Origin of the sequence: Geomonas terrae, from assembly GCF_004791675.1 — a bacterium.
In the GTDB taxonomy this organism is placed as follows: Bacteria; Desulfobacterota; Desulfuromonadia; order Geobacterales; family Geobacteraceae; genus Geomonas; species Geomonas edaphica.
This window is the reverse complement of the sequence record NZ_SRSC01000004.1, coordinates 530,812-586,923: the sequence shown is the minus strand read 5'-3', so window position 1 is coordinate 586,923 and position 56,112 is coordinate 530,812. Positions and strand designations below refer to the sequence as shown.

Here is a 56,112-nt window from a genome sequence, read left to right as displayed (position 1 = left end):
TCTACGGGATCAAGGGGACGGCCCAGATCATCGACGCCGACACCAACGTCCGGTCCGCCTGGGTCGCCTTTCTCTACACCAACGAGGGGCGCAAGACGCTCGCGCCGCAGTTGAAGGGGAGCTATTACAGCAAAGAAAAGTGGAACATCAACTGCAACGACCTGAAGATGAACGTCTCATCCATCCACTATTACGATGCTAAAGGGACCCCGCTCAACTCCTACAACAACGACGAGGAGTGGTCCGATATCGTCCCCGGCAGCTTCGGCGAGACGGTGGCTGCCATCGTCTGCTCCGTGGAGGACGACGGGGATGAGGACGCGACCCCCGCGCAAGAGGTCCCTGGTGAACCGGTCAAGGAAGGGACCGTCTTTTAGGGGCCATGGCTCCCGTCGACGGGACATCGCGGCTTAGTTTGCTGCTTCGGGCACTGCGCTCCCGCAACTACCGGCTTTTCGTGGCCGGCCAGAGCGTCTCGCTCGTCGGCACCTGGATGCAGCAGGTCGCCATGAGTTGGCTCGTCTACCGCCTTACCGACTCGGCCTTCCTGCTCGGCGTGGTCGGCTTCACCAGTCAGATTCCCACCTTTATTTTTTCACCCGTCGCAGGCGTTCTCGCCGATCGCATGAACCGCAGGCGTCTGCTGATGATCACCCAGGCGCTCGCCATGGTGCAGGCGGCTCTTCTCGCCGCCGCGGTGATGCTCGGGGTGGTGCAGGTCTGGCACATCGTGGTGCTAAGCCTGGTCCTCGGCATGGTGAACGCCTTCGACATACCGATACGGCAGTCCTTCGTGGTCGAGATGGTGACGAACCGGGAGGATCTCGGCAACGCCATCGCGCTTAACTCCTCCATGGTGAACGCCGCCCGCCTGGTCGGCCCGACCGTCGCCGGGCTCCTGGTCGCCTCGGTCGGGGAGGGGATCTGCTTTCTTTTGAACAGCGCGAGCTACCTTGGCGTACTGCTGGCGCTCTTCGCCATGCGCATCGAGCCGCGTGAGGGCGACGGTAAGCCGCGGCGCCACGTGCTGCACGAACTAAAGGAAGGTTTCTTATACGCCTTCGGCTTCGCCCCCATCAGGAGCATCCTGCTTTTGATCGCGCTGATGAGCCTCACCGGCATGCCCTACACCGTGCTGATCCCTGTCTTTGCAAGGGATATCCTGCACGGCGGCGCCCACACCTTCGGCTTTCTCATGACCGCAGCAGGTTGCGGCGCGCTGGCGGGGACCGTCTATCTCGCTTCCCGCGACAGCGTGCTCGGCCTCGGGCGGGTCATCGTCGTTTCGGCCGTGCTCTTCTCGGTCGGGGTGGCCGCCTTCGCCCTTTCCAGCAGTATCACACTTTCGTTTGCGGCCTTAATGGTCGCCGGCTTCGGCGCCATGACCCTGGTCGCCTCGTGCAACACCATCCTGCAGACCATCCTGGAGGAGGACAAGCGGGGGCGGGTGATGAGCTTTTTCACCGTCGCCTTCATGGGGATGACGCCGTTCGGGAGCCTCGGGGCGGGGACCATGTCACGTATTGTGGGGCCCCGCGTAACACTCGTCGTCGGTGCCGTATGCTGTCTGCTGGGTGCTCTCGTTTTCGCGAGGAATCTGCCGCGCATCAGGGCGTTGGTGCGCCCGATATACGCCCGCATGGGGATACTGAAGGAGGTGGCCAACGGCATGGAGAGCGCGGCGGAGCAGCCGCCCATGCCTGAGGATAAACGATGACGAACAAAGGACGTATTTTGAATGCTTGATTTCCTGACTGCAGGTCTCGTTCTCGGATTTTCGGCGGGGTTCTCACCGGGGCCGCTTCTCATGCTGGTCATCTCGGAGACGCTCACCCACGGCACCCGCTCCGGCGTCCGGGTGGCGCTCTCACCGATCATCACCGATTTTCCCATCATCCTCGCCACCGTGCTTTTGCTGATGAACCTCTCCGGCTATCACGGCGTCCTTGGTGTCGTCTCGCTGGCAGGGGGACTGTTCGTGTTCTACACCGGGTTCGAGTCGCTGCGCGCGCAGCCGGTCGCGCTGGAGCTCCCCAAGGAGCCGCCGAAGTCGCTGCGCAAGGGGATACTCACCAACTTCCTGAGTCCGCATCCGTACCTCTTCTGGATCACGGTCGGCGCTCCCATTCTGACCAGGTCCCTCAATATAGGCATCACCGCTTTCATAGCCTTCATCGGAAGCTTCTATCTCTCTTTAGTCGGCGCCAAGATCATCCTCGCCGTGGCGGTGGGGAAGTCGCGGGCCTTCATGGGGAGCCGCCTCTACCTCTGGATCATGCGTCTTCTCGGTGCTCTTTTGACCTTCTTCGCGCTGCTTCTCTTCCGTGAGGGGCTTCGGCTGCTGGGGGTGTTGTAAGGCGGGGGACTCCGGGGACTTGATCAGAAGATCATTGCAAGCGTCTTGCAATATATATTGACACCTCTATTAGTATGCACTAAATTGCCGCAAGCGTGTGGGAGCCGGTACTTTTTCCGCCGGACGCACCCGGGCGGCAGCCCCGTGTCACTCCCCGCACCGGCCGCTTTCCGCGGCTATTCTTCCGCGAAGGCGAGACGTGACATGGCAAAAAAGGTTTCCGCAGCAAAGACCACGGCAGTCCCCTCCACACCGGCCGCTTCGAACGCTCCCAGCCCGGGACAATGGCTGGACAAGACGCCGCTGCACATCATCCTCATCCTCCTGGTCGCGCTGGCGGGGTACGCGAACACGTTCGGGGTTCCCTTCGTCTTCGACGACCAGACTTCCATCATCGACAACCAGGCGATCAGGGACGTCGGGCGGTTTCTCTCCGGAGACGGATTCGCCTACAACCCGCGGCGCTTTTTGGGGTATCTCACCCTCGCCCTCAACTACCATTTCTCGGCGCTCGAGCCGGCGGGCTATCACGCGGTGAACCTTGCCATCCACGTCGCCTGCGGCTGGGTCGTGTACGCTCTTTGCCGGGTCACCCTGGCGACCCCTTTCTTCCGCGCCAAGTCGCTGCCGCGTTCGGCCACCGCGACGATACCGCTTTTGGCCGCCCTGCTCTTCGTGGCGCACCCGGTCCAGACCCAGGCGGTGACCTACGTGGTGCAGCGCCTGGCATCGCTTGCCACCCTTTTCTACCTTGCCGCGCTTCTTTGCTACGCGAAGGGGAGGGTGCTGCAGGAGGAAAGCGGCAACGCCTTCCCGGCACGTGGTGTGGTTTTCTTCCTGGGCGCTCTGGTTGCCGCACTCGCCGCATTCGCCACCAAGGAGATCGCCGCCACGCTTCCCCTGGCGCTTTTGCTCTACGATTTCTCCTTCTTCGGCAGGGGGATGAAAAAACGCTACCTGCTTCTCACCGCGTCCGTACTCTGCATCGCGGCAATCGCGGTGGCCGTCGCCACCGCGGAGCGTCCGATCGGGGAGCTCATCTCCGACATCTCCCGCGCCACCAGGGAGACCCAGCAAGTGTCCCGCCTGGACTACCTGCTGACCCAGTTCAGCGTGATCGTCACCTATCTGAGGCTCCTGATCCTGCCGGTCGCCCAGAACGTGGACTACGATTTCCCGATCTACAGCACCTTCTTCACCCCGCCGGTATTCCTCTCCTTTCTCGTGCTGGCGCTTCTCTTCGCCCTGGCGCTGTACCTGTACCGGTTATCCGCGCCCCAGACGGGCGACACGGCAGAAGAGAAGGGGAGGGGAGGGTACCTAAGGCTCATCGGCTTCGGCATCCTCTGGTTCTTCCTGACCCTAAGCGTGGAGTCGAGCCTCATCCCGATCTCCGACGTGATCTTCGAGCATCGGCTCTACCTTCCCTGTTTCGGTGCCTTCCTGGCCTTCGCTTCCGTTTTTGCCATGGCCTTCGAGAAAAGCGCTTCCTCGGCGCGCGTTGCCGTCGCCGCTTTCGTGGTGCTGGCGCTCACCGTCACGACCTGGCAACGAAACAGCGTATGGGGGGACAGCGTCACCCTTTGGAGCGACAATGCGGCCAAATCCCCGAATAAGTGGCGCCCGCAAAACAACCTCGCTCGTGCGCTTCTCAAGGAAAACAGGGTGAACGAGGCCTTTGCCGCCGGTTCCAACGCGGTCAGGCTCGCTCCGGAGAGTTTTGAGGCGCACAACGTCCTCGCGACGGTGTACGAGAAGATGGGGGCGCTGGATGCCGCGATCGAGCAGTATCGCCTTTCCGTCGCCGCCAACCCGAACTACCTCATCGCCCTCAGCAATCTGGGTGCTGCCCTGCAAAAAAAGGGGGCCCTGTCGGAGGCGACCGCCTGCTTCAGAAAGGCCGTCGAGCTTGACGGCGCCAACATGGTCGCTCACAACAACCTGGCGGGGGCGCTCTTGCAGCAGGGGAATCTCGAGGAGGCGAGGCAGCACGTGCTGGAGGCAGGACGTCTGGACCCCGCCGCCCTGGAGCCGCGCGTGAACCTCGCCGCCATCACGGAGGCGGCCGGGGATCTCGACGGGGCGATCAGGATGTACCAGGAGGTCGCCGGTCAAAATCCCGGGTATGCCTTTGCACGGTACCGGCTGGCAGGTGCTTACTACCACAAGAAAGAGATGGAAAAGGCTATCGGCTGCTATCAGGAGGTGGTGCGGCTGGACCCGGGTTACGTCCCGGCGTACCTCGACATGGGGCGAGCCTATGCGGCGCTCAGGCAGATCGACAAGGCGCTGGAGCAGTTCAAGCAGGCGCGCCGGGTCGCTCCCCAGAACCAGGAAGCGGCGCTACTGGAAGCGAAGACCCTTCAGTTCCTGCAGGCGATGCGGCGCTAGTCGGAGAAGCGGTCGACTTCGACCTCACTTAAGAGCCGCTCCAGGTACCGGCTCTTAAGCTGCTTGCTCGCCATTAGCCTTTTCACCGGGGGGAGCCTCAGGATGGCGCCCAAAAGCGCCGCCATGGCGCGGTGGCTGAGAAACGCCTGGTTGTCGAAGATGAGGTTTTGCAGCTTGCCGCGCTCGATGGCCATGAGGACCAGCCGGTGTGCGGTGTTGACGGGAGTGAGGATACGCCTTTCCCGCGGCTCCAGCGAGACGGCGTCCGCAGGGCAACTGCGGACGCACACCCCGCACCCGAGGCAGAGTTCCTTTGCCGCGCGGGCCGTTCTTCCCGCTTCCCCATCTGTCTCCATGCTGATGACCCCTACCGGACAGACCGCCGCGCACCTGCCGCAGCCGGTGCAGCGCGCCGCGTCGGTGGCCTGCACGAAGTTCGTGCTGTACATGGCGTTGGGGATGGCGAGCCGGCGCGTGGCGATCATCGCCTCGCAGCAGCAGGCGCAGCAGTGGCAGATGAAGTTCACCTGGCGCTGCACGTTGTCCGCGCACTGCACGAGGTTCAGGTCGCGGGCCTTTTGCAGAAGGTCGAGCCCCTCGGCCCGGTCCACCTCCCGTGCCGCCCCGTGCCTGATCAGCGATTCTGCCGCGAGGTTCAGCGTCATGCAGATGTCCAGCGGCGCCCGGCAGGCCCGTTCCAACTGGAGCATCTTGTGGCGGCAGTAGCAAAGTCCCACCGCGATGTGGCTCGCGCTCTTGATCACCTCGCTTGCCCGTTCGTAATCGAGCACCTGGCACGCCTTCTCCTCGGGGATCGCCTCCTCGTTCACCATCACCCTGCCAAGCGAAGTCTCCCCACCGGCGAAGAGGTCGCGGATGAAGGCGTCCTCGACGTTTATGTAATTAAAGAAAAGGCCGGCAAGCCCCTTCTGGTCCAGTTCCGGGCGCAACCGCATCAGCGAAAACTCGAAGAACCCCGCCATTGGAGGAGGTAGAAAGTAGACCGTCCTGTCCTCCCGCTGGATGTCCAAAAGCAGCGATCGCGCCGCGAGCCGCTCCAGGCGGGTGCGCGCCGCCTCGGTGGAAAGGCCCAGGATCCGCCCAGCCTTCGCCGCCGTGAACGGGCGGAGCGGGAGCCGGCTCATCAAAAAAGCCTCCTCCTCGCTGCACAGTATCGAGAAGATCCTGTGCAGGAGCTCCGAATCCGGCGCGCCCTGCGGGAACAGGTTCACCCGCCGCATCAGGCGATGGTAGCCGTCCAGTGTCACGCGCTTGGTCATGGCGGCATCTCCGGTATGAAAAGAGAAAACGCCTCATTTTAACACTCTCAGAAACGTCGGCAACGCCGGTCTCGGGACTTCTCCCACCACCGGTTCGAAAACCCCTATCTAATTAAAGCTCTTCCCGTGCCCGCCGATGAGTAGCATAAGCGCCTGCGTCTTTGCCCCGGCACCGCCAACCGGGGCGCGGACCGCCGTGTCGCCGTCACAAGGAGCCCGCCGCCTGAGATGAAAAACCTGAGCCTCACAACGAAAATGAGCCTGATGGTGTCGCTGCTGGTGGTGCTGGTGCTCTCCTTCATGACCCTGTGCGCGTCATGGTTTCTGCAGGAGCAGTACGAGTCGACCGTTTCGGAGCAGCAGTTCTCCATGGTCTCCTCCATGGCCGAGGAGATCGACGGCAAGATACGCAGTGCGGCCGTACAACTCGAGGCACTGACGCGGACGGTTCCGCAGCGGCTTTTCAGCGATGCTGCAGCGGCGCAGCGGTTCCTGCAGCAGCGTCCTGACACCCTCGCCCTATTCGACAGCGGCATATTCCTCTTCGATTCCGGCGGCCGGCTCCTCGCGATGACCCCGCTGGAGCCCGGTCTCATCGGCAGGGATTACTCCTTCCGTGACTATTACCGGAATGCCGCGCGCACAAAGCAGACCGTTATCTCCGAGCCTTTCATCTCGACCCAGGCGCACCGGCACCCTACCGTCGCCCTGATCGTTCCGGTGCTCGACTCCGACGGCGCCGTCATCGGGATGCTAGGCGGAGCGGTCGACCTTTACAAGGACAACTTCCTCGGCAAGCTCGCGCACGCGCGCGTCGGCAAGAACGGCTACTTCTACCTGTTCAACCGCGACCGCTACATCATCGTGCACCCGGACCAGGGGCGGATCTTGAAGCGGGACGTCCAGGTCGGTACCAATCTGCTGCTGGACCGCGCCATCGCCGGGTTCGAGGGGGCCGGGGAGAACGTCAACTCCCGCGGTCTCGCCTCGGTGAGCTCGTTCAAGCGGCTGAAGAGCACCGGCTGGATCCTCGGCGCCAACTACCCGCTGGCGGAGGCGTACGCCCCGGCACGAAATGCGAAGTTCCTTCTTTTCCTTGGGCTTGCCAGCGCCGTTGCGGCGAGCATCTTCGTCTCGCTCTTCCTTATGAGGCGGCTCACGGCGCCACTTCTCACCTTCATCCGCCACGTCGAAGGGATTACCGAACAGGAGCGGGACCTGGAGCCTGTGGCAATCCACACCGGGGACGAGATAGGGAACCTCGCGCACGCCTTCAACCGGATGATCGAGGAACTGCGTCGGCAAAAGGATGCGGCGCGTGAGTTCCAGCTCGCCATCGACCAGGCGCCCGTGACCGTGCTGGTGACCGACCGCGAGGGGATCATCCGTTACGTGAACCCTCACTTCACCAAGGTGACCGGATACCTCGCCTCGGAGGCGCTCGGGCAGACCCCGAGGCTGGTCAAATCGGGGTGGCACCCCCGCGAATTCTACGCGCAGATGTGGCAGACCGTGCTTTCAGGCCAGGTCTGGCGCGGGGAGATGCGCAACAAGCGCAAAAACGGCGACCTTTACTGGGAGAGCGCGTCGATCTCACCGGTGAAGGATGCGTCGGGGGAGATAAGCAACCTCGTGGCGGTGAAGGAGGACATCACCGAGAGAAAGCGGGCCCAGGAGGCTCTGATCCGCAGCGACGAGCGCATAAGGCTATTGCTGGAGTCGACGGCGGAGGCGATCTTCGGCATCGACCTCCTTGGCAACTGCACCTTCGCCAACCGTGCCTGCGCAAGGCTTTTGGGCTACGACAACGCGGACGAGCTCCTCGGGAAGAACATGCACCTGCTGATCCACCACAGCTGCCCCGACGGATCGCCCAACCCGGTCCAGCAGTGCCCGGTCTACCAGGTGCTGCGCGGGAACAAAGGGGTGCATGACGACAAGGAGTACTTCTGGCGTGCCGACGGTACCAGCTTCGCGGTGGAATACTGGTCCTTCCCCCAACTGCAGGATGGAGAGCCGGTGGGCGGGGTGGTGACCTTCTTCGACATCACCGAGCGGAAACGGGCCGAAGAGGAGTTGCACCGCGCCACCGAGGCGGCCGAGAGCGCCACCCGGGCGAAGAGCGAGTTCCTGGCCAACATGAGCCACGAGATCAGGACCCCGATGAACGCGGCCCTCGGGATGCTCTACCTCTTGCAGCAGACCGAGCTTTCCGCACAGCAGAAGGAATTCTTGGAGAAGGCGCAGAGCGCCTCGGGGGTGCTCCTCAGGGTGATCGACGACATCCTCGACTTCTCCAAGATCGAGGCCGGCAAGATGGAGCTGGAGCACATCCCGTTCCGGCTGGAACAGGTGCTGGGAGACCTGGAAAACGTGGCGTCGGCCATCCTGGGTGAAAAGGAGGTCGCCTTCAAGGTCACCGCCGCCGGCGACATCCCGGAACTGCTGGTTGGGGACCCGATCCGTCTGGGGCAGGTGCTCCTGAACCTGACCGGGAACGCGGTCAAGTTCACCGAAAAGGGGAGCGTCGAGGTGGAGGCGGCCCTCGTAGCCCTGGAGGACGGGGAGGCGACGGTGCGCTTCGCCGTTTCCGATACCGGCATCGGCATGGACGAAAAGCAGCGCGAGGCGGTCTTTCTCCCGTTCAGCCAGGCGGACAGCTCCACCACGCGCAGGTACGGCGGGACCGGGCTCGGCCTCGCCATCTGCCGGGAGTTGGTGCAGCTCATGGCCGGCCGGATGTGGGTCGACAGCGAGCCTGGGCGCGGCAGCACCTTCAGCTTCGTCGCCCGCTTCGGCCTGAAGGACGCGGGGCAGGACCCGGTACCGCCGCCGCATGTGGCCGAAGGGGAGCCGCGGGACCTGTCCGGGGTGCGGGTCTTGCTGGTGGAGGACAACCGGATCAACCAGGAGGTGGCGCGGCTCATCCTCGAGCGCGGAGGCGTGCAGGTCGAGGTGGCGGGTAACGGGGCCGAGGCGCTTGCCATGGTCCATGCCGCCGGTGCCTCGTACCACGCCGTCCTCATGGACGTGCACATGCCGGTCATGGACGGGCTCGAGGCGGCCCGGCGCATGAGGCTTGACCCGGCGCTTGCCACGCTCCCCATCATCGCCATGACGGCGGGCGCCCTGCCGAGGGAGCGTCAGCTCTGCCGCGACGCCGGGATGAACGACCAGGTGGACAAGCCGATCAACATCCCGGCCTTTTTCGCCACCCTCGGGCGCTGGGTGGGGGCGGAGCCGCGCGTCATCGAGAAGGCGGCAGCAGTGCCGGATTTCCAGGAGGAGGGCGACATCCCCGAGCAGATGCCCGGGCTGGACCTGAAGCGGGCCATGGAGCGCATCGGGGATGGTCGGCTTTTGAAAAAGCTGCTGGTGAGTTTCCGCAAGGAGAACGCGGCGATGGTCGAGGAGATCGGGGCGGCGGCCTCGGTCGCGGATCTGAAGCTCGCCCGGCGCCTGATTCACACGGTGAAGGGGAGCGCGGGGAACCTCGGCGCCACCAGGCTTGGGAGCGCAGCTGCCTCCCTCGAGATTGCGCTGCGCGGCGAGGACGCTTCGCTTGTGCACCAGACCCTGGAGAGCTTTGCGGAAAAGCTCACCGAGGTGCTCGATGCCATCCGGCAGCTCGAGGAGCAGTGGGGTATTCACGGTGCGGAAAGAAGTAACGTGAAGATCGCCTGCGACGACCTGGAACAGATGGCGGCGCTCTCCCGGACCCTGGACCGCCTGCTGCAGAGCCAGAACATGAGCGCGCTCGCGGTTTGGGAGGAGATGCGCCCGCTTCTCTCCGGGGAGCTTGCGCAACGTCTGGACCAAACGCTGCAGATGCTCGATTTCGGGGACGCAGGCGCGGTCCTGAAGGAAATTATGGAAGAGCTGGAGATCACGCTATGAACCTTAGAAGCCAGATGAAGAGGCACAAGATCCTGATCGTGGACGACACCGCCGCGAACATCGAGATCCTGTACAAGATCCTCAAGGACAACTACGACGTCCTCTTCGCCAAGAGCGGCGCGGACGGCATCCGGATGGTGCAGGAGCAGCATCCCGACCTGGTCCTTTTGGACATCATGATGCCGGACATGGACGGGTACGAGGTCTGCTCGCTGTTGAAGCAGGACCGGGCGACGGCCCGGATCCCGGTGGTGTTCGTTACGGCGATGGGGAACGACGAGGACGAGGCGCGCGGGCTGGAACTCGGCGCCATCGATTACCTCACCAAGCCGATCCGCCCGCACATCGTCCAGGCCCGGGTGCGCAACCACCTGGAGCTGAAGCACCGGGGCGATCTGCTTGAGCGGCTCACCCGCGAACTCGAGGAGAAGAACCGCACCCTTGACGTCCTCGCGCGTAAGGACGGGCTCACCGGCGTCTCGAACCGGCGCCATTTCGACGAGGTGCTGCAGTCCGAGGTGCAGCGCGCCATGCGCAACAGCCGCAACCTCTCCCTCATCCTGTGCGACATCGACCACTTCAAGAGGTTCAACGACCTGTACGGCCACATGGCCGGGGACAAGTGCCTGCAACTCATGGGGGAAATTTTGCGGGATACATTCAAGAGGGCGGGAGAGGTGGTGTCGCGCTACGGGGGCGAGGAATTCACCATCATCCTCCCGGACACGAGCGCCGAACTCGCCGGGCACATGGCGGAGCGGCTGAGGCTCGCGCTTTTATCACAGGCGCTGCCGCACGGGCATTCCGAACACCACGTGGTGACGCTCAGCGCCGGGGTGGCGGGGACGCTCGTCGAGCGGGCGAATACGATGGAGTGGTTCCTGGGACGCGCGGACCAGGCGCTTTACCGCTCAAAGGCGGAGGGGCGTAACCGCGTCACCGTGGCGGCGGCCGAAGCGGACGACTAGATGCGGCGTCCTCAGTAGTCCACCCCGGGCTGCGGTTCTATCTCCTTGCGGTAGGCGTGCTTCACCTCGACCACCTCGCTTACCGTGTCCGCCAGCTCGATCAGTAAGGGGTGGGCGTCGCGGCCGGTCAGCACGAGGTGCATGAGGGGGGGCTTCGTCTCGAGGATCTCCAGCACCTGCTCGAGATCGATGAGCTTCAGTTGCAGGGCGTTGTTGATCTCATCGAGGATGACCATGTCGAAAAGGCCCGACGCCATCTTCTCCAAGGCGAGCTGGATCGCGTCCTGGGCGTTGGCGCGGTGCTCGCTCTTCGGGTACGGGTTCCCCTGGATGCCGCAGAACCCCTTGCCGGTCGCGTGCAGCTCCACCCTGTCTCCCAGAAGTTTCACCCCGTCCCACTCCCCGGCGTAAAGATCCCCTTTCATGAACTGGATGATGCAGACCCGCATCCCGTGCCCGAGCGCCCGCAGCGCCATGCCGAGCGCAGCCGTGGTCTTCCCCTTGCCGTGGCCGGTGATCACCACGGTCAACCCCTTCCTCACCTTCGGTACCAGTCGGTCTATCTTTAGCGGCGGGCTTCCCTGTTTCTTCATGACGTTGCCTCCACGGAGTCTTCCATTAATCAATGATGTGCGGCCATCTTGCCTAGGACGCGCCAAAGCCCCGCAACCCCCATGAGGGCGATGGCGAGACCTGCCGCCCGTAGCATGGCGTTTTTGAGCGCACCCGAGACGGCGCTCGAGGCGGTGCCGAAGGCAAGGAGCACGGGAACGGTACCAAGCCCCATGGCGGCCATGGTGGCGGCTCCGATCACCGGGCTCCCGGTACCGGCCGCGGCCAGAAGCGGCGCGTAGACAAGGCCGCAGGGTAGAAAGCCGAGCACGAGGCCAAGCGGCAGCGAGGCGAGGGGGGAGTTGGCGGCTAAGAGGCGCTTCAAGGGCGCGGTCAGAAAACGGGCGCCGGTCCCCTCCAGGGTGGAGAGGTTGAGGACGTTCAGCCCGAGCGCCGAGGAGAGCCCCACCATGATCACCATGAGGTTTGCCCCGACCATGAACCAGCGAAAGACCACTTTCATGGACATGAGGTCGAGGGATGAGCCGATCAGGCCGGCGACGGCGCCCAGGACGGTGTAGGTGGCGATGCGCCCCGTGTTGTAGAAGAGCTGTGACCTAAGGCGCGCCGCGAAGGCGTTACTGCTGTCTTTCAGGGAGATGGCGGCGACGATGCCGCCGCACATCCCGATGCAGTGGAAGCTCCCGGCGAGTCCTGCGAGGAAGGCCAACCAGATCTGTAGCATTTCGGTCTCCTGTGCGCTGTGTCAATGGGATGGTGGGGCTACTGCCGGCTTTGCGGGTCATGCGCTGAAGCGTTGTCGTCGCGGCCGTCGGAAGGAGGCTCCGCCGCGCCGGTCCTTTCTCGATCCGGCAGAGGCGTCTCGTCGTCGAGCATCCTGTGCTTCGGGCGCTCCATGTCGTTGAACTCCCCCCGGTGCACCCCCCATAGAAAGAAGAGCCAGCAGCCGCAACCAAGGCAGAAGGATAGCAGGATGAGCGCGATAAGCGAGCTAGTCATGCGGCACCCGCAAAAGTCTCAGCGAGTTCCCCACGACGCAGACCGAGCTTAACGCCATGGCGGCCGCGGCGTAGACCGGGGTGAGCTGCCCGGTCATGGCAAGGGGGATCCCGATCACGTTGTAGAGAAAGGCCCAGGCGAGGTTCTGCCGCACCACCTTCATGGTGCGCCGGGCCATCCGGTGCGCGAGCGCCAGCCGGTCCAGGTCCGCCTTCGCGAGTACTAAGTCCGAGGTCTCCATGGCGATGTCGGTCCCGCCGGCCACGGCGCAGCCGACGTCCGAGGCGGAGAGGGCGGGGGCGTCGTTGATGCCGTCACCCACCATGAGCACGGTCGCTCCCGCACCCTTCAGTTTCTCGATCTCCCGCGCCTTGTCCGATGGCGAAAGCCCGCCAAGGCCGAGCGCTACCCCCGCGCCCCGGGCAACCTTGTCGGTGCACTCCTGGCGGTCGCCGCTCAAAAGGAGGGTGTCGATCCCCTGGCGCCGGAAATACGACACGAGCCCCGGCGCGTCGTCGCGTATCCGGTCCTTGAAGATGAGCGTCCCTGCGTAGTGCCCCTTGCGCGCGACGCCCACCACCATGCCCCCCTCGGGGGACTCGACCCCGTCCGGGATCCCGGTGACGCCGAGACGCTCGAGGAAGGTGACGCTGCCTAGCGCCACCGTCTCACCCGCCACGCGCCCTTTGATCCCGGCTCCCGCCAGGGTCACTATTTCGGTGCCGGTCGGGTAGTCGATTTCGTGCCGATCGGCGTAGGCCCTGATCGCGTGGGCCACCGGGTGCAGCGAGCCCCGCTCGACGGCCGCGGCGAGGGCGAGCACCTCTTTGGGCTTCACCCCAGGTACCGGCTGGATGTCGACCAGCATCGGGGCGCCCTGGGTGAGGGTCCCGGTCTTGTCGAAGACGGCGATGGTGATACGGCTTAAGCGCTCGAGGATGTCCCCACCCTTGAAGATGACGCCGAAGGAAGCGGCGGCGCCGGTGCCGGCGAGGATCGCGGTCGGGGTGGCGAGGCCCAGGGCACAGGGACAGGCGATGACCAGGACGGCGAGGGCGATCATGAGGCTGGCACCAAGGGCCCTTCCCTCCCAGTAGTGCAGGCAGAAGGTGGCGACCGCGAGGGTCAGTACGGCCGGGACGAAGTAGGCGGCGACCCGGTCGGCTATCCCCTGGATCGGGGCGCGCCGGCTCTGCGCCTCCTCGACCAGGTGCGCGATCCGCGCGATGAAACTCTCCCCCGCCTCGCGCAGGCAGGTCACCCGCAACGCGCCGGAGAGGTTGGTACTCCCGGCGATCACCTCGTCCCCCTTTTTCTTAAGCTGGGGGAGCGGCTCGCCGGTGGCGGCGGACTCGTCGACGTCGCTTGCTCCCTCCTCGATCCTGCCGTCCACGGGAAACCGCTCCCCGGGGGCGACGAGGATGAGGTCGCCGGGTTGGAGCTCGGAAGGGTCCACCGTCTCGAGCGTCTCTCCCGCGAAGCGCTGCGCCTGCCCCGAGGAGAGTTCCAAGAGCCTCGCGATACCCCCGGAGGCACGCCGCTTGGCGCCGTTTTCCAGAAGCCTCCCGGCGAGGATGAGGGTGACGATCATGGCCGCGGTCTCGTAGTACACCTCGCCGCCGGAAAAGGTCGCATAGACGCTGTAGCCGAAGGAGGAGAGGGCGCCCAGGGCGATGAGAAGTTCCATGTTGGGGGCGCCGTTGGCGAGGCCGCGCCAGGCGCCTTTTAAGAAGGGCCAGCCGCAGTAGAAAACGACCGGTGCGGTCACTACGAGCGAGAAGAGCTGCAGGTACCCCTTCATCTGCGGCTCGATCCCCTGGAAGTAGCCGGCGTACAGGGCGAAGGCGTAGGCCATGAGCTGCATGCTGAGGAAGCAGGCGGTCCCGAAGCGGATCAGGAGGTCCTTCTGCTCGCGCCTTGCCATCTCGCGCACCTCGCTCTCGGTGTAGGGACGGGGCGCGTAGCCGATCTGGTCGATGCGGTTGAAGATGGCGGCGGGAGAGGTGATGCCGGGGTCGAACAGCACGCGGGCGCGGCCGGTGGCGTAGTTGACGCGCGCCTCGACGACGCCGGGGAGCGCGCCGATGATCTTTTCGATGAGCCAGACGCAGGAAGCGCAGCGGATGCCGTCGACGATGATGTCGATGGCGCTCCCTTCGGCCGACTCCCGGACGAAGCCGGCGAGGTAGCTGTCGCGAAAGCCCCCCTTGAAGGCCTTCGGGATGAGCCCCGTTTCCTGCCACTGCCGGCGGCGGTAGTAATCGGAGAGCCCGGAGCCGCTGATCAGCAGGTAGGCGCCGTGGCAGCCGTGGCAGCAGAAGGGGAGCACGGTGTCACCGCTGCGCTCCTCGACCAGCATCCCCGGTGGTATGTCGCCGCCGCAATGAAAACAGGGCACGAAGACTCCTCTCAATTGAAGAACACGACCTTCCGGCTCGCGCTCGCCTCACCCTTGGTGAAGACGAGGAGCCCCCGAAGCTCCGCCTTTCCCGTGGCGGGCCAGGGGGAGACGAAGACGCCCGGGGCAGCCTCGGTAAGCGACAGCACCGCCGGGTTACCGGCGGCTTCGCTACGGAACTGCAGCGCCCCGCCCGTTATCGGCGCTCCCTTCTCGTCGTGGACCCGCACCTGCAGGTCGCGTCCGGCAAGTGAGGCCGACATGCTCCAGCGAAGGCCGGGGTTTCTCGCGCCGCTTTTGGTCCGGTCGTAGTTCAGGCCGTTTTCGTAGTACTTTGCATCGGTCACCCCCGCTCCGTGTTGCATGGACATGAGCATGGTGCCCGCCATGCCCAGGAGAAAGACGGCGATCATGAGCATGATGGAGAGCTGCCAGCGGCAGGGGGATAGATTTACTGTCTTCTGCATCGTTTCCTCGTGTTCCCTCCCCAGGAGGGGGAGGGGTAGGGAGGGGGAAGGTTTCCGATTACTGAAAGCTTCCCCCCTCCAACCTCCCCCCTCCGGGGGGAGGCTTTTTCTGTGCTGCATCTATCGGAGTGCTACCGGCAGCGGACTTGCCGCCACCACTTTACCCGCGGTAACGAGCCTCAGCTCGACGACCGTTCCCGGCGCCGGCGCGGGCTTCAGTTTCAAGGCGAAGCCGATCTTCCGGTTCTCATTCGCCGAGAGCTCCACGTCCCGCACCGGGCCTACCAGCTCGACCCGGTAGCCGGGCATCGGCGCCGTCTCCAGTTGGAAGGTCCCCGCCGCATCGGAACGGTTCTCGATGTACGCCGAGTAGAAGTTCACCAGCGAGCCGTCGGCAAGCGTCTTCACCTCGCCGCTCGCGTTTCGCTGCACCTTGAGGGTCGCCTCCTTGCGCGTCGTCACCCCGACCACCAGGAGCACCGCGAGAAGCGTTACGACGCCGCCGACCAGAAGCGCCTTCTTGTTGATCGCCCGCGAACCGTCGGGAGCGGGCGGGCCGAAGGTGTAGTGAATGAGCCCCCCGCTGCCCCGCGGTGCCATAACGTCCCGGCAGGCGTCCAGGCAGCGGCCACAGTTGATGCACTCGATCTGCAGCCCCTTTCGGATGTCGATCCCCATCGGGCAGGCGCGCACGCAGGAGCCGCAACGGATGCAGGCTTCCTTGAGGCCGGGATCGAATTCCAGGGTAAGGGTGCCGCGCTCCATGGCCATGAGCTGGATGCGCCCGTAGGGGCAGACGGTCTTGCAGAAGGTGCGCCGCACGAAGGCGAGGTCGAGGTAGACGATCACCCCGGTCGCCGCGAGGGAAATCCCCGCCACGGCACCCAGGCTTCCCGATAGAAGCCGCGCGAAGAAGTCCGGAGGCGCTATGAAATACCAGACCAGGTTCGACGCCACGAGCGCGGAGAGGACTAAGTAGCCCGCGTGGCGCAGCGCCCCATCGAGCGGGGCGGGGATGCCCCTGGTGCGTGCGTCGAGCCAGTCGGCGAGGTCTCCCAGGGTGGTCTGGGGACAGAGCCAACCGCACCACACCCGGCCAAAGAGCATGGTGACGAACAGGAAGCCAAAGACCAGGATCAGCACCACGACGAGGAGGAGGTAGAACTCCTCGATGCGCAGCTTCGCGCCGAAGAAAAGGAGCGTCCTCGTCCCGGCGTCAAGGCGCAGCAGCGACTCGCCGCCGGGGCGGATGAACGGCACTACGAGGAGAAGCAGGGTGCAAAGCCACTGCACCGTCTTGCGCTTTGGTGCTATGCGTGCCGTTTTGAAGGGAGGCAGAATCAAAGCGACAGCACGTACTGAACGAGCCCCTGGATCTTGTCGCCGGAGAGCTCGTTTTTGAAGCCGGGCATGCCGCCTGTGCGTCCGTCGGAAATAGTTGCGGTCACCTCGGGTGCCGTCTTGCCGTACTTGTAGGTCTTCGCGGTCAGGTCGGGGCCGATGCCCCCCTTGCCGTCGGCGCCGTGACAGGAGGCGCAGCGGGCGGCGAACTCCTTCTTCCCTTCACCGATAAGGTTCGTCGTCCTGATCTCCTCGTGCGCCGGCACCGCCTTTGCCGCCGACTCCTTCTGCGTCTGTGCGGCGAGGCGCGCCTCTTTGGCCTTCTTGATCTCGGCGAATTCGCCGTAGGAGCTCCACCCGCTTAACAGGTAGTAGGCCATGAAGATGACGCCCCAGGTCACAAGCCCCCAGAACAGGATCCTGAACACCAGCGGCGCGTGTTTCTCCGCGCGGTACCTGATGCCGTCGTATTCCTTATTTTCATCGGACATCGCGTCCTCCTTTGCTGATTTTTTTGAGGTTGCTGTTGCCCCCCCTCCCCTTGCGGGAGGGGGTAAGGGGGTAGGGGAAGGTGCCATTCATTTCCGTTGCTTGCGGCTTCACCCGCCCCCCGCCCCCCTCCCGTCAAGGGAGGGGGAGGTTCTGGCGCCGATATTTCCCCTAAGTTTCAGGATGGTCGTGTTTCTTCGGTTGGTCGTCGTCCATCATGCGGAACTTCGGTTCCTCCCCTTTCGCCCGGTGCGCCTTGCGATAGGTGCGCGCCACGATGGCCGCGAAGACGATGAAGAGGAACAGGGTCACCCCGAGGTAGTAGATGCTGGCGCTATCCATATCACTTCCTGTGCACGGATTTGAGGTAGGTGACCAGCTTCCAGGTCCGCTCCTTGCCGAGTGTGTCGCCGAAGGCGGGCATGCCACCCTCCGTAATGCCGCTGTAGATGGTAGCGAAGACCTTGGCATCCGGCTTGTCCATGTCGCGCAGGTCCGGCCCCACCTCGCCCTTCAGTTCGATGCCGTGGCACTGCGCGCAGTGCTCGGCATAGAGCTTCTGAGCCTCGGGAAGGACGGAGAGGTTGTCCTGGAAGGGGTTCTTCAGCTCGCCCACCACCTCGGCCTTACCGGTTTTTCTCCAGGGGATGTCGTTCCCCACCTTCTGCATGTAGGCGACCATGGCGTCGAGCTCGGTCTTACCCTTGAGGGCTTCGATATCGGCCTGCGTGTACGGGAACTTGAGCGCCTTCATCTTTTTCTCGGTGAGGCTCGTATCGAGCGGCCGGTCCAGGAAGGCGTAGGAGGGCATGTTGGAGCGCGGCACCATGGCGCGCGGGTCCTTCATGTGCTTCACGTGCCAGGCGTCCGGGTACTTCCCGCCGATCCTCGCGAGATCGGGGCCGTTTCGGCGCGACCCCCAGAGGAAGGGCTGGTCGTAGACGAACTCGCCGCTTTTCGAGTACTCGCCGTAGCGCTCGGTGTCGGAGAGCAGCGGCCGGACCGTCTGGGTGTGACAGTTGTTACATCCCTCGCGGATATAGATGTCGCGCCCCTCGAGCTGCAGCGGGGTGTAGGGCTTAACGGAGGCGATGGCGAGCTTCGGGTCGTTGATCCACCGGAAGGGGAGGACCATGGTGATGATGGTGCCGACCAGGATGGTAGCCGTGGCCAGGAGCAGGAAGATGATGGGCTTTTTCTCTAGCATGGCGTCCCTCCTAGGCCGGTTGTACCGCGGCCTGGGGCTTGCCGCTGGTGATGGTCTTGTAGATGTTGTAGAGGAAGAGCAGGAGCCCGGCGAGATAGATGACGCCGCCCGCCGCCCGCATGTACCAGTAGGGGTAGAGCTCGGCCATGGTCTCGATGAAGCTGTAGTGCAGGCTACCGTCCGGGTTGGTCGCGTTCAGCATGGCCGCCTGCTGCACCCCGGCGATCCACATCGTGATGGAGAAGATGAGCTGTCCGGTCAGGACGAGCCAGAAGTGCATGTTCGCCATCGGTATGCTGTAGACCTCGGTGTGATAGAGCCTCGGGACCGTGTAGTAGATGGCGGCGAAGAGGACGAGCGAGACCCAGCCGAGCGTTCCCATGTGCACGTGCCCGGGTACCCAGTCGGTGAAGTGGATGAAGGCGGAGAAGGTGCGGATCGACTGCGACGGCCCCTGCAGCGTCTGCATGCCGTAGAAGGTGATGCCGAAGATCAAGAACTTGACCAGGTAGTTCTCGCGCATCTGGTGCCACTGCCCGTTCATCGAGAAGTAGCCGTTGAAGACGGCGGCCCAGGAGGGGGCGATCAGCATGACCGAGAAGCCCATGGCGAGCGTCTGGACCCAGTCCGGGACCGGGGCCCAGAGCAGGTGGTGCGCGCCGGTCCAGAGGTACATGAAGATGAGGCTCCAGAAAGCGACGACGCCCATCCTATGGCTGTAGATGGGGACGCCGGTCGCCTTGGGGAGGAAGTAGTAGAAGATGGCCAGAGGCGGCGTGGTGAGCACCATGGCGACCGCGTTGTGCCCGTACCACCACTGCACGTTCGCGTCGTTCGCGCCCGCGTAGGCGGAGTAGGACTTGGTGAGCGAGACCGGGATGGACGCGTTGTTCACGAGGTAGAGCACCGCGACCCCCACCAGGGTGGCGAGGATGTACCAGAGCGAGATGTACATCTGCTCCTCGCGCCGTTTCACGATGGTCATGACGATGTTCACCGCAAAGATCACCCAGAGCACCACGACGAGGCTTGCCACCGGCCACTCGAGCTCGGCGTATTCCTTGGAGCGGTTCATCCCCATGGCGAGGGTCACCGCGGCGAGTGCTATCACCACGTTGAAGAGCCACAGCTGGGCCTTAGCGAGTGCCGGGCTCCAGAGGCTCGTTCGCGTCAGGCGCTGCGTGATGTAGATGAAAAAGGCCATGAAGCTGCCGATACCCCAGCCGAAGATCCCGGCGTTGGTGTGGATCGGGCGCAGTCGGCCGTAGGTGAGGTAGGGGGGGAAGTTGAGTTGCGGGAAGGCAATCTGGAACGAGATGAAGACCCCGACCAGCACCGCCACGAGACCCCACACCATGCTCCAGATGATAAACCCTTTGACGATGTCGTCAGCGTACCCATCCTGTTGGTTCATGCCGTCCTCCTGGGGATGAATGGATCAATAAAGGCAACTACTGGACGATGGTGACATCGTGCCGTCACCCGTCGCTCTGTTGCCGGAAGCTTCTGTCATAAATGTTGGATCTGCCGTGACTTTGTCTGAGGGATAGAGTTATTGTCGGAGGAACGTCCAATGATGCCGCAATAACAAAGTGTTAGTTTAGGTGGTAATCACGCTTTAGCAAGCATTCCGCTTGTATACGGGTTAATTTTTTACCCCCTTTTGGCTGTAGAAAACGGCAGGGGTGCCGAATAGGCAAAGTGAGGGCGTTCCCGCGTTGACTGGCGCGGGTTCCCAGCTACCCTATTTGATGTCGTCCGGACCGGACGGTGCATGCAGCCCGAGGATCATATGAGTACAGGCGAACTTATTTACTATATTGCGGCAGGTGCAACCCTTCTTGTTGTCTGGATCGGGGCGACCTACTGGGCGGTCAACTTCTTCATCAAGCAGGTAACCCAGCAGAGCTGCCACGATTTCAGGATGCGCATGATGGCCGAAGCGGAAAGGGCCTTGAAGCTGTTCCGGGAGGGGCTATGCGAGCAGATCGTACAGCAGGAGAACAAGTCCGACGCGTTGGCGCGGCTCTACGCCACCCTCATCGACCAGTTGCGGCTCGGCAGGGAGTTTATAGGTTCGGTGACAGAGGGGGAGCGGTCCCGGGCGGAGAAACAGTTGAGAACCATCAGGGGCACCGGTGAGAGTTTCGCCGATACCTTCCAGAAACAGGGGCTCTTTTTCTCCGAGGAGTTCACCAGGACGGTGAAGGACCTCCTGACCCAGCAGAAGGCGGCACAGGAGCGTCTGGAGGAACTGCTGCGTCGGGTGCAGCGGGAGCCGCAAAACGCGCTCGCCCTCGATGACCTGAAGAAGGAATGGGGGCAGTTCGAAGACCATCTGAACCGGCTCATGGATTTTGTGCGCAACGAGTTCCGCAGGCGCAACCCGGTGAGCAGCGTGATGATGAAGTGGCTGAACGAGACACCGGCCTCAGGGGCGTCAGCCCCTCCTCCCAGCTAGTCCTTCTTGTCCAGCGGTTCGGGCTTGCAGAGATGGTCCTCCTTCTTGGCCGCCCGACCGCATTTCTTGCAGAGGTAGCGCGGTTCCGCCACGATTTTCTTCAACTCCTTCAGGTTGTCCTTGATCTCGTCCTTGTCCCACTTGCACAGTGTTTTCGTGTCCTTCCCCATGGCGTTAGTTCCTCTCTCTTTGAAGTCAATTTATCTGTATCAGGAAACGTAGTGGCACTTATTAGCAATCGTGCTTGCGTGTTAAGCTGATTTAATATTGTTTTTGTGTCAGTGCGGTTGAAATGAAATTCTTTCCCGATATAGTAAATCAGTTTTCGAAATTTCCCAGTGACATCAATAGAAAAGGAGGATTTCATATGTCGATGTTTTGCCGTCAATGTGAGCAGGCCGCCAAGGGGACCGGGTGCGAGGTAGTGGGGGTCTGTGGAAAGAATCCCGAGGTTGCCGCCCTGCTGGACCTGATGATGTACGGGCTCAAGGGACTGGCCATCTATGCTGATAAGGCAAGGGAGCTCGGCGCGCACAACACCGTCGCTGACATGTACCTCGTCGAGGGGCTCTTCACCACTGTCACGAACGTCGACTTCGACCCGGTGCAGCTCGCCGGTAAGCTGAGGAAGTGCTACGACCTGAAAGAGCAGGTGAAGGCGATGTACGAGACCGCGTACCGCGAGCAGAAGGGGGGCGATGCGCCCGCCATCACCGCGGGACCGGCAGCTTGGGTGATCGCCGACAACCTCGAGGGGCTCGTGGCCCAGGGGCAGGCGCAAGGGGTGAAGACCCAGCAAAGCGACCCGGATCTCCTCTCCGCCATCGAGATCATCATCTACGGTCTGAAGGGTATGGCCGCCTACGCGAACCACGCCTGTCTCCTCGGCAAGACCGACGAGGAGGTCTACGCCTTCTTCCACAAGGCGCTTGCCGCCACCACCGATCCGACCAAGGGGCTCATGGATCTGGTCGGCATCGCCATGGAATGCGGCAAGGTGAACATCAAGGTCATGGAGATGCTGAACACCGGGCATGTCGAGCACTACGGCCACCCGGTCCCGACCAAGGTGCAGCTTGGCACCCGCAAGAACAAGGGGATCCTGGTCTCCGGCCACGACCTGCGCATGCTCGAGGAACTCCTCAAGCAGACCGAAGGGAAGGGGATCGACATCTACACCCACGGCGAGATGCTTCCGGCCCACGGCTACCCCGGGCTCAAGAAGTACGCGCACCTCTACGGCAACTTCGGCGGCGCATGGCAGGACCAGGCGAAGGAGTTCCCGAACTTCCCCGGCGCCATCATCTTCAACACGAACTGCATCCAGCGCCCGGCGGACAACTACAAGGACCGTCTCTTCACCTGGGGCGAGGTGGGGTGGCCGGGTGCCAAGCACCTGACCGGCTACAAGTTCGACGAGGTGATCAACAAGGCGCTCGAATGTCCCGACATGCCGGACGCACCGGGCCAGGAGATCCTTACTGGCTTCGGCCACAACGCGGTGCTCGGCGTCGCGGACAAGGTGATCGAGGCGGTGAAGGCGGGTGCGGTGAAACACTTCTTCCTGATCGGCGGCTGTGATGGCGCCAAGAGCGGGAGGAACTACTACACCGAGTTCGCCGAGAAGGTGCCGAAAGACTGCGTCATCCTGACCCTTGCCTGCGGCAAGTACCGCTTCAACAAGCTTGAGTTCGGCGACATCGGCGGGATCCCGAGGCTTCTCGATGTGGGGCAGTGCAACGACGCCTACTCCGCGGTGCAGATCGCCTCGGCGCTGGCGGGTGCCTTCAACTGCGGTCTGAACGACCTGCCGCTCTCCTTCATCCTCTCCTGGTACGAGCAGAAGGCGCACGTGATCCTGCTGTCGCTTCTGTACCTGGGCGTGAAGAACATCAAGCTGGGGCCGGCGCTTCCCGCGTACCTGTCCCCGAACGTGCTGCAGTTCCTGGTCGACAACTTCAACATCGGTCAGATCGGCAGCGTCGACGCCGACCTGCAGGCGGCCCTCGCTTAGTAGCAGAAGAAGAAACAGCAGCGGTACAACAGAAAAAGAAGTAGGTAGCTCCTTAGTCTCTGCGCCAGGTCCTCTCAGACCTGGCGCCTTTTTTTTATTCGCCCGACTTTACTGGTGTGAACGAAGGAAGGGGACCTTGCTGTTTGCAGGGTCCCCTTCTTTATTCCCCTCTGCTAGATGTCGGCTGCCGGAGCGACCACCTGCTCTGGCGCGGGCAGGTTGGAGGGCCTGATGGTGAAGAGGTGGTAGACGGTGATGACGACACCGGCCAGGAAGACGAGGCCGACACCGAAGGCGACCCGGAACCAGAACATCATGGTTAGGTGCGCCGTGCTGTAACCGATATCCAGGAAGCGTTCCAGGTAGGTCTGCAGGATCCCCGCGATCCCGAAGACGAGCCCCAGGATGAACATCCCGATGGTGGTGATCCAGAAGCCCCACTTGCCCAGCCGGTCGTCATACTTGTTGATCCCTTTGAGGCGCGGCATGGCGAAGTAGAAGATGGTGAGGTTCAAAAGGGCGTAGGCGCCGAAGAAGGCTAAGTGGCCGTGCGAGACGGTGACCTGGCTGCCGTGGGTGTAGTAGTTGATCGGCGGCAGCGTGTGCATGAAGCCCCAAAGACCGGCCCCGACGAGGTGATAGATGGCCAGTCCTATGATGTAATACCAGGTGAGCGGGTTCACGATCGGGTTTTTGCGCTCACGCACGTGCATCCAGGTGTCCACCACCATGAGCACGATGGGAAGCGGCTCGAGGGCGCTGAAGATGCCGCCCCACCAAATCCAGTAGTCAGGCGCACCGATCCAGTAGTAGTGATGGCCCGTGCCGACGATGCCGGTGAAGAGGAAGAGTCCGGTTTCCACGTAGAGCCATTTCTCCACCACTTTCCGATCCACCCCGGTAACCCTCATGATGATGTAGGCGACGATCGATGCCGTCACCACCTCCCATGCCCCCTCCACCCAGAGATGGATCACCCACCACCAGTAGTAATAATCCGTGTTCAGGTTCTGGTAGAAGGGCATGCCGAAGAGGTACATGAGCGCCAGGAAGGTGACCCCGCCCAAGAGCATCCACTGCAGCGCCGTGCGGACCTCGGCTTTTATGATGGTCATGGCGACGTTTGCGATGAACATGAGCGCCGCGACCACGATGACCCAGTCCAAGGGGAGGGGGATTTCCAGGAGTGGCTTGCCTTGCGTCCATCCGAAGAGAAAGCCCACCACCGCTGTGACCGCCGCGCCGACAAAGATGATGAGTTGCAGGTAGGCGATTTTTTCACTGAAGAGATCCCTGGAACACTCGGGTGGAAGGATGTAGTAGGTTCCTCCCATGAAGCCGAGCAGCATCCAGGCGACCAGGAGGTTTGTGTGCAGCGCCCGGGCGGTGGAGAACGGGAAGACGTTGACCAGTTCCTGCGGCAGCGTGAAGGCGTAGTTGATGGAGAGCCAGAGCCCGAGGATCACCTGCAGGATGAAAAGCACCAGGGCAAGACGGAAGTACCACAGCGACACCCGCTGGCTTTGGTATTCGATCAGCATCATTTGCTCACCTCCTTGGTCGACTTAAGGCTCAGGATGAAGTCGGCGATGATCCCGGCTGTCTGCGGCGAGACGTCCTGCGGCGGCATGGCGACCCCCGGCCGCACCGATTGCGGGTTGATCATGTAGTTGATCAGGGTCTGGCGATCGTAGTTGATCCGGTTGGCGATGGCGGTCAGGTCGCCGCCCACGTTGCGCCCCTGGTTCTCGAAGGTGTGACACCCGCCGCATGCCTGCAGGATGAGGTGCACCTTGTCGAGCTTCTGCGGCTGGGACTCGCGCAGCTTGTACGCTTCCACGAACTTCTCGTCCTGGGGCGGCCAGTGGCGGTTTTCGATATCGCCGACCCAGCGCAGGAAGGTGACCAGTTGCTTCGTCTCCGTTTCGGTGACGCCGAGCTGGGGCATCTTCCGGAAGGAGTTTTTGTACATCACCTCCGGGTGCTGCACTATCGAGGCGATGTTGTTCTCGCCCAGGCGGTAGAAAGCCTTGGTCATGTCCGGCGCGTAGTAGCCGCCGAAGCCAAGGATGGTGTGGCAGTCGTTGCAGTTGTACTTGTGCCAGACTTTCTTGCCTGCCACGACCTGCTCGGTCAATTTGTCGGTGTGGGTGAACTTCGGAGTCTGCTTGTGGAAATCGTAGGTCTGCCAGAGGAAGATCGCGGCGGAGGAAAGCGTCCCCAGCCAGAAGATCAGACGAGCTGTTTTCCCGGTCATACCACCCCTCCTGTTTGTTGGTTTTGAGATTTCTTTGAATATTCTAATGATCGAACAGCAGAAGAATATCGTGGGGGATGGGGAAGTCAACCGTGGAGGAAAAACAACACCCCGAAAGGACTGGGGATGTCCGCTTCGGGGTGTTGTGTGATGCTATGGCTCCCCGGCAGGGGCGCCTCATGTGGGTACTGCTGGCTTCTTCTTAATCCTTTCGCCGCCTCAAAGGGCAGAGCGAAACCGCCGCCATACCCAGCCAGGAGAGCGCGAAGAAAGTCACTATGATCGTCATGGTTGCTCCTTTAATTCAATCAGTTCCGTAGCATGCAGCCTCACGGGAGATTGGGCTTCCTCAGAGCTTCGCGGCCTTCGGGAAGAGGATGTTGTTTTCCAGGTGCACGTGCTTGTGCAGGTCGTCCTCGAACTCCTTCAGCTTCTCGTAAGTGACCATGAAGGTATTGCAGACGTCGTCGGGGACGGTGTAGTTCCTGGCGAGCCGGCGTATCTCGTGCACCGCCGCGCCGACCTCGTCGTGCTCGTGCCCCAGTTCGGCGAGTACCGCCTTCAGCTTCGTAATCTCGTCGCCGGCCGGCGACGCGCCCTGCTCGTGCAGTTCCGTCAGCCGTTTGATGGCCGGGAAAAGCTGCTCCTCTTCGCTTTTAAGGTGCTGAGCCATGTCCATGGCGACCTTCCTGAAGATCTGCGCGATCATCACGACCTCGGGGTGGTTTTCCCCGTGTACCTGGGCGATCTTGTCGGCATAGGCTGCGATGGTAGGGATGTTCTCCTTGAGGTAGCTGTGATGCTGGTTCTTGATGTAGTCGGCGAGGAAGGGGAGCTCCCAGGCGTCGAAGTTCTGGCTGCGGTCCTGCGGACGGACGGCCACCTCTTCGAGCTCGCTGCGCAGCGCCTCGATATCTATGCCTTTTTCCCTGCATGCCTGCGTCAGCGGGACGTTTCCGCCGCAGCAGAAGTCGATGCCGTATTTTTCGAGGACCTCGGCGGTGCGGAAGTCTTTTGCGACCACTGAGCCTACGGTTTCAGTCATTGTGGTTTCCTGAGTCTCTTTTTCCATGGTGTCGCTCCTTGGCCGCTGACAAGGGCGGCCGGTTCAGACGTTGTGTGAGCCATCTGCTGTTAAGCCCATGGTAGCACCAACGGCTCAAAAACGTATGATTCAGGTCAAGAAAAGGTGCATTCATTCTGATAGTGGGGAGCGCGGCTATGAATTGCCGTCCAAAAAAAAGGCCGTATCTGGCCTGACGTTCCCCCCTTGGCGAAGGGGGGGCGGGGGGATTTGCCTGTCATTTGAAATATGGAATTGAGCACCCGGCCGACCCAGCAGCGCCCGAAGGCGTGAGAATCAGCGCGTGGGAAGCTGTGAAGAATTCTGTACGAAGCGGCCGATGGCGCGGTCCATGGTTGAGATGTGGTCGATGAGCCAATTGGTGATGAAACCGGTCATCGTCGTGACGAGGGGGGCGGTGAGTCCTTCCACTTTGAGGCGCTCTTTGAGCTTGTTGACCTCTTCCACAAACGCCACGTGCTTGGCGCGGTGCTTGTCGAAGTCGGGGTAGCGCACCTGCTGCATCAGCTTCTCTTCGTCTTTGAAGTGGGTGACGGCGTACGCTTCGAGGAACCAGAACATCCTCATGATCTCGTCGGTACTCTGCCGGGACTGGTAGGCGTCGGCAAAAGCGTTGAACTTGTCAAAAAGAAGCTTGTGCTGGATATCTATCTCAAGCACACCTATGTTCAGATCGTCGTTCCATTGCATCAACATGGCTCCTCCGGTTAATCACTGCGGGAACTTTTATACCTACTCTTCTTTTTGTAATCAATATATTTGTGACTGCCCAAGCAAGAGCCGCGGGTCCGGCCTCTCTTGATACCCAGGAAACGCGAGAAGATGTTGATAATTTGACACAATTTGCAGGCTCGGCTATAGTGCTCCGGTGTCCATGCCTTAGCGGGAGGTGGTTATGCCAACTGTTATGAGAAGTGGCACGTACCGATTTCACTTCTACTCGGACGAGGGGAGAGAGCCGCCTCACATCCATGTGGAAACGCCGGACGGTGAGTGTAAGTTTTGGTTGAACCCGATACGGCTGGCGAGCAACAAGGGGATCAGCCCGCTGGTGTTGAGAGACATCGAGAGGCTGGTTTACCGTAACAAGGAACTGTTTGAGGAGAAGTTTCATGAAATCCACAAGCGCAGATAACGAAGCGGTGGAACCCGCAGCAATCAGGGCCTGGGCTGAGAGCCGCACCGTTTTTGTGGAACTCACCGACGGCAGGATCATAGGTTTTCCCGCCAATCGTTTCCCTTTATTGGCACAGGCAACCGATGAGGAGTTGAAAGAAGTGACCATCAGGCTGAATGGTTTCGCTCTTAGATGGGAAAAACTCGACGAAGACATTACCGTGCCCGGTATAGTGGCCGGGAATTTCCCGTTACCTTACGTGATGAACTGATCGGCCTCGTTGCCCGCTTCCTCTCCCCTTCCTCTGTCTAATCCCCGTGCAAATCATTTGCAATGTCACAGCGCGTCATGCTATCTCACATTAAAACATCGGGCGTTGAAATCAGTTTGGATGCCGGCCCCTATCAGGTCTGGCGGAGGTAGTTGTGGCGAAAAAGGGCAGGGCGGTAAACAGGCGAAAATCTTCTTCCGGCGGCGGACGCAGGCCGCTTTTTGCACTTCTGGCGGTAGCCGTTCTCATCGGCCTAACCTTTTTGTTGCTCGAGTGGTTCAAGAAACCGGCGCCGCCGGTGGCTCCCCCGCCGAAACCATCAGTTTCCGCTCCGAAACACCTGCCGTTACCGGAGCGGGCGGCACCCGTGCAGCAGAAGATGTCCACTGCAGCGGCCACCCCCGCCCTTAAGCAGCACCCGTCTGCGTTGCCGAAAGCGCACGGTCCTGGGCGTCTGGCCATCATCATCGACGACATGGGGACGAACCTGCAGGAGTTGAAGACCCTGCAGTCGATCGGTCAGCCGCTTACCTACTCGGTGATTCCGAGCCTAGCCCATGCAAAAGACGTGGCCGAGGGGGCGCACGCTGCCGGTGCCCAGGTGATGGTGCACATGCCGATGGAGCCCGAGGGGTACCCGAAGCAGAAGATGGAATCGGTTGGGGTGCTGGTATCGATGGACGACGAAGAAGTCGCCGGACTGGTGAGGGGGTATTTCCGCACTGTCCCCCATGCCGTAGGTGCCAACAACCACATGGGATCGCGCTTCACCCAGGATGCCGGGAAGATGAGGGTGGTTTTGCAGGTGTTGAAAGAGAAGGGGGTATTCTTCGTCGACAGCAAGACCAGTCCCGCTTCGGTGGGGTACCGGGAGGCGAAGGCCATGGGGATGAAGTGTGCGGCGCGCCAGGTGTTTTTGGACAACGTGCAGGATGAGGCGGCGATCGGCAGGCAGCTAGCCCAAGCCGCGGCCATAGCAAGAAAAAAGGGTGCGGCGATAGCTATCTGTCATCCGCACCCTGCGACCATGCGAGCCCTGAAGCTCTATATGCCCGAACTTGCCCGAAGCGGTATCACCTTCGTCCACGCTTCGGAGCTGGCTTCTTAACGGCCGTTCTACGTTCTAGGTTCTACGTTCTAAGTTACAAGCCTTTCAAGCAACAGCTTTTTGCCGTTAACGTAGAACTTAGAACATAGAACGTAGAACCTGCCTTACAGCTGTCCTGCGATCCTCTTCTTCAGTCGCGAAACCTCGCGGTACTTCTCGTCCACCAGGATGGAAGCGGGGTTGTCGCCGCTTACCGGGTGAACCATCAAAAACGCGTCGCGCAGCTCCCCGCCGTACCCGGCCAGGGTCTCCTGCATGATCCCGGAAAATCCGTCGCGCTCCGGCGCGCGGGCCATCGGGTATTTCTTCTTCAATAATTCGCCGCCGGCAAGGTCGAAGCGGTGGAAATCGATGGTCCCTGCCTCGTCGCCGATACCCGGATTCAGCACGAACACCGACTCCAGGGCGGTCTGGTGGATCATCTGCCTGGTCGGATCGTCGGCCGGCAGTTGCTTCTCGATCTTGAAAATGGTCGAGATCAGGAAGCCGGTGAAGCAGTCGGCCTCCATGTAGCCGCTCGCCGCCCCGTCGGAACTCTCGCAGTAGTAGGAGACCTGCGAATCCTGCCCGAGTTCCTTGCCGCAGACAAGGCACTGACTCTTAAGCCCCGAAAGCCTGCCGAAATACTCTTCCTTCTTGCGCTTGTTCTCCTCGTGCTGCCACTTGTCGTAGAGCATGGCGCGCGGTTCTTCCGTTTCGTAATACTCCTTGGTGCACCACTGACCGAGGGCGGCGAACTGGCCGTAGACGTCGGTACCTCGACCGTGGGTGAGAATTGGGTAGATCTTTCCTTCCGGGTTGGTGTTGAGGCTCTCGACCTTCGGACTTTTCGAGATGAAGATGTCGGAGCAGCGGAAGCCGCGATTGATGGCAAACGCCTTCAAAAGGGTCTTCTGGTCCTTGAACATCCCCTCGAACTTGATGCGCTCGTCGATGAGGCAGGGGATGAGGGAGAGGCTCTTCCTGTCGAGCCCCCGCTTGTCGAAGAGCTCGAAGATGTTGCGGCAGTTGTCCATGCTGGCCATGTCCTTGATCGGAACCAGCACCCGGTCCGCCGCGTAGAGCGCGTTTTGGGTCATCACGTCGAGGTCCGGTCGGGTGTCGACGATGAGCACACCCGGGATCTCCGACATGGCGAGCAGGCGCGCAAGCACCATCGGTCCCTTGAGCGAGCCGCGCAACTCGGGGAGCGCGGTCGAGGAGGGGATGTAATTGACCCCGTACTGCCCGGTGTGCAGGAGGTCACGCCCGCGGGTCTCCAGCAGCAGGTCGGCGACGGAGCCGTTCAACTTCTGCCCCTTGATGGAAAACATCTTGTCGATGGTGAAATGGTTGTCGAAGGAGAAGATGGAGACCGGAAGGTTCTCGTCCAGTGCCTTCAAAAAGATCGCGAGGTTGGTGGCCAGCGTGGTCTTGCCTACCCCCCCTTTTTCCGAGGAAACGGTTATTACATAAGGGTAATTTTTCATGGCGCGCATACTAACATCGAGACGCGGGGACGGTCAACCGGTTTGACAGTGGCGCGCGCCGCGTGATAAAAACGGCTGCAACCTTCAGCACGGTGAGGAGTTTCAGCGTGAAGGAAGATTCGGGAGGCTAGATGCAGCTCTTCAAAGAACGGCGGGTCCTCACGGTAAGCGCGTTGACGGCGCTGGTGCGCGGCCTTTTGGAGGAGAACTTCGACCAGGTATGGGTCGAGGGGGAAATCTCCAACATCGCCTGCCCGCAGTCCGGCCACTGCTACTTCACCCTCAAGGACCCCGGCGCCCAGATCCGCTGCGTGATGTTCCGCGGCGCCTTCCGTACTTTAAAGTTCACCCCCCGCGACGGGATGCGCGTTGTCCTGCGCGGCCGGATGACCCTTTTTGAACCGCGCGGCGAGTACCAGCTCTCGGTGGACGCCATGGAGCCGCAGGGGATCGGTGCGCTGCAGATGGCCTTCATCCAGCTGAAGGAGCGTCTTGCCAAGGAGGGGCTCTTCTTGGAGCTCCACAAGCGCGAGATCCCCAAGCTGCCGCGCAGGATCGGCGTGGTCACTTCCCCCACCGGCGCCGCTATCCGCGACATCCTCACCGTGCTCTCGCGCCGCTTCGCCAACGTGGAGCTTCTCATTGCGCCGGTCCGCGTTCAGGGGGAAGGGGCGGCGCAGGAGATCGCCGCGGCCATTGCCGATCTGAACCGTGTCGGGAACGTCGACGTCATGATCGTCGGGCGCGGCGGCGGGTCCCTCGAGGACCTCTGGGCCTTCAACGAGGAGGTGGTGGCGCGGGCGATCCACCGCTCCGCCGTTCCGGTTATATCGGCCGTGGGGCACGAGATCGACTTCACCATCGCAGACTTCGTCGCCGACCTGCGCGCCGCGACCCCCTCCGCCGCCGCCGAACTGGTGGTAAGAAGCAAGAACGAACTGACCGCCGAGGTGGAAGGGCTCACGCACCGTCTCGCGGTGGCCCAGTCACGCCGGCTGGAACGCGCCCGCGCCCAGGTCGTCGCCCTTTCCCGCGCCGTCACTGACCCGAGCCGCATCCTTGGCCACCTCGCCCAGCGGGTCGACTCGCTGGACGCGAGGCTCGTGCGGGAGGCGGGGCTCATCCTCGACGATGCCTCCGAGCGGATCGTCTCCCTCGCTGCGCGGCTCGCCCGCCAGAGTCCGGCACTCATCCTCGGACAGAACGCGGAGCGCCTCTCCACCCTCACGCTGCGCCTCGACCACGCCATGACCAGGCGCCTCGCCTGCGCCGCCGAGAGTGTCGGGCTCGCCACCGGTACGCTCAACGCCGTCTCGCCCCTTGCCACCCTTTCCCGGGGCTACAGCATCGCCAGGAAGCTGCCCGGGCGCGCCGTGGTCACCTCGCACCACCAGATCGCCCCGGGCGACAGGCTCGAACTCTCCCTCGCCGCTGGCAGCGCGCTCTGCACCGTGGAGGAAACCCGCGGATAGTGAATCCTTGACGGTTATTCAACGATCGGTATAATAGGCGATCACTTTTTCATTATATAGCGCGGCCGTCGTCCTCATTGGCGCCGCGGCAGCAAGCAGCACGAGGGATGGCATGGCCGTAGAAAAGTTCGAGACCGCGCTCAAGAAGCTTGAAGACGTCGTGAAGAAGCTGGAAGGGGGAGAACTTTCCCTCGAGGACTCGCTGAAGGCCTTCGAGGAAGGGGTGAAATATTCCGCCTTCTGCAGCAAGAAGCTGAACGAGGCCGAGCGCCGCGTCGAGCTTCTCGTGAAGCAGCGCGACGGCAGCCTCACCACAAGGCCTTTTGAAGAGGAAGAGTAAATTTCCTTTCCCCTCCCCCTAACCCCCTCCCGCAGGAGGGGGATTCTGGAATACAAGGAAGCCTGAATGGATCTCAAGGAATACCTGAAGCAGAAATGCCAGCTGGTCGACCAGGCGCTGGAGCGCTTTCTCCCCGCCGCCACCGAACTCCCCTCCTCGCTGCACGGCTCGATGCGCTACTCGGTTTTCGCCGGTGGCAAGCGCGTTCGCCCCGTCCTCATGCTCGCCGCATGCGAGGCGGTCGGCGGCTCACCCGACGCGGTGATGCCCGCGGCCTGCGCCATGGAGATGATCCACACCTACTCGCTGATCCACGACGATCTTCCCGCCATGGACAACGACGACTTCCGCCGGGGCAACCCGACCAACCACAAGGTCTACGGCGAGGCGACCGCCATCCTGGCGGGTGACGCCCTCCTGACCGAGGCCTTCATCCTCCTCTCTGGCGAGGGACAGGGTGGGGACCCCGCGGCGCGCCTCAGGGTGATCCAGGAGATCGCCGTCGCCGCCGGTTCGCGCGGCATGGTCGGCGGCCAGGTGGTCGACATGGAAAGCGAGGGGCGCCACGACGTCGACATGGCCACGCTCTCCTACATCCACACCCACAAAACCGGCGCCCTGATCCGCGCCTCGGTCCGCTCCGGCGCCATCATGGGTGGGGCGAGCGAGGAGCAGTTCAAGGCGCTCACCCGCTACGCCGACGCCATCGGCCTCGCCTTCCAGATCGCCGACGACATCCTGGACGTGGAAGGGACCACCGAGGAACTCGGCAAGGACGCAGGCAGCGACCAGGCCCGCGGCAAGGCGACCTATCCCGCCCTCATGGGGCTCGAGGCCTCGAAGGCGCGCGCCCAGGAACTGGTACAAATCGCGCTCGACGCCCTCGCCATCTTCGACGACCGCGCCGAGCCCTTACGGGCCATCGCCTCGTACATCGTAAAAAGGAAATCGTAAATGGCAGGTATCCTCGACGGCATCACCGAACCCAGTCAGCTGAAAGCGCTTTCCCTGCGCGAGCTGGAGACGCTCGCCGAGGAACTGCGTGCCCGCATCATCGAGACCTGCGCCGCAAACGGCGGCCATGTCGCGCCGAGTCTCGGCGTCGTCGAGCTCACCATCGCGCTGCACCGCGTCTTCGACTCCCCTAAGGACAAGATCGTCTGGGACGTGGGGCACCAGGCCTACGCCCACAAGCTGCTTACCGGCAGGAAGGAACGCTTCAGCACGCTGCGGACCCTGGGCGGAATCAGCGGCTTTCCCAAGCGTTGCGAGTCGCCGCACGACAGCTTCGACGTCGGGCACTCCTCGACCTCGATATCGGCCGGCGTAGGCTTCGCCGTGGCGCGCGACCTGAAGAAGGAGCACAACAAGGTACTCACCGTGATCGGTGACGGCGCCATGACCGGCGGCCTCGCTTTCGAGGCGCTGAATCACGCGGGCGAGCTGAACAAGGATCTGGTGGTCATCCTGAACGACAACGAGATGTCCATCTCGGAGAACGTAGGCGCCCTGTCGAACCTGCTTTCGCGCACCATCACCAGCGAGTACGTGCACCGGGCCAAGAAGGACCTGGAGGCCTTCCTCGAGGGTGTTCCCATGTTCGGGCGCTCCGTTTTGAAGATCGCCAAGCGCGCCGAGGAGTCGCTTAAGACCCTGTTCACCCCAGGCATGCTTTTCGAGGCCTTCGGCTTCGAGTACATAGGCCCCATCGACGGGCACGACATCCCGAAACTCCTTGAGACGCTCGAGAACGTTAAGCGCTTCGACGACGCGGTGCTCATCCACGTCCTCACCAGGAAGGGGAAGGGGTATCCCCCGGCCGAGGCGAACCCGTCGCTTTTCCACGGCGTCGGCCCCTTCGACTTAAAGACCGGCAAGGTGCTGAAAGGGAAGGGGGGCGCCGCCTCCTACACCGGCGTCTTCGGTGAGACGGTGAAAAGGCTCGCCCACGAGGATGACCGCATCGTCGCCATCACCGCGGCCATGCCGGACGGCACCGGGCTCACCCCCTTCGCCAGGGAGTTCCCGGACCGTTTCTTCGACGTGGGTATCGCCGAACAGCATGCCATCACCTTCGCCGCCGGCCTCGCCGCGGAAGGGTTCCGTCCGGTGGTCGCACTCTACTCTTCGTTCTTGCAGCGCGGCTACGACCAGCTCTTCCACGATGTTTGCCTGCAGGATCTCCCGGTCACCTTCGCCATCGACCGCGCCGGCGTGGTGGGCAACGACGGCCCCACCCATCACGGCGTCTTCGACCTTTCCTACCTGCGTGCGGTACCGGGGCTCACCATCATGGCGCCGAAGGACGAGAACGAGCTGCAGCACATGCTGGTGACCGCGCTCTCCCTTCCCGGCCCAGCGGCGCTGCGCTACCCGCGCGGCAACGGCCTCGGCGTTCCGATGGACCAGATCCTCAAGCCGCTCCCCATCGGTCGCGGTGAACTCCTCGAGAAGGGGAAGGACGGCGCCATCATCGCCGTCGGCACCATGGTGCAGCCGGCCCGCGAAGCGGCGGCAGCTCTTGCCGCTGACGGGATCGAACTCTCCGTCATGAACGCCCGCTTCGTAAAGCCGCTCGATGCCGACCTCATCCTCTCGCTCGCCGAGACCGGTTTCCTGGTCACCCTCGAGGACAACGTGGCGCAGGGGGGCTTCGGCACCGCCGTCCTTGAGCTCCTCGAGGAGCGCGGTGTCACCGGCGTTAAGGTGCTGCGCCTTGGCTACCCCGACCGTTTCGTCGAGCAGGGGGAGCAGGCCGAGCTGAAGTCCGCCTACCGGCTCGACGCCGCCGGCATCGCCGCAAGCATCCGGGAGGCGCGACGTCCGGCCCCGGCACGCTCCGAAGCGGCGGCTCCGGTCGGGGAACCCGTCCCGGACCAGCCGCATGCCTAAGATCCCCCCGCTCCTCGTTGCCTTTCTGCTTTACGCCGGTCCGGCCCTGGCCGCCGACCCGCTCGCCCTGAGCGCCAAGGCCGACCAGATGATCGCCAGGGGGGACCTAGCCCAAGCGGTCGACGAACTGAAGGCCGCCACCTCGCTCTTTCCTTACGACGAAGGGGTGCGGCGCAAACTTGCCTTCACCTACACCGAAATCGCCAAGCGCGACCTGCAGTCAGGGCATTTCTCCGCCGCCGCCGAACACTTCGGACAGGCGCACGAACTCCTCCCGGCAAGTGCCGAACTGGGACTCATGCGCGGCATCGCGCTTTACCTCGGCAAGGATTACGCGGCGGCCCGCGAGGAGCTTTTGCAGGCCGGGGAGGGGAGCGAGCCGCTCATCTATCTTGGGAAGATCAGCTACGACACCGGCGACCTCCCCGGCGCGCTCGAGGTGTGGCGGCGGGCTAAGGGGAAGGACCCCGGCAACAAGACGCTCGAGACCCTGATCGGCAAGGCGGAGCGCGAGCTCCCCGTCGAGTCGCGTATGGACAAGGGGTACAGCTCGATGTTCGACCTCTCCTACGACGCCGAGTTGCCGCCGGGGCTCTCCGCCGAGGTGCTGGACGCGCTCGAGAGCGCCTACAACGCGGTGGGCGCCGACCTCGGCGTCTTTCCTACCACGCGTATTCCGGTCCTGCTCTACACGAAGAAGGACTACAGCAGCGTGACCACCGGGCCGGACTGGTCCGGAGGGCTCTACGACGGCAAGATCCGCTTGCCGGTTGGTGGGCTCACCCGGGTGACGCCGCAACTGCGCGCCATCATCTTTCACGAGTTCACCCACGTCCTCGTCGCGGAGCTTACCCACGGCAACATCCCCACCTGGCTGAACGAAGGTCTCGCCGAAATGGAGGGGCGCAAGGAGTTCGCCCCGCCGCTCCCCCGATTCGGCGCCGTACAAGGGAAACACGTGCTGCCGCTTACGTCCCTCTCCCGCGGCTTTGCCGGGATGGGGGGAAAGGAGGCGTGGCTCGCCTACCAGCAAAGCCATGCCATGGCGTCGTTCATGGTGCAGCGCTACGGCTGGTACGCCATGCAGCAGTTGCTCAAGTATCTGGGTGAGCGCGCGGGCATCGAAGAGGCCGTCGCCAAAGCTCTTTCCGACTACGGGTTGGATCTGGACGGCGTGATGCGTGAGTGGCGTGAGTCGCTGACAGCAACGGCTGCGGGCGACGGTGCCAACTGAGTGGTATAGTATGAACTAAGCCGCAAGTTCGGCAGTATCAGCGGCAGACAGCAAAGCAATAAACGGGAGTTTTCTTGATTTACGGCACCGGCGTTGACATCGTTGAAATCGCCCGCTTCGAAAAGTTCTTGAGAGAGGGCAACGACGGACTGTTCCAGAGACTGTTCACCCAGCGGGAGATCGATTACTGCTCGGTGAAAAAGAACTGCGCCCAGCACTACGCCCTGCGTTTTGCGGCAAAAGAGGCCTTCCTGAAGGCTCTCGGTACCGGGCTGCGTGACGGGCTTTCCTGGAAGGACATGGAGGTGGTGAACGATCCCCTCGGTAAGCCTGAGCTTAAGCTGACCGGGCGGGCCGAGGAGCTTTACCGGCAGGAGGGGCTTGCCGGCTGCTTTCTCTCCCTTTCCCATGACGCCGGCTGTGCCGTCGCCTTCGTGGTGCTGGAGCGCTAGATGAAAGTCGTGAGCGGTCAGGTCATGCAGCTTATGGATAAGAGGGCGATCGGCGAGTTCGGCATCCCGGGGCTCGACCTCATGGAGCGTGCCGGTCGCGGTTGTGCCGACGCCATCGTGGAGACCTTCGGCGCCGGTACCGGGAAGCGTGCCGTGATCGTGGCGGGGAAGGGGAACAACGGCGGCGACGGTTTCGTCGTCTCGCGCCTTCTGTCGGAACGCGGGTGGGACGCTCCGGTGCTGCTACTTGCCGCCCCCGAGGCGATCGCCGGGGATGCCGCGGCGAACCTTGCGCGCCTTAGTTCCGGCGTGGTGAAGAGCGTGCCGCAAGGAATAGCGGGGGAGCGGGAACTTTTCGAGGGGGCGACGGTGATCGTCGACGCCCTGCTCGGCACCGGGATGAAGAGCGAAGTCTCCGGCATCTACGGCGAGGCGATCGACGCGATCAACGCAGCCGGGGTTCCTGTGATCGCCGTGGACATCCCCTCCGGCGTCGACTCGGCCACCGGGAAAGTGCTCGGGCGCGCGGTGCGCGCCGACCTTACCGTCACCTTTGCACTGCCTAAGCTGGGCAACATCCTGAACCCCGGTGCGGAACTATGCGGCCGACTCGTCGTCGCCGACATCGGCATGCCGGACGCCGTGGTTGCCGAGGCCGAAGGGGTCGAGTTCACCGATCTTCCGAGCGCCGCCCTCCTCTTCAGGCCGCGCCCGGCAACCGCACACAAGGGGACCGGCGGCCACACCCTCGTCGTCGCCGGGAGCACCGGCAAGACCGGTGCCGCGGCCATGGCCGCGAACAGCGCGCTGCGCGCCGGGGCTGGACTCGTCACCCTCGCGGTCCCGGCACTTTTGCACCCGATCCTGGAGGCGAAGACCACCGAGGCGATGACCATCCCGCTCGGCCCGGGGGCAAAGGGTTACCTTCAGGCCGGGGCGCTCCCGGAAATCGCCGCTGCGGCGGCGGTCCGCGACGTCGTCGCCCTCGGTCCCGGTCTCGGGACGGCTCCTTCCACGGTTTACCTGGTTCATTCGCTTCTGGCCGCGCTCAGGCAGCCCATCGTGCTCGACGCCGATGCCCTGAACGCAGTGGCGCCCGACCCGTCCATTTTACTCAAGAGAAAGGGCCTGATCACGGTGCTCACGCCGCACCCAGGCGAGATGGCACGCCTTATTAACGGCTCGGTCCCCGAGGTGGAGGAGGACCGTATCGGCTGCGCCCGCGACTTCGCGACCAGATACCAGGTGCACCTGATCCTGAAGGGAGCACGCAGCATCATAGCCGCCCCCGACGGCCGCATCGCCGTGAACGGCAGCGGCAACCCCGGTATGGCGAGCGGCGGCATGGGGGATGTCTTGACCGGCGTAGTCGCTGCCCTCATCGGCCAGGGATACGACCCCTTCACCGCCTGCCGGCTCGGCGCCTTCGTCCACGGCTTCGCTGCCGACCTGCTGCTCGAGACCCGAGGCAGCCAGGGGATGTGCGCCACCGACGTGCAGGAGGCGCTTCCCGCCGCGATGGACCGGATCGCCCGGACGCGCGGCACTCATCACGTCTTAGATACCGACAACACATCACAGGGAGAATGACCATGATGAAAGCAAAAGAGATCATGACCAAAGACGTGGTTACCGTAGGCCGCGACACCACGGTGAGAGATCTTGCCAAGCTCTTCGCCGAGCGCCGCATTTCCAGCGTCCCGGTGGTGGACAACGAGGGGCTCTTGATCGGCATCGTGTCCGAAAGCGACCTCATCGAGCGTGACAAACCGCTGCACATACCGACCGTCATCTCCATCTTCGATTGGGTCATCTACCTGGAGAGCGACAAGCGTTTCGAGAAGGAGCTGCAGAAGATGACCGGGCAGACCGTCTCGGACATCTTCTCGCAGGAGGTGCTCACCGTGGGGCCGGAGTCGCCGGTTTCCGAGGTGGCCGAACTGATGACCAACAAGAAGGTGCAGGCCGTCCCGGTGGTCGAGGGGCGTCGCGTGGTCGGTATCATCGGGCGCATCGACATGGTGCGCACCATGATAGGGTAGTGTCGATGTCTTTTGTGCGGACCAAATGCAGTGACGAGACGGTGCAGCTGGGGGAGAGGCTCGGGCGGCTGCTTGCCCCCGGCGACTTCATCGCCCTGACCGGTGAGCTCGGTGCGGGCAAAACCCAGTTCGCAAAGGGGATCGCCCGAGGGCTCGAGGTCGACCCGGAGACGCCGGTAACGAGCCCGACCTACACCATCTTGAACATCTACGCGGGGAGGCTCCCCCTGTATCACTTCGACCTCTACCGTCTCGAGGGGGCACACGACGTCGACGCGCTCGGTTTCGAGGAGTATTTCTCCGGCGACGGCGCCTGCGTCGTGGAATGGGCCGAGCGCCTGGACGGTGAGATGCCCGACGACGTCCTCACCGTGACGCTGAGCCACGAGGGGGACGAGGAGCGCAGCGTCAGCTTCGAGGGCTCAGGCCCCAGGTCGCAGGCCATCGTCCGCGCTCTCTCAGCAGGGGAGCGAGATTAAGTCAGAAGACGCCTCTTCCAGTTCCGGAAGGGGCGTTTCTTTTTGTTGTAAACAGAGAAGGGGGCAAAAAGTGCTCATAAGGCTGTCTTGGCCCTGATTGTTTAAAAAAATGTTTTGACCGGGCACAGTAAACTTGCTAATAAAGTGTTTCCTATCGCCAGGAGTGAAGGTTCCAGGCGGATCAACAGCATATAGTACAAGGAGGACTGACATGGCTTTGGTTGTCCAAAAGTACGGCGGCACCTCGATGGGTTCCGTCGAACGAATTCGCAACGTCGCCAAGAGGGTGGCAAAAACCTACGACGCCGGCAACGACATGGTGGTAGTTGTCTCCGCCATGGCAGGTGAAACCAATAAGCTGGTTGCGCTTGCCAACGAGGTCTGCGAATTCCCGGACACCCGTGAATACGACGTCCTCGTCGCGGCGGGGGAGCAGGTCTCCATCGCCCTTCTGGCCATGTGCCTGAAAGCCATGGGGTACAAGGCGAAGTCCTACCTCGGTTTCCAGGTCCCCGTCCTCACCGATACCTCCTACAGCAAGGCCCGCATCGAGAGCATCGACGACAAGAAGATGCGCGCCGATCTGAAAGAGGGGACCATCCTGATCGTCGCTGGTTTCCAGGGCGTAGACGAGTTCGGCAACGTCACCACCTTGGGGCGCGGCGGCTCGGACACCTCCGCTGTGGCGCTCGCCGCGGCGCTGAAAGCCGACGTCTGCGAGATCTTCACCGACGTGGACGGCGTCTACACCACCGACCCCAACATCTGCAAGGACGCTAAAAAGATCGAGCGCATCTCCTACGAGGAGATGCTGGAGTTGGCAAGCCTCGGAGCGAAGGTGCTGCAGATTCGCTCCGTCGAGTTCGCCAGCAAGTACAACGTCGACGTCCACGTCCGCTCGAGCTTCAACGAAAATCTCGGAACCATGGTTACCAAGGAGGATAAAGAAATGGAAGCAGTGCTCGTCTCGGGTATCGCCTACGCCAAGGATGAAGTGAAGATCGCCGTCATGCAGGTGCCGGACAAGCCCGGGATCGCAGCGCAGATCCTGTCGCCGCTTTCCGACGCCAACATCTCCGTCGACATGATCGTCCAGAACGTGAGCGAGGCCGGTTCCACCGACTTCACCTTCACCGTGCCCCAGGCCGACTTCAAGAAGGCGCTTTCCATCACCAAGGAGACCGCCGCGGCGATCCACGCGAAAGAAGTTCTCTCCGACGAGAGCGTCACCAAGGTATCCATCGTCGGTCTCGGCATGAGGAGCCACGCCGGTGTGGCCACCACCATGTTCCAGGCGCTCGCGAAGGAAGGGATCAACATCCAGATGATCTCCACCTCCGAGATCAAGATCTCCGTCGTGGTCGACGCGAAATACACCGAGCTCGCCGTCCGCGTGCTGCACGACGCCTTCGGACTGGCGGGGAAGTAAGAACCCGTTCTAAGTTCTACGTTCTATGTTCTACGTTGCCCCTGGAGGAGGCGTAGGACATAGAGCGTGGGGCTGGGCGATTCGTGTGTTGACTGCGGGAGGCGGGTTAGCTTTTGCAGTTAACGTAGAACGTAGAACATAGAACGTAGAACAGCCTTTAAAGGTGGTGATATGAGTCTGGTGAAACTTTACGATACGACGCTTAGGGACGGCACCCAGGCGGAGGACATCTCTTTCCTGGTCGAGGACAAGATCCGCATCGCCCACAAACTGGACGAGTGCGGCATTCACTACATAGAGGGGGGATGGCCCGGCAGCAACCCGAAGGACGTCGCCTTCTTCAAGGACATCAGGAAGGAAAAGCTCATCCAGGCGAAGATCGCCGCCTTCGGCTCCACCCGCCGCGCGAAGATCACCCCAGATAAGGACCAGAACCTGCGCACCCTGGTGGAGTCCAAGTCCGACGCCGCCACCATCTTCGGCAAAACCTGGGACTTCCACGTACACGAGGCGCTCAGAATCCCGCTCGAGGAGAACCTTGAGCTCATCTTCGACTCGCTGGAGTTCCTCAAGCAGAACATGCCGGAGGTCTTCTACGACGCCGAGCACTTCTTCGACGGCTACAAGTCCAACCCCGAGTACGCCATGAAGACGCTGCAGGCGGCCCAGCAGGCGGGTGCCGACTGCATCATCCTGTGCGACACCAACGGCGGCTCCATGCCGTACGAGATCGCGAGCATCGTGGAGGAGGTGAAAAAGGTCATCACCACCCCGCTCGGCATCCACGCTCACAACGACGGCGAGTGCGCCGTGGCCAACTCCATCATCTCGGTCCAGCAGGGGATCGTGCAGGTGCAGGGGACCATCAACGGCTTCGGCGAGCGCTGCGGTAATGCGAACCTCTGCTCCATCATCCCGGCGCTCAAGGCGAAGATGCGGCGCGACTGCATCTCCGACGCGCAGATGAAGACGCTCAGGGATCTCTCCCGCTACGTCTACGAACTGGCGAACCTCGCTCCCGACAAGCACCAGCCTTACGTCGGCAACTCCGCCTTCGCGCACAAGGGGGGCGTGCACGTCTCGGCCATCCAGCGCCACCCGGAGACCTACGAGCACATGCGGCCGGAACTGGTCGGAAACACGACCCGCGTGCTGGTTTCCGACCTCTCCGGGCGCGCCAACATCCTCGCCAAGGCGACCGAATTCAACATCAACCTGGACAGCAAGGATCCGGTGACCCTCGAGATCCTGGAAGACATCAAGGCGATGGAGAATCGCGGCTACCAGTTCGAGGGGGCGGAGGCCTCTTTCGAACTCCTGATGAAGCGCGCCCTCGGCACGCACCGCAAGTTCTTCTCCGTGATCGGCTTCCGCGTCATCGATGAGAAACGTACCGAGGACGACCAGCCGATCTCCGAGGCTACCATCAAGGTCAAGGTCGGCGGGAAGATCGAGCACACCGCATCCGAGGGTCACGGCCCGGTGAACGCCCTCGATAACGCTCTCAGAAAGGCCCTCGAGAAGTTCTACCCGAAGCTCAAGGACGTGAAGCTGCACGACTACAAGGTTCGCGTGCTCCCGGCGGGGCAGGGGACCGCATCTTCGATCCGCGTCCTCATCGAGAGCGGCGACAAGGAAGGGCGCTGGGGGACCGTCGGCGTCTCCAGCAACGTCATCGAGGCCTCCTACCAGGCCCTCATCGACGCGATCGAGTTCAAGCTGCACAAGGACGAGGAGACGGCGGCACCCAAGAAATGATGCCGAGGAGCCAGCGACTCGCCTTATGGTGTCTCGCCCTGGCCCTCACCCTGCCGCTTTACATCAAAGGCCGCATCCCCACCCCGCAAGGTGAGGACGCGGCCTTTTCTCGTTTCACCGGGCAGACTGTGACGGTGCGCCTGACTGGAGACCTGCCGCGTACCGGCGTCTATCGCTTCCCCAAGGGGGTTGCTGCGGCCGCCGCCATTAAAATGACGCTCCCCGTCGCCGAGGTTGCGGCGAGCGTCAGAGGATCCGACACTCGCGAACTTGCCAGTGGGGATGTCGTTGCCATCAGCCGTGATCGGTCCGGTAAGTATAAGTTTTTATTAAGTGCGATGACGATCAAGGAGCGTATGCTCCTCGGCGTACCACTGGACCCGGACCTGCTGAGTGAGGAGGAATGGGCCCTGCTGACGGGGATCGGGGCGGCGCTGTCCCGACGCATCATCGAAGACCGTCATGAAAATGGCGCTTTCGGCGCAGTGGAAGGGTTGCTGCGGGTGCCTGGGATCGGCCAAGGCAAGCTAGCAGCAATCAAAAGATATTTTTAATGCGCTGCAACCGGGCCTTTTTGCGAAAGGTTCCTTCGAAAAGGAGTAATCTCAGTATTACAACTTCCTCATATTTCTCTTCTTGGCATGTTAGGTGAAATATACGAACCCACATGAAGTTCTTTAATCAACTTTCTGTTGGGAGGTATGGCTTATGAAATGCCCTAAATGCAAAGGTAGGATGTTTGCCGAGAAATATTACGACTTCGTGAGATCGTTCGACGCCTGGAAGTGCACCTGCTGCGGCGAGGTGCTCGATCCGACCATCCTGGCCAACAGGGCAAGGAACTTCAACAGCCTCCTCGGCTGATACTGAACCGATAGAGAACAGCGAAGGGGGACCGCATAAGCGGCCCCCCTTTTTTCTTGCTGATTTTGGGCTTGACAGCTCCTGGCCGGTCCGTTATAAAAGGGATCAAATTGGTCCTAAAGGTGTTTTTTATGATGGAACTAACCCGAAAGGGAGAATACGCAATCCGCGGCATCATCTATCTGGCCCAGCAGCCGCCGGGCCGGGTTTCGCTTATCAGCGAGATCGCCGCCGCCGCGGAAGTCCCGCAGACTTTCCTGGCCAAGATATTCCAGAGCTTCGCGAAGCTTGGTCTGGTCTCCTCTTCACGCGGTACCGGGGGCGGCTTTGTTCTGGCCCGTCCCGCGTCCACCATCACCCTGCGTGAGGTGGTCGAGGCGGTCGAAGGGCCGATCCTGCCCAACCGCTGCCTTCTGGGCAGCGCCTGTGACCGCGGCGGCCCCTGCCGCGTCCACGCCGTATGGAAACAGGTGCAGACCGAGGTGGTTTCCATTCTGGACGCGGTGACCATCGATACCCTCGCCCGCAGCCCTGACTGCAAAGGTTAAATTTTTTTGTAAACAATTAGGATAAAGAAGGTCCTGTTTGTCTTTTGTGAGCATTAATATCAACAACGGCTGAACCGGCCCCACGGGCCAAAAGTTTCAATTTAATCAAAGGAGCGAAAAAATGGATGTACTAACCCTGAGCAGGCTGCAGTTTGCCGTCACCAGCATGTTCCACTTCATCTTCGTCCCGCTGACTCTCGGTCTCTCGGTCTTCGTGGCTATGGTCGAGACCCGCTATGTCTTGAGCGGCAATGAGATGTACAAGAGGATGGCCAAGTTCTGGGGCAAGCTGTTCCTGATCAACTTCGCGTTGGGCGTGGTGACCGGCATCACCCTGGAGTTCCAGTTCGGCATGAACTGGGCCGAATACTCCCGCTACGTGGGGGATATCTTCGGGGCGCCCTTGGCCATCGAGGCCACCGTGGCGTTCTTCATGGAGTCGGTCTTCATCGGCGTGTGGGCTTTCGGTTGGAACAAGGTCAGCAGGAGGTTCCATGCCTTCTCGATCTGGATGGTCGCGATTGCCACGAATCTTTCCGGTCTCTGGATCCTGCTCGCCAACGGCTGGATGCAGCACCCGGTAGGGTACGTGCTCAGGAACGGCCGCGCCGAGATGGTGGATTTTCTCGCTCTCATCACCAACCCCTTCGGCCTGTTGAAGTTCGGGCACCAGATCGTCTCTGGCTACACCGTTGCTGCTTTCTTCGTCATGGGCATCTCCGCCTACCACCTGCTCAAGGCACGCAACCGCGAGTTCTTCAAGGCATCCTTCACCATGGCCGCCGGTTTTGCACTCTTCGCCACCATCATGGTGGCGGTCATCGGCGACTTCCATGCTGCCGACGTCGCGAAAACCCAGCCGGCCAAATTCGCCGCCATGGAGGCGGTGTGGAACACATGTAACAACGCTCCCATGCACCTGATCGCCTTCCCTGACGCTAAGAACGAGTGCAACCTTGTCTCCGCGCTGCCGGTCCCGGGGCTTTTGAGCTTCCTCGCTTTCCACGACACGAACGCGGAGATCCGCGGCATCACCTCCTTCCCTAAGGACGAGCGCCCGCCTGTCCTCCCGGTCTTTCTGAGCTTCCGCCTTATGGTGGGGCTCGGCACCTTCTTCATCGTGGTCGCTGCCGCCGCGTTCTTCCTCGCTAAAAACGGCCTCCTCGAGAAGTACCCCCTGTTCCTGAAACTGCTGGTCCTGGTCATCCCGCTTCCGTACATAGCGAACCAACTCGGCTGGATCGTTTCCGAGCTCGGGAGGCAGCCCTGGATCGTTTACGGGCTGATGAAGACCTCCGACGCGGTCTCCAAGTCGCTAGAGATGTCGCAGGTGGTTGGGTCGCTGGCGGGATTCACGCTCCTCTACGGCCTGCTGGGCTTCGTGGACATATACCTGCTGGTCAAGTTTGCCCGCAAAGGGCCTGAAGAAACTCATGTTCGCGCCACCGGCGCTTTCGGAAACTAGGGGGAAATAATGGATCTGCATATCGTATGGTTTGTGCTTTGGGGTGTCCTTTGGTCCGTTTACTTCATGCTCGACGGTTTCGTGCTCGGCGCCGGAATGCTGCACCGCGTTCTCGGTAAAAACGACAGCGACCGCCGCGTCATCATCAACAGCTTCGGCCCGGTGTGGGACGGTAACGAGGTCTGGCTGATTACGGCGGGCGGCGCGACCTTCGCGGCGTTTCCGACCACCTACGCCCTCATGTTCAGCTACCTGTACACGCCGCTACTGCTCCTGCTCTTCGCGCTCATCGTGCGCGGGGTCTCCTTCGAGTTTCGCAGCAAGGAAGACGGGGCCGCCTGGAGGGGGTGCTGGGACTGGGCCATCATTATTTCCAGCTTCATACCGGCGCTTCTTTTCGGCGTTGCTTTCGGCAACATCTTCTCCGGCCTTCCGATGGACCAGGCCGGCTACCATGGCTCGCTGTTGGCCCTGCTGAACCCCTACGGCATCGTGAGCGGGCTTCTCTTCGTGATGCTCTTCGTCGAGCACGGCGCCCTCTATGTCGCGGTGAAGAGTACGGGGGATCTGAGCCGTCGTGCCGAGAGCCTCGCGAAGACCTTGTGGGTGCCGCTTTTACTCGTAGCGGTCCTGTTCCTTGGCTACACGAACTTCGCCACCAAGCTCTACGACAACTACCTCAAGGCGCCGGTGTTCCTCGTCGTGCCGCTGCTCGCGGTGGGTGCGCTGGTCGGGGTGCGCATGTTCCTAGGCGCCGGCAACGCGCTTGCCGCCTTCGCCGCCTCCTGCGTCACGATCCTGGGCGTGGTCGGCACCGGCGTGATCGGGCTCTTCCCGAACCTAATCCCGTCGAGCCTGGATGCGCTTTACAGCCTCACCATCTACAACAGCTCCTCCTCCGAGTACACGCTGAAGATAATGACGACGGTCGCCTTCATCTTCGTGCCGATCGTCATCCTGTACAAGATCTGGGTATACCGGCTCTTCAGGGAACGGGTCACCGCCGAGGCGGTCGCCGCAGATCACGAGGCCTACTAGCACGCTCCTTCATGGCCGCCCCCCACGCAAAGGGGGGCGGCTTTCGCCTTTTTCGGGGTGTGATCGGGGTGCAAGCCGTTGCCGCTAAGCGATTAAAGCGAAACCATTTCTATATTGACAAGTTCCCGTCCCCTTTGCTACTTTACCCTCTTGTCGTGCCCCTAAGCGAACAGCTCCGGTGCCCATACCCCTTCCGGGGAGGCAGCTTTTCTAGCGGATGCCCCGACAGAACCCGTCCCACAACTCCCCCCAGACAACCATGCACGAGGCGTTACGGCAGAAAGGCTGCCCATATAAAGTGAACAAAGAGAGGACTTTTCATGCAGATCAACGTTGAATCGGTCAACAGCATCAAGAAGAAGCTGAACTTCGAAATTCCGGCGGACAAAGTTTCTGCTGAAGTCGACAAGGCTTATGCCGAAATAAGGAAGCATGCCGCCATCAAAGGGTTCCGCAAGGGCAAGGTCCCGATGGGCCTGATAGAGAAGCATTACGGCGAGAAGATGGCCGAGGACGTCGTGAAAAACCTCATCAGCGACACCTACTTCAAGGCGGTGGCCGAGCATGGGATCGAAGCGGTCGCCTATCCGGTGATTGAGAACGAGCCCCTCAAGAAAGGTGAAGCGTTCAAGTACTCCGCTACCGTGGAGGTGTTCCCGAAGGTGGAGCTCAAGGAGTATCTCGACCTCGAGGTGCAGAAAGAGAAGCTCGAACTCGATGCCGCCGTGGTCGACGCCCGTCTCAAGGAGATGCAGGAGCGCATGGCCCAGTTGGCGCCCGCCCCGGAAGGGCACGCCGCCAAGCTTGGCGACTTCGTGACCTTCGACTTCAAGGGTTCCATGGACGGCGTTCCGTTCGAAGGCGGGGCCGCTGAGGACTTCCAGCTGGAGCTCGGCTCCGGCCGTTTCATCCCGGGCTTCGAGGAGCAGATGGTCGGCCTGACCGCCGGTGCGGCTACCACCATCACGGTTACCTTCCCCGAGGGGTACGGTTCCGCCGAGCTCGCTGGCAAGCCGGCTCAGTTCGAGATCGTCGTCAAGGAGATCAAGAGCAAGGAACTGCCTGAACTGAACGACGACTTCGCCAAGGAGTTCGGCGAGGAGTTCGAGACCCTGGACCTTTTGAAGGCGAAACTGGCCGAGATGAACCAGGCCCAGGAAGAGGCACGCATCGCCGGCGACCTGCGCGAGCGCGTCTTCAGGGCTCTGGTCCAGAAGAACGACCTTGAGGTCCCCGAGGCCATGGTGGATCGCCAGGTGCAGATGATGCTGGACAACACCAAGCAGCGCCTCGCCTCCCAGCGGATGTCCCTGGAGATGATGGGGATGACCGACGATACCTACAAAGCCCAGTTCCGCGGCGTGGCCAAGGATCAGGTGAAAGGCTCCCTCATCGTCGAAGCCGTCGCCGACAAGGAAGGGGTTCAGGTGACCGAGGAGGAGTTCGAGGCCCAGCTCGAGCAGATCTCGGCACAGAGCGGCCAGCCGATCGAGAAGGTGGAGCAGCTTTACAAGACCAACGAAAGGGCCAAGGAGAGCCTCATGGCCCAGATGCGGGAAGACAAGGCGGTGCAGTTCATCATCGAACGCGCCAAGGTGACCGAGGTTCCCAAGGCGGAAATCGCCGAAAACAAATAGGAGATTCCATGCTGGTACCGATAGTAGTGGAGCAGACGGGAAGGGGCGAGAGGTCGTATGACATCTATTCGCGCCTTCTGAAGGACAGGATCATCTTTCTTGGGGGCGGCATCGACGATAACGTCGCCAACCTGGTGATTGCCCAGCTCCTCTTCCTTGAGGCCGAGGATCCGGACAAGGATATCCACCTGTACATCAACTCTCCCGGCGGTGTGGTCACCGCCGGGATGGCGATTTACGATACCATGCGCTACATCAAGGCGCCGGTATCCACCATCTGCATCGGGCAGGCGGCCTCCATGGGGGCGTTCCTGCTTTCCGGCGGTGAGAAGGGTAAACGCTTCTCGCTCGCCAACTCGCGCATCATGATCCACCAGCCGCTGGGTGGGTTCCAGGGGCAGGCGACGGACATCCATATCCACGCCAAGGAAATCCTGCGCATGAAGGACCAACTGAACGAGCTTCTGGCCGAGCACACTGGGCAGAGCGTCGAGAAGGTGGCCGCCGACACCGAGCGCGACTATTTCATGTCGGGCGAAGAGGCGAAGGCCTATGGTATTATAGATGCCATCGTGACCAGAAACGTAGTCACCGGAGGTGCCAATTGAGCAGAAGAGATGACCGTTCCGATACGCTGATCTGTTCCTTTTGCGGGAAGAGCCAGGAAGAGGTGAAGAAGCTTATTGCGGGGCCGACGGTCTACATCTGCGACGAATGCATCGAGCTTTGCAACGACATCATCGCGGAGGAGTCCAAGCTTGAAGACGCAACGGGTCCCGACGTGAGGAAGCTTCCCAAGCCGCAGGAGATCAAGGAGGTTCTGGACGAGTACGTCATCGGCCAGGAACGCGCCAAGAAGGTCCTTGCCGTCGCGGTGTACAACCACTACAAGCGCGTCGAGGCGCCCGTGAAAGCGGGGGACGTCGAGATGCAGAAGAGCAACATCCTGCTTCTGGGCCCCACCGGCTCGGGCAAGACCCTGCTCGCCCAGACCCTGGCCCGCATCCTCAAGGTCCCCTTCGCCATGGCGGACGCGACCAACCTGACCGAAGCGGGCTACGTGGGCGAGGACGTCGAGAACATCATCCTCACCCTGCTGCAGGCCGCCGACTACGACGTCGAGAAGGCGCAGAAGGGGATCATCTACATCGACGAGATCGACAAGATCGCCAGGAAGTCCGACTCTCCCTCCATCACCCGCGACGTGTCGGGCGAGGGGGTTCAGCAGGCGCTTTTGAAGATCATCGAAGGGACCGTGGCCAGCGTGCCTCCCAAAGGGGGACGCAAGCACCCGCAGCAGGAGTTCTTGAAGGTCGACACGACTAACATCCTCTTCATCTGCGGCGGCGCCTTCCCCGGGCTCGACAGCGTCATCCAGCAGAGGATCGGCGTGAAGACGCTCGGTTTCGGTGCCGACGTGAAGAAGAAGGTGGAGAAGAAGGCGGGCGAGCTCCTGGCCGGGGTCACCCCGGAGGACCTCCTTAAGTTCGGCTTCATCCCCGAGTTCGTCGGGCGTCTCCCCATGCTCGCCTCGCTTTCCGAGCTGGACGAGGAAGCGATGGTGCAGATCCTCAAGGAACCGAAAAACGCGCTGATCAAGCAGTACCAGAAGCTGTTCGAGATGGAGCACGTGAAGCTCAAGTTCACCGACGGCTCCATGATCGCCATCGCCCGCGAAGCGCTCAAGAGAAAGACCGGCGCCCGCGGCCTCCGCTCCATCCTGGAGAACGCCATGCTCGACATCATGTACGAGATCCCGTCCCAGAGTATGGTGAAGGAGGTGGTTATCAGCGAAGAGGTGATCTACAACAAGGAAAAACCGATCATCGTCTACGAGAACGTGGCGGAAAGCGCCTAACAGGACCGCCTAACAGGACAATATGACCGAAGAAACCAGCACCAGACGCAGAAAGAAGAGAGGGAATCCGGAAAGATTCCCTCTCTTTCCTTTACGGGACATCGTCATCTTCCCCCACATGGTGATCCCCCTCTTCGTGGGGCGCGAGAAGTCGGTGCTCGCCCTCGAAGCAGCCATGGCTCAAAACGACAAGCTGATCCTTTTGGCTACGCAGAAAAACGCCCGCACCGAGGATCCCGAGCCGGGTGACATCTACACGGTGGGGACGCTGTGCCAGGTGATCCAGCTCCTGAAGCTTCCCGACGGCACCGTGAAGGTGCTCGTGGAGGGGAAAAGGCGCGGCTCCATCGTTTCCTTCAGCGACCGGGCCGACTACTTCGAGGTCGACGTTGAGTCGCTTGTCGAGAAGCCGGACAACGTGACCGAGGCGGAAGCGCTCAAGCGCGGCGTGCTCGCTTCCTTCGAGAACTACGTCGGGCTGAACGGCTCGGTTCCCTCCGAGATCCTCCAGTCCGTGCAGGGGATCACCGACCCCTCCCGCCTCGCCGACACCATCGCTCCGCACCTGAACCTCAAGGTGGCCCAGAAGCAGGAACTCCTGGCCGCGGTGCAGCCGGCGCGGCGCATGGAGCGGCTCCTCTCGCTCATGGGGGCGGAGATCGAGATCCTGCAGATCGAGAAGAAGATCCACGCCAGGGTCAAGAAGCAGATGGAGAAGACCCAGAAGGATTACTACCTGAACGAGCAGATCCGGGCCATCCAGAAGGAACTGGGTGGGAAGGACGAGTTCAAGCAGGAGTTGAGAAACCTCGAGGCGAAGGCCGGGAAGCTACCGCTCTCCGCCGAGGCGAAGCAGAAGGTACAAAGCGAGATCCGGAAGCTTAAGTTCATGTCCCCCATGTCCGCCGAGGCGGCCGTGGTGCGCAACTACGTGGACTGGCTCCTCGCGCTCCCCTGGGGCAAGTTCGCCGAGGAGAGACGCGACATCCCGGCGGCGCGCGCCTGCCTTGAGGCGGATCACTACGGCCTCGAGAAGGTGAAGGTGAGGATCCTCGAGTACCTCGCCGTAAACGCGCTCGCCCCGGGGATGAAAGGGCCGATCCTCTGCCTCGTGGGGCCTCCCGGCGTCGGCAAGACCTCGCTCGCGCGCTCGGTGGCCAAGGCGACCGGTCGCGATTTCGTCAAGATCTCGCTTGGCGGGGTGCGCGACGAGGCGGAGATCCGCGGGCACCGGCGCACCTACGTCGGGGCGATGCCGGGGAGGATCATCCAGTCGCTCAAGAAGTGCGGCTCCTCAAACCCCGTGTTTCTCCTGGACGAGATCGACAAGATGAGCTCGGACTTCCGCGGCGATCCCGCCTCGGCGCTTCTCGAGGTGCTCGACCCCGAGCAGAACGCCTGCTTCAACGACCACTTCCTAGACCTCGACTACGACCTCTCGAAGGTGATGTTCATCACCACGGCCAACTCGAGCCACACCATCCCGAGGCCGCTTCTGGATCGTATGGAGGTGGTGCGGCTGGACGGCTACACCGAGCACGAAAAGCTCGCCATCGCGAGGCAGTACCTGATCCCCAAGCAGGCCGAGGGGAACGGGCTTGCCGGCAAGGGGGTCGCCTTCACCGATGCGGCGCTTCTGGAGCTGATCCGGCGCTACACCCGCGAGGCCGGCGTCAGAAACCTCGAGCGCGAAATCGGCGCCGTCTGCCGCAAGATCGCCTTCTCCATCGCCGAAGGGGGCAAGCCGCGCCGCTCCGTGCAGCCCAAGCAGATCGCAACCTACCTTGGCCCCCCGCGCTACAAGTACGGTGAGGTGGGGCAGGAGGATGCGGTGGGGCTCGTGACCGGCCTCGCCTGGACCGAGGTCGGCGGCGAACTCCTCAACATAGAGGTGGTCGCCCTCCCAGGGAAGGGTAAGCTGACCGTCACCGGAAAGCTCGGCGAGGTGATGCAGGAATCGGCTCAGGCGGCGATGACCTACGTCCGCTCAAGAGGGGAACTCCTCGGTTTTCCCAAGGACTTCTACCAGCACCTCGACATCCACATCCACGTCCCGGAAGGTGCCATCCCGAAAGACGGCCCCTCGGCCGGTATCGCCATGGCGTGTGCGCTCACCTCTGCCCTCACCAGAAGGCCGGTGCGCCGTGATATCGCCATGACCGGCGAGGTGACCCTGCGCGGCACCGTGCTCCCCATCGGCGGGCTCAAGGAAAAGCTCCTCGCCGCCGGACGCGGCGGTATCAAGACCGTCCTCATCCCGAAGGAGAACGAGAAGGATCTGGCTGAGGTTCCGAAGGAGATCCTCTCCGGGCTCACCGTACACCCGGTGGCACACATGGACGAGGTGTTGGGACACGCCCTGCTCGCCGCAGTAGGGCTTCCTGCAGCAACCCTGTATGGGGATCAGGCCCAGGGAGCCGGCGAGGCTCCGGTGGTGCCCCACTGAAAAAAAATTAGAAAAAAGGTTGACAGCCCGAAGCGGGCTCTGATATAAGGTGACTTCACTTTGCGATGCATCTCTAGGAGGAACTAATGAATAAGGCTGAGTTGGTAAGCGCCATTGCCGAAGAAGCACAGTTGACCAAGGTTGATGCGGACAAGGCTCTCAGCGGTATCCTCGATGCCCTGACCGACTGCCTCGCTGGTGGAGACAAGGTCACCCTGGTAGGCTTCGGCACCTTCAGCGTCGCCGAGCGCGCCGCACGTACCGGCAAGAACCCGCAGACCGGCAAGCAGATCGAAATTCCTGCTTCCTCCGCTCCGAAGTTCAAGGCCGGCAACACCCTGAAGGCTCTGGTTAACGGTTAAGCGGTTCCTGCGGGAACCTGAAGGATGCGGGGTTGTAGCTCAGTTGGTTAGAGTGCCAGCCTGTCACGCTGGAAGTCGCGGGTTCGAGCCCCGTCAACCCCGCCATACAAATAATGGGTGAATAGCTCAGCTGGGAGAGCGCCAGCCTTACAAGCTGGATGTCGGGGGTTCGATCCCCTCTTCACCCACCACAAAAACAAGTTCTACGTTCTAGGTTCTAAGTTCTAAGTTTCAGTTCTTGGCCTCAACGTAGAACGTAGAACGTAGAACCGTTTCTCAACTTTGGTTTAGAGTTGGGGTTGTAGCTCAGTTGGTTAGAGTGCCAGCCTGTCACGCTGGAAGTCGCGGGTTCGAGCCCCGTCAACCCCGCCATACGAGGAAAGGCCGCCATGCAAGGCGGCCTTTCCTTTTTTCGTTCCGGTCACCGGCTGCGACACCCGGCCCCTGCTTTCCCTTTAGCTTGACTTGGCGACGCTAAATCGTTTATCCTCTGCGGAACTCTTGTTTCGGGTGTATTTGCCGGTGAACCGGCCATGATATTGCGGTCTTAGCGTATTTATTGCGAACAAAAGGCGACCCTCCCTTGAAACCCATCAAGCCCATCGTGGTAATCCCCACCTACAACGAACGAGACAACCTGGAAAAGCTGGCGCGGGAGATCCTTGCGCTCGATCCGGCAGTGGAGCTTCTGATCGTGGACGACGCCTCCCCGGACGGTACAGGTGAGCTGGCAGACCGGCTCGGGGCCGAGACCGGACGGGTTTCCGTGATGCATCGAAGTGGCAAGCTGGGGCTTGGCTCCGCCTACCGCGAGGGGTTTGCCCGGGCTCTCGACATGGGTGCCGACCTCGTGGTGCAGATGGACGCCGATTTCTCCCACGACCCCGCCATGATCCCGTATTTCTTCGAAGAGGCCCGGCAGGCCGACCTGGTCATCGGTTCGCGCTATCTGAACGGCGTGAGCGTGGTAAACTGGCCGCTGCGCCGCCTCATGCTTAGCTACTTCGCCAGTGTCTACACCCGTGTCATAACCGGGCTCACCATCTCCGACTGCACGAGCGGTTTCAAGTGTTTCCGGGCCGATACGCTAAGGGCGATCGATCTCTCCAGCATACGTTCCGACGGCTACTCGTTCCAGATCGAGATGAACTACCGCTGCAAGGAGAAGGGGTTCCGCATCAGCGAGATACCCATCATCTTCATAGACCGGCACGCCGGGACCTCCAAGATGTCGAAGCGCATCGTCCGGGAGGCGGTGGTGATGGTATGGAAGCTGAAGCTCGGCACGCTGCTGCGCAAGCTGCTGCCGGGGGGGAGGAGATAATGTCCTCGTCTTTTTGGTCTGCGCTCTGCCTGGCCGGGCTTTGGGGCGGTATCTTCTGCACCATCCTCCTGATTCTCAAGGCGTTCCCGACCAGGGACCGCTTTGACGGGCGCTCGGCGCTGCAGTGGGGCGTGGCTGGACTTGTCTGCTTCGTGATCTGGATACTCGGCATGACCCAGGCGTGACGCCGTTGTAGACGGAATCACTCCCTGTTTTACTGTTTTAATTCTCTCTTAATTGTGGTAGTGATATTGGCTTATGCCCATATATACCTGCAAAATAGGCTCCTCTGACGGCAGGATACTGGTCAAGGAGCTTGATTCGGTCAACGCCAACCTGCTGAGGCAGAGTCTGGAAGAGCAGGGATACGTCGTATTCGAGGTGCGCAAGAAGCCGTTCCAGTTCCTGCTTGAGTCCGGCATCGGTCGCAGGAAGATCGGCAGCAAGGAACTCCTGCTCTTCAACCAGGAGTTCCTGGTGCTGCTCAAGGCGGGGCTTCCCATCATACAGGCGCTCGATACCATCCTCGAGTCGGGCACCGGTAAGCTGAACGAGATCCTCGGCGCCGTGCGCGAGGACATCAAGGGGGGGCTCGCGCTCTCCGCAGCGCTGGAGAAATACCCGAGGATATTTCCGCAGCTATACATCGCCTCGATCCGCGCCGGCGAGCGCACCGGTGACCTGCCACAGACCATCCGGCGCTACATCGCCTTCCTGAAGAGGACCGAGGGGTTCCGCGGGAAGATCATAAGCTCGCTTTTCTATCCGGCGATCCTGATTTCCGTTGCCGTGATCGCCATCGCCCTGCTCCTTGTTTACGTGGTCCCGACTTTCAGCCAGATCTACGCCGATTCCGGGAACGCCCTCCCGGTGCCGACACAGATGCTGATCAATTCGACCAAGGCGCTGCGGCAATACCTGCCGGTGTTCATCGGCATGGTTGCGGTCGGCATAGTGCTGTTTCGGCGCTGGAAGGAGACCGAGGCGGGACGCTACCGCGTGGATGCGATGAAGATAAAGACTCCCTTCGTCGGCGCCATCGCGATCCGTTACGCGCTGGCGGGATTCACGAGAACGCTTGCCACCGTGCTCGGCTCGGGGATTCCCGTGGTCGAGGCGATGCGGATGTCGATCGGCACCCTGAACAACAAGGTGCTGGAGCGCGGCCTGTTGATGGCGGTGCACCGGGTCGAGGAGGGGAGCAAACTCTCCACGGCCCTCGAGAACATGAAACTGCTTCCGCCGCTTGCGCTGCGCATGCTGTCGGTCGGCGAGACCACCGGCGCACTGGAGGAGATGCTGGGCGACATCTCTGACTACTTCGAAGAGGAGATCGAGCGCAACCTCCACATTTTGAGCACCGCCATCGAGCCCGCCATCATGATCGTCATGGGCGTCGTCATAGGTACCATCATCATCACCATGTACCTGCCGATCTTCAAGATCGCCAGTACCGTAGGCTAGAGGGACCATGCTGAAGCCGTTCAAGAGACAGAGGCTCGGTGACATCCTCGTGGAGCGGGGAGACCTGACCAAGGACCAGTTGGCGTACGCTCTGGACAAGCAGCAGTCCACCAAAGAGCGTCTGGGGGCCATATGTCTTGCCGACGGCCTCATCAGCGACGCGGTCCTCGGGCAGGCACTGGCCGAGCAGTTCGGCCTCGAGTTCGTCGACCTCAAGGGGGTCCGCCCCGACGAGTCGCTCTTCAACGTCGTCGCCCCCGAGGTGATGTTCCGCTACCACTTCGTTCCCTTGGAGATGCAGGGCGATCTCATGGTCGTCGCCATCTCCGATCCGACCGCGGTGCTGCAGCTGGACGAGATGGCGCTGCTTCTGGAGCGCCCCTTGACCTTCCGGGTCGCCGCGGACTCGGAGATCACCTACCTCCTGAAACGGGGTGAGGGGACGAGCCGTGTTCTGAAGGAAGTCTCCGAAGACTTCATGCTCCAGCTCGTCACAGAGACCGAGAAGGGGGAGGAGATCCTCTCCGTCGAGAACGTCTCTGCCGACACGAGCCCCATCATCAAGCTGGTCAACTCCACCATCCTCGATGCGCTCACCCGGCGCGCCTCCGACATCCATATCGAGACCGCCCAGGAAGGGGTGATCATCAAGTACCGTATCGACGGCGTGCTCTACAAGGCGACCGACCCGATCGACAACCACTTCCAGGGGCCGCTCATCTCCAGGCTCAAGGTCATGAGCGAACTGGACATCTCGGAGCGGCGCATCCCGCAGGACGGCAGGTTCAAGGTGAGGATCGGCGCCAAGTCGATCGACTTCCGCGTCTCCATCATGCCGAGCGCCTTCGGCGAGGATGCCGT

The 56,112-nt window shown here is 62.0% G+C and carries 53 protein-coding genes and 3 tRNA genes (2 of these 56 cut by a window edge); 39 read left to right on the top strand and 17 right to left on the bottom strand.

From position 1 onward, the window contains the following. The 4 genes from E4633_RS18150 to E4633_RS18135 form a co-directional block, all read left to right on the top strand. Window positions 1-377, top strand: partial view of a surface-adhesin E family protein gene (locus tag E4633_RS18150; protein WP_135872356.1) — the 3' portion only. It extends 163 nt beyond the left edge of the window; only the last 377 of its 540 coding nucleotides appear in the window; its start codon lies off the left edge, out of view; it ends in the stop codon at window positions 375-377. Window positions 378-415: 38 nt separating this feature from the next. Beyond that, window positions 416-1,717 carry an MFS transporter gene (locus tag E4633_RS18145; protein ID WP_246038214.1) on the top strand — a complete coding sequence of 434 codons (1,302 nt, stop codon included), beginning with the start codon at window positions 416-418 and terminating at the stop codon, window positions 1,715-1,717. A 21-nt stretch (window positions 1,718-1,738) separates the two neighbouring features. Further along, window positions 1,739-2,356: a LysE family translocator gene (locus tag E4633_RS18140; protein WP_135872352.1), complete on the top strand. Its 618-nt coding sequence runs from the start codon at window positions 1,739-1,741 to the stop codon at window positions 2,354-2,356. Window positions 2,357-2,560: 204 nt separating this feature from the next. Beyond that, window positions 2,561-4,747: a tetratricopeptide repeat protein gene (locus E4633_RS18135; protein WP_135872350.1), complete on the top strand. Its 2,187-nt coding sequence runs from the start codon at window positions 2,561-2,563 to the stop codon at window positions 4,745-4,747. Here the strand turns inward: E4633_RS18135 and E4633_RS18130 are convergent. After that, a complete protein-coding gene (locus tag E4633_RS18130) occupies window positions 4,744-6,027 on the bottom strand; it encodes a 4Fe-4S dicluster domain-containing protein (RefSeq protein WP_135872348.1) in 1,284 nt (427 codons plus the stop codon). The two genes, E4633_RS18135 and E4633_RS18130, sit on opposite strands and share 4 nt — an antisense overlap. A 228-nt stretch (window positions 6,028-6,255) precedes the next feature. Between E4633_RS18130 and E4633_RS18125 the strand changes: the two genes are divergently transcribed. Together E4633_RS18125 and E4633_RS18120 are read left to right on the top strand one after the other, a co-directional pair. Beyond that, a complete protein-coding gene (locus tag E4633_RS18125; protein ID WP_135872346.1) occupies window positions 6,256-9,924 on the top strand; it encodes a PAS domain S-box protein in 3,669 nt (1,222 codons plus the stop codon). Then, window positions 9,921-10,892: a diguanylate cyclase gene (locus E4633_RS18120; protein ID WP_135872344.1), complete on the top strand. Its 972-nt coding sequence runs from the start codon at window positions 9,921-9,923 to the stop codon at window positions 10,890-10,892. Before E4633_RS18125 ends, E4633_RS18120 begins: the two co-directional genes overlap by 4 nt. A gap of 11 nt (window positions 10,893-10,903) precedes the next feature. Here E4633_RS18120 and cobO read toward each other — a convergent pair whose 3' ends face one another. From cobO to E4633_RS18070, 10 genes are all read right to left on the bottom strand, one after another. Further along, window positions 10,904-11,485 (bottom strand): cob(I)yrinic acid a,c-diamide adenosyltransferase, encoded by a 582-nt coding sequence (cobO, locus tag E4633_RS18115; protein WP_135872342.1) that lies wholly within the window; start codon window positions 11,483-11,485, stop codon window positions 10,904-10,906. 29 nt (window positions 11,486-11,514) lie between these two features. After that, window positions 11,515-12,189: a sulfite exporter TauE/SafE family protein gene (locus tag E4633_RS18110; protein ID WP_135872340.1), complete on the bottom strand. Its 675-nt coding sequence runs from the start codon at window positions 12,187-12,189 to the stop codon at window positions 11,515-11,517. A 38-nt stretch (window positions 12,190-12,227) separates the two neighbouring features. After that, window positions 12,228-12,464 carry a cbb3-type cytochrome oxidase assembly protein CcoS gene (gene ccoS, locus E4633_RS18105; protein WP_135872338.1) on the bottom strand — a complete coding sequence of 79 codons (237 nt, stop codon included), beginning with the start codon at window positions 12,462-12,464 and terminating at the stop codon, window positions 12,228-12,230. After that, a complete protein-coding gene (locus E4633_RS18100; RefSeq protein ID WP_135872336.1) occupies window positions 12,457-14,862 on the bottom strand; it encodes a heavy metal translocating P-type ATPase in 2,406 nt (801 codons plus the stop codon). Before E4633_RS18100 ends, ccoS begins: the two co-directional genes overlap by 8 nt. Before the next feature lie 11 nt (window positions 14,863-14,873). Beyond that, a complete protein-coding gene (locus E4633_RS18095; RefSeq protein ID WP_135872334.1) occupies window positions 14,874-15,329 on the bottom strand; it encodes a FixH family protein in 456 nt (151 codons plus the stop codon). Between the two features lie 120 nt (window positions 15,330-15,449). After that, complete coding sequence (locus E4633_RS18090; protein ID WP_135872333.1) at window positions 15,450-16,673, bottom strand: 4Fe-4S dicluster domain-containing protein; 1,224 nt, start codon at window positions 16,671-16,673, stop codon at window positions 15,450-15,452. Further along, window positions 16,670-17,161, bottom strand: coding sequence for a c-type cytochrome (locus E4633_RS18085; RefSeq protein WP_135872331.1), 492 nt, complete (start codon window positions 17,159-17,161; stop codon window positions 16,670-16,672). The genes E4633_RS18090 and E4633_RS18085 overlap by 4 nt, the downstream gene beginning before the upstream one ends. A gap of 169 nt (window positions 17,162-17,330) precedes the next feature. Continuing rightward, a complete protein-coding gene (locus E4633_RS18080; protein WP_135872329.1) occupies window positions 17,331-17,501 on the bottom strand; it encodes a cbb3-type cytochrome c oxidase subunit 3 in 171 nt (56 codons plus the stop codon). Window position 17,502: 1 nt separating this feature from the next. Then, complete coding sequence (locus E4633_RS18075; protein ID WP_135872327.1) at window positions 17,503-18,366, bottom strand: cbb3-type cytochrome c oxidase subunit II; 864 nt, start codon at window positions 18,364-18,366, stop codon at window positions 17,503-17,505. A 10-nt stretch (window positions 18,367-18,376) separates the two neighbouring features. Next, window positions 18,377-19,780 (bottom strand): cbb3-type cytochrome c oxidase subunit I, encoded by a 1,404-nt coding sequence (locus tag E4633_RS18070; RefSeq protein ID WP_135872326.1) that lies wholly within the window; start codon window positions 19,778-19,780, stop codon window positions 18,377-18,379. Between the two features lie 378 nt (window positions 19,781-20,158). On the opposite strand from E4633_RS18070, the gene E4633_RS18065 reads away from it, so the two are divergent. After that, complete coding sequence (locus tag E4633_RS18065; protein ID WP_135872324.1) at window positions 20,159-20,827, top strand: hypothetical protein; 669 nt, start codon at window positions 20,159-20,161, stop codon at window positions 20,825-20,827. Here the strand turns inward: E4633_RS18065 and E4633_RS20650 are convergent. Then, window positions 20,824-20,997 (bottom strand): hypothetical protein, encoded by a 174-nt coding sequence (locus E4633_RS20650; protein WP_198419470.1) that lies wholly within the window; start codon window positions 20,995-20,997, stop codon window positions 20,824-20,826. The two genes, E4633_RS18065 and E4633_RS20650, sit on opposite strands and share 4 nt — an antisense overlap. A 197-nt stretch (window positions 20,998-21,194) precedes the next feature. Here E4633_RS20650 and hcp point away from each other — a divergent pair, with 197 nt between their 5' ends. After that, the gene (hcp, locus tag E4633_RS18060; RefSeq protein WP_135872322.1) at window positions 21,195-22,841 is read left to right on the top strand and encodes a hydroxylamine reductase; all 1,647 of its coding nucleotides are present in this window, start codon (window positions 21,195-21,197) and stop codon (window positions 22,839-22,841) included. A 173-nt stretch (window positions 22,842-23,014) separates the two neighbouring features. On the opposite strand, the gene E4633_RS18055 is transcribed toward hcp, so the two are convergent. The 4 genes from E4633_RS18055 to E4633_RS18035 all read right to left on the bottom strand — a co-directional run bounded on the left by E4633_RS18055 (window position 23,015) and on the right by E4633_RS18035 (window position 26,878). Further along, on the bottom strand, window positions 23,015-24,385 hold the full coding sequence (locus E4633_RS18055; protein WP_135872320.1) for a cbb3-type cytochrome c oxidase subunit I: 1,371 nt from the start codon (window positions 24,383-24,385) through the stop codon (window positions 23,015-23,017). After that, window positions 24,382-25,098, bottom strand: a complete 717-nt coding sequence (locus tag E4633_RS18050; RefSeq protein ID WP_135872318.1) for a c-type cytochrome — start codon at window positions 25,096-25,098, stop codon at window positions 24,382-24,384. The genes E4633_RS18055 and E4633_RS18050 overlap by 4 nt, the downstream gene beginning before the upstream one ends. A gap of 349 nt (window positions 25,099-25,447) precedes the next feature. Next, window positions 25,448-26,143 (bottom strand): iron-sulfur cluster repair di-iron protein, encoded by a 696-nt coding sequence (gene ric / locus E4633_RS18040; protein ID WP_407925466.1) that lies wholly within the window; start codon window positions 26,141-26,143, stop codon window positions 25,448-25,450. A 315-nt stretch (window positions 26,144-26,458) separates the two neighbouring features. Continuing rightward, window positions 26,459-26,878 carry a bacteriohemerythrin gene (locus E4633_RS18035; RefSeq protein WP_135872314.1) on the bottom strand — a complete coding sequence of 140 codons (420 nt, stop codon included), beginning with the start codon at window positions 26,876-26,878 and terminating at the stop codon, window positions 26,459-26,461. Window positions 26,879-27,077: 199 nt separating this feature from the next. Between E4633_RS18035 and E4633_RS18030 the strand changes: the two genes are divergently transcribed. The 3 genes from E4633_RS18030 (at window position 27,078) to E4633_RS18020 (ending at window position 28,678) form a co-directional block, all read left to right on the top strand. Beyond that, entirely contained in the window at window positions 27,078-27,317 is a 240-nt protein-coding gene (locus tag E4633_RS18030) for a DUF4160 domain-containing protein (protein WP_135872312.1), read from the top strand. Beyond that, window positions 27,295-27,570, top strand: coding sequence for a DUF2442 domain-containing protein (locus E4633_RS18025; protein WP_135872311.1), 276 nt, complete (start codon window positions 27,295-27,297; stop codon window positions 27,568-27,570). Before E4633_RS18030 ends, E4633_RS18025 begins: the two co-directional genes overlap by 23 nt. A 154-nt stretch (window positions 27,571-27,724) precedes the next feature. Further along, a complete protein-coding gene (locus E4633_RS18020) occupies window positions 27,725-28,678 on the top strand; it encodes a divergent polysaccharide deacetylase family protein (protein WP_135872308.1) in 954 nt (317 codons plus the stop codon). A 104-nt stretch (window positions 28,679-28,782) separates the two neighbouring features. Here E4633_RS18020 and E4633_RS18015 read toward each other — a convergent pair whose 3' ends face one another. Further along, window positions 28,783-30,156, bottom strand: a complete 1,374-nt coding sequence (locus E4633_RS18015; RefSeq protein ID WP_135872306.1) for a ParA family protein — start codon at window positions 30,154-30,156, stop codon at window positions 28,783-28,785. Window positions 30,157-30,278: 122 nt separating this feature from the next. Between E4633_RS18015 and xseA the strand changes: the two genes are divergently transcribed. From xseA to E4633_RS17875, 28 genes are all read left to right on the top strand, one after another. After that, window positions 30,279-31,619 (top strand): exodeoxyribonuclease VII large subunit, encoded by a 1,341-nt coding sequence (gene xseA, locus E4633_RS18010; RefSeq protein WP_162605026.1) that lies wholly within the window; start codon window positions 30,279-30,281, stop codon window positions 31,617-31,619. A gap of 112 nt (window positions 31,620-31,731) precedes the next feature. Then, window positions 31,732-31,959 carry an exodeoxyribonuclease VII small subunit gene (locus E4633_RS18005; protein ID WP_129127463.1) on the top strand — a complete coding sequence of 76 codons (228 nt, stop codon included), beginning with the start codon at window positions 31,732-31,734 and terminating at the stop codon, window positions 31,957-31,959. A gap of 66 nt (window positions 31,960-32,025) precedes the next feature. After that, window positions 32,026-32,913, top strand: a complete 888-nt coding sequence (locus E4633_RS18000) for a polyprenyl synthetase family protein (RefSeq protein ID WP_135872304.1) — start codon at window positions 32,026-32,028, stop codon at window positions 32,911-32,913. Further along, complete coding sequence (dxs, locus tag E4633_RS17995; RefSeq protein WP_246038212.1) at window positions 32,914-34,851, top strand: 1-deoxy-D-xylulose-5-phosphate synthase; 1,938 nt, start codon at window positions 32,914-32,916, stop codon at window positions 34,849-34,851. Then, entirely contained in the window at window positions 34,844-36,085 is a 1,242-nt protein-coding gene (locus E4633_RS17990) for a peptidase MA family metallohydrolase (protein WP_135872302.1), read from the top strand. Before dxs ends, E4633_RS17990 begins: the two co-directional genes overlap by 8 nt. A 74-nt stretch (window positions 36,086-36,159) precedes the next feature. Next, window positions 36,160-36,537, top strand: a complete 378-nt coding sequence (locus tag E4633_RS17985) for a holo-[acyl-carrier-protein] synthase (protein WP_135872300.1) — start codon at window positions 36,160-36,162, stop codon at window positions 36,535-36,537. Next, the gene (locus E4633_RS17980; RefSeq protein ID WP_135872298.1) at window positions 36,538-38,127 is read left to right on the top strand and encodes an NAD(P)H-hydrate dehydratase; all 1,590 of its coding nucleotides are present in this window, start codon (window positions 36,538-36,540) and stop codon (window positions 38,125-38,127) included. It begins immediately after the preceding gene. A gap of 2 nt (window positions 38,128-38,129) precedes the next feature. Further along, window positions 38,130-38,579: a CBS domain-containing protein gene (locus E4633_RS17975; protein ID WP_135872296.1), complete on the top strand. Its 450-nt coding sequence runs from the start codon at window positions 38,130-38,132 to the stop codon at window positions 38,577-38,579. Between the two features lie 5 nt (window positions 38,580-38,584). Continuing rightward, window positions 38,585-39,058 (top strand): tRNA (adenosine(37)-N6)-threonylcarbamoyltransferase complex ATPase subunit type 1 TsaE, encoded by a 474-nt coding sequence (gene tsaE, locus E4633_RS17970; protein WP_135872294.1) that lies wholly within the window; start codon window positions 38,585-38,587, stop codon window positions 39,056-39,058. Between the two features lie 211 nt (window positions 39,059-39,269). Then, window positions 39,270-40,487 carry an aspartate kinase gene (locus E4633_RS17965; protein WP_135872292.1) on the top strand — a complete coding sequence of 406 codons (1,218 nt, stop codon included), beginning with the start codon at window positions 39,270-39,272 and terminating at the stop codon, window positions 40,485-40,487. A gap of 171 nt (window positions 40,488-40,658) precedes the next feature. Next, complete coding sequence (cimA, locus tag E4633_RS17960) at window positions 40,659-42,245, top strand: citramalate synthase (protein ID WP_135872290.1); 1,587 nt, start codon at window positions 40,659-40,661, stop codon at window positions 42,243-42,245. Next, entirely contained in the window at window positions 42,242-42,799 is a 558-nt protein-coding gene (locus E4633_RS17955) for a ComEA family DNA-binding protein (RefSeq protein WP_135872288.1), read from the top strand. The genes cimA and E4633_RS17955 overlap by 4 nt, the downstream gene beginning before the upstream one ends. Window positions 42,800-42,953: 154 nt before the next feature. Further along, window positions 42,954-43,109 carry a hypothetical protein gene (locus tag E4633_RS20645; protein ID WP_012529698.1) on the top strand — a complete coding sequence of 52 codons (156 nt, stop codon included), beginning with the start codon at window positions 42,954-42,956 and terminating at the stop codon, window positions 43,107-43,109. 131 nt (window positions 43,110-43,240) lie between these two features. Beyond that, window positions 43,241-43,657 carry an RrF2 family transcriptional regulator gene (locus E4633_RS17945; protein WP_135872286.1) on the top strand — a complete coding sequence of 139 codons (417 nt, stop codon included), beginning with the start codon at window positions 43,241-43,243 and terminating at the stop codon, window positions 43,655-43,657. A 121-nt stretch (window positions 43,658-43,778) separates the two neighbouring features. Beyond that, window positions 43,779-45,122, top strand: coding sequence for a cytochrome ubiquinol oxidase subunit I (locus E4633_RS17940; RefSeq protein ID WP_135872284.1), 1,344 nt, complete (start codon window positions 43,779-43,781; stop codon window positions 45,120-45,122). Window positions 45,123-45,131: 9 nt separating this feature from the next. Then, window positions 45,132-46,160, top strand: coding sequence for a cytochrome d ubiquinol oxidase subunit II (cydB, locus tag E4633_RS17935; protein WP_135872282.1), 1,029 nt, complete (start codon window positions 45,132-45,134; stop codon window positions 46,158-46,160). A 320-nt stretch (window positions 46,161-46,480) separates the two neighbouring features. Next, window positions 46,481-47,797, top strand: coding sequence for a trigger factor (gene tig / locus E4633_RS17930; protein ID WP_135872280.1), 1,317 nt, complete (start codon window positions 46,481-46,483; stop codon window positions 47,795-47,797). An 8-nt stretch (window positions 47,798-47,805) separates the two neighbouring features. Continuing rightward, complete coding sequence (gene clpP / locus E4633_RS17925; RefSeq protein ID WP_129127477.1) at window positions 47,806-48,405, top strand: ATP-dependent Clp endopeptidase proteolytic subunit ClpP; 600 nt, start codon at window positions 47,806-47,808, stop codon at window positions 48,403-48,405. Then, window positions 48,402-49,655: an ATP-dependent Clp protease ATP-binding subunit ClpX gene (gene clpX / locus E4633_RS17920; protein WP_129127478.1), complete on the top strand. Its 1,254-nt coding sequence runs from the start codon at window positions 48,402-48,404 to the stop codon at window positions 49,653-49,655. Before clpP ends, clpX begins: the two co-directional genes overlap by 4 nt. A 22-nt stretch (window positions 49,656-49,677) precedes the next feature. After that, window positions 49,678-52,101 (top strand): endopeptidase La, encoded by a 2,424-nt coding sequence (gene lon, locus E4633_RS17915; protein ID WP_135872278.1) that lies wholly within the window; start codon window positions 49,678-49,680, stop codon window positions 52,099-52,101. 86 nt (window positions 52,102-52,187) lie between these two features. After that, window positions 52,188-52,463: an HU family DNA-binding protein gene (locus tag E4633_RS17910; RefSeq protein ID WP_129127480.1), complete on the top strand. Its 276-nt coding sequence runs from the start codon at window positions 52,188-52,190 to the stop codon at window positions 52,461-52,463. Window positions 52,464-52,491: 28 nt separating this feature from the next. After that, window positions 52,492-52,568 (top strand) — tRNA-Asp (locus tag E4633_RS17905). 10 nt (window positions 52,569-52,578) lie between these two features. Continuing rightward, window positions 52,579-52,654 (top strand) — tRNA-Val (locus E4633_RS17900). 104 nt (window positions 52,655-52,758) lie between these two features. Next, window positions 52,759-52,835 (top strand) — tRNA-Asp (locus E4633_RS17895). Window positions 52,836-53,046: 211 nt separating this feature from the next. Next, the gene (locus tag E4633_RS17890; protein ID WP_135872276.1) at window positions 53,047-53,787 is read left to right on the top strand and encodes a polyprenol monophosphomannose synthase; all 741 of its coding nucleotides are present in this window, start codon (window positions 53,047-53,049) and stop codon (window positions 53,785-53,787) included. Next, window positions 53,787-53,972 carry a hypothetical protein gene (locus tag E4633_RS17885; protein ID WP_135872274.1) on the top strand — a complete coding sequence of 62 codons (186 nt, stop codon included), beginning with the start codon at window positions 53,787-53,789 and terminating at the stop codon, window positions 53,970-53,972. Before E4633_RS17890 ends, E4633_RS17885 begins: the two co-directional genes overlap by 1 nt. A 73-nt stretch (window positions 53,973-54,045) precedes the next feature. After that, complete coding sequence (locus E4633_RS17880) at window positions 54,046-55,251, top strand: type II secretion system F family protein (protein WP_135872272.1); 1,206 nt, start codon at window positions 54,046-54,048, stop codon at window positions 55,249-55,251. Window positions 55,252-55,258: 7 nt separating this feature from the next. Continuing rightward, window positions 55,259-56,112: the start of a GspE/PulE family protein gene (locus E4633_RS17875; RefSeq protein WP_135872270.1), read on the top strand. Its footprint extends 868 nt past the window's final position; only the first 854 of its 1,722 coding nucleotides appear in the window; its start codon is at window positions 55,259-55,261; the stop codon falls past the right edge of the window.

What these genes read in the sequence shown, in the direction of transcription:
- E4633_RS18140 (WP_135872352.1), top strand. Translation starts at nt 1,739, where the DNA reads ATGCTTGATTTCCTGACTGCAGGTCTCGTTCTCGGATTTTCGGCGGGG.
- E4633_RS18135 (WP_135872350.1), top strand. Translation starts at nt 2,561, where the DNA reads ATGGCAAAAAAGGTTTCCGCAGCAAAGACCACGGCAGTCCCCTCCACA.
- E4633_RS18130 (WP_135872348.1), bottom strand. Translation starts at nt 6,027, where the DNA reads ATGACCAAGCGCGTGACACTGGACGGCTACCATCGCCTGATGCGGCGG.
- E4633_RS18125 (WP_135872346.1), top strand. Translation starts at nt 6,256, where the DNA reads ATGAAAAACCTGAGCCTCACAACGAAAATGAGCCTGATGGTGTCGCTG.
- E4633_RS18120 (WP_135872344.1), top strand. Translation starts at nt 9,921, where the DNA reads ATGAACCTTAGAAGCCAGATGAAGAGGCACAAGATCCTGATCGTGGAC.
- cobO (WP_135872342.1), bottom strand. Translation starts at nt 11,485, where the DNA reads ATGAAGAAACAGGGAAGCCCGCCGCTAAAGATAGACCGACTGGTACCG.
- E4633_RS18110 (WP_135872340.1), bottom strand. Translation starts at nt 12,189, where the DNA reads ATGCTACAGATCTGGTTGGCCTTCCTCGCAGGACTCGCCGGGAGCTTC.
- ccoS (WP_135872338.1), bottom strand. Translation starts at nt 12,464, where the DNA reads ATGACTAGCTCGCTTATCGCGCTCATCCTGCTATCCTTCTGCCTTGGT.
- E4633_RS18095 (WP_135872334.1), bottom strand. Translation starts at nt 15,329, where the DNA reads ATGCAGAAGACAGTAAATCTATCCCCCTGCCGCTGGCAGCTCTCCATC.
- E4633_RS18085 (WP_135872331.1), bottom strand. Translation starts at nt 17,161, where the DNA reads ATGTCCGATGAAAATAAGGAATACGACGGCATCAGGTACCGCGCGGAG.
- E4633_RS18080 (WP_135872329.1), bottom strand. Translation starts at nt 17,501, where the DNA reads ATGGATAGCGCCAGCATCTACTACCTCGGGGTGACCCTGTTCCTCTTC.
- E4633_RS18075 (WP_135872327.1), bottom strand. Translation starts at nt 18,366, where the DNA reads ATGCTAGAGAAAAAGCCCATCATCTTCCTGCTCCTGGCCACGGCTACC.
- E4633_RS18070 (WP_135872326.1), bottom strand. Translation starts at nt 19,780, where the DNA reads ATGAACCAACAGGATGGGTACGCTGACGACATCGTCAAAGGGTTTATC.
- E4633_RS18065 (WP_135872324.1), top strand. Translation starts at nt 20,159, where the DNA reads ATGAGTACAGGCGAACTTATTTACTATATTGCGGCAGGTGCAACCCTT.
- E4633_RS20650 (WP_198419470.1), bottom strand. Translation starts at nt 20,997, where the DNA reads ATGGGGAAGGACACGAAAACACTGTGCAAGTGGGACAAGGACGAGATC.
- hcp (WP_135872322.1), top strand. Translation starts at nt 21,195, where the DNA reads ATGTCGATGTTTTGCCGTCAATGTGAGCAGGCCGCCAAGGGGACCGGG.
- E4633_RS18055 (WP_135872320.1), bottom strand. Translation starts at nt 24,385, where the DNA reads ATGATGCTGATCGAATACCAAAGCCAGCGGGTGTCGCTGTGGTACTTC.
- E4633_RS18050 (WP_135872318.1), bottom strand. Translation starts at nt 25,098, where the DNA reads ATGACCGGGAAAACAGCTCGTCTGATCTTCTGGCTGGGGACGCTTTCC.
- ric (WP_407925466.1), bottom strand. Translation starts at nt 26,143, where the DNA reads ATGACTGAAACCGTAGGCTCAGTGGTCGCAAAAGACTTCCGCACCGCC.
- E4633_RS18035 (WP_135872314.1), bottom strand. Translation starts at nt 26,878, where the DNA reads ATGTTGATGCAATGGAACGACGATCTGAACATAGGTGTGCTTGAGATA.
- E4633_RS18030 (WP_135872312.1), top strand. Translation starts at nt 27,078, where the DNA reads ATGCCAACTGTTATGAGAAGTGGCACGTACCGATTTCACTTCTACTCG.
- E4633_RS18025 (WP_135872311.1), top strand. Translation starts at nt 27,295, where the DNA reads ATGAAATCCACAAGCGCAGATAACGAAGCGGTGGAACCCGCAGCAATC.
- E4633_RS18015 (WP_135872306.1), bottom strand. Translation starts at nt 30,156, where the DNA reads ATGCGCGCCATGAAAAATTACCCTTATGTAATAACCGTTTCCTCGGAA.
- xseA (WP_162605026.1), top strand. Translation starts at nt 30,279, where the DNA reads ATGCAGCTCTTCAAAGAACGGCGGGTCCTCACGGTAAGCGCGTTGACG.
- E4633_RS18005 (WP_129127463.1), top strand. Translation starts at nt 31,732, where the DNA reads ATGGCCGTAGAAAAGTTCGAGACCGCGCTCAAGAAGCTTGAAGACGTC.
- E4633_RS18000 (WP_135872304.1), top strand. Translation starts at nt 32,026, where the DNA reads ATGGATCTCAAGGAATACCTGAAGCAGAAATGCCAGCTGGTCGACCAG.
- dxs (WP_246038212.1), top strand. Translation starts at nt 32,914, where the DNA reads ATGGCAGGTATCCTCGACGGCATCACCGAACCCAGTCAGCTGAAAGCG.
- E4633_RS17990 (WP_135872302.1), top strand. Translation starts at nt 34,844, where the DNA reads ATGCCTAAGATCCCCCCGCTCCTCGTTGCCTTTCTGCTTTACGCCGGT.
- E4633_RS17980 (WP_135872298.1), top strand. Translation starts at nt 36,538, where the DNA reads ATGAAAGTCGTGAGCGGTCAGGTCATGCAGCTTATGGATAAGAGGGCG.
- E4633_RS17975 (WP_135872296.1), top strand. Translation starts at nt 38,130, where the DNA reads ATGATGAAAGCAAAAGAGATCATGACCAAAGACGTGGTTACCGTAGGC.
- tsaE (WP_135872294.1), top strand. Translation starts at nt 38,585, where the DNA reads ATGTCTTTTGTGCGGACCAAATGCAGTGACGAGACGGTGCAGCTGGGG.
- E4633_RS17965 (WP_135872292.1), top strand. Translation starts at nt 39,270, where the DNA reads ATGGCTTTGGTTGTCCAAAAGTACGGCGGCACCTCGATGGGTTCCGTC.
- cimA (WP_135872290.1), top strand. Translation starts at nt 40,659, where the DNA reads ATGAGTCTGGTGAAACTTTACGATACGACGCTTAGGGACGGCACCCAG.
- E4633_RS17955 (WP_135872288.1), top strand. Translation starts at nt 42,242, where the DNA reads ATGATGCCGAGGAGCCAGCGACTCGCCTTATGGTGTCTCGCCCTGGCC.
- E4633_RS20645 (WP_012529698.1), top strand. Translation starts at nt 42,954, where the DNA reads ATGAAATGCCCTAAATGCAAAGGTAGGATGTTTGCCGAGAAATATTAC.
- E4633_RS17945 (WP_135872286.1), top strand. Translation starts at nt 43,241, where the DNA reads ATGATGGAACTAACCCGAAAGGGAGAATACGCAATCCGCGGCATCATC.
- E4633_RS17940 (WP_135872284.1), top strand. Translation starts at nt 43,779, where the DNA reads ATGGATGTACTAACCCTGAGCAGGCTGCAGTTTGCCGTCACCAGCATG.
- cydB (WP_135872282.1), top strand. Translation starts at nt 45,132, where the DNA reads ATGGATCTGCATATCGTATGGTTTGTGCTTTGGGGTGTCCTTTGGTCC.
- tig (WP_135872280.1), top strand. Translation starts at nt 46,481, where the DNA reads ATGCAGATCAACGTTGAATCGGTCAACAGCATCAAGAAGAAGCTGAAC.
- clpP (WP_129127477.1), top strand. Translation starts at nt 47,806, where the DNA reads ATGCTGGTACCGATAGTAGTGGAGCAGACGGGAAGGGGCGAGAGGTCG.
- lon (WP_135872278.1), top strand. Translation starts at nt 49,678, where the DNA reads ATGACCGAAGAAACCAGCACCAGACGCAGAAAGAAGAGAGGGAATCCG.
- E4633_RS17910 (WP_129127480.1), top strand. Translation starts at nt 52,188, where the DNA reads ATGAATAAGGCTGAGTTGGTAAGCGCCATTGCCGAAGAAGCACAGTTG.
- E4633_RS17885 (WP_135872274.1), top strand. Translation starts at nt 53,787, where the DNA reads ATGTCCTCGTCTTTTTGGTCTGCGCTCTGCCTGGCCGGGCTTTGGGGC.
- E4633_RS17880 (WP_135872272.1), top strand. Translation starts at nt 54,046, where the DNA reads ATGCCCATATATACCTGCAAAATAGGCTCCTCTGACGGCAGGATACTG.